The organism is Compostimonas suwonensis, from assembly GCF_002797855.1.
In the GTDB taxonomy this organism is placed as follows: domain Bacteria; phylum Actinomycetota; class Actinomycetes; order Actinomycetales; family Microbacteriaceae; genus Compostimonas; species Compostimonas suwonensis.
On sequence record NZ_PGFB01000006.1, the window covers coordinates 115343 to 158996 of the forward strand.

The window sequence follows — 43654 nt, forward strand, 5'->3', positions numbered from 1 at the left end:
CTCGATGAAGGCGTCGACGTTCGCGCGCTGCGAGAGGTCGAGCGAATGCCCGCGGAACGTGCGCCCGAGCCCCGTGATCTCGGTGCCGAGCCCGTCGAGGGTCGCGGCGTCGGTCGCGGTCGCCACGACGTCGGCGCCCGCGGACGCGAGCCCCAGGGCGATGCTGCGCCCGATTCCGCGGGACGCGCCTGTGACGAGGGCGGTCGAGCCGGTCAGATCGAAGAGATCAGTCATTGCAGGCCACCAGCACCTTCATGACGTCCTCCTTGGCGAAGAGCGCGTCGACGGCCGACTGCGCCTGTGCGAGCGGCACGATCCGCGAGATGAGGGCGTCGGCGGGAACGACGCCCTGGGCCAGAAGCTCGGCGGCCCGCTCGAAGTCGCCTCTGACGTACAGCCGCGAGCCGACGAGTGTGAGCTCCCGCCAGAAGAACTGGTGCAGATCGACCGACCGCGGCTGGGTGTGCACCGCGACGAGACCCAGCGTGCCGCGTACCTTGATCGCGTCGATCGCGGTCGCGATCCCCGCCTCGGCCCCGGACACCTCGAAGGCCACATCGGCCCCCGCGCCTCCCGTGCGCTCCCAGACGAGGGCCTTCACGTCGACCTCGCGCGGATCGAGCACCTCGAAGCCGAGGTCGCGCAGGACCGATTGACGGAAGGGATCGAGCTCGACCACGAGCACCGTCGCCCCCTCGTGTCTCGCGACGACGGCGATCAGCGCGCCGATGGGCCCGCCGCCGACGACGAGCGCGACGTCGCCGGCCGTGAGGCCTGCGCGGCGCACGTCGTGCACGGCCACGGCGGTCGGCTCGACGAGCGCGCCGTGCCGCTCCGGCACGGAGGGGTCGATGGGCACGATCAGGCTCGCGTCGACGACCATCTCCTGCTGGAGGGCGCCGGGCCCGTCGATGCCGAGGAAGACGAGCCGCTGGCAGATGTGCCCGTTGCCGGCGAGGCAGGCCGGGCACTGCCCGCAGGGGACGAGCGGGAAGAACGCAACGTGCGCGCCGAGCTCGACGTCCACGTCCGCGCCTTTCGCCACGACGATCCCGGACGCCTCGTGCCCGATCACCCGGCGCGGCCCCGTTCTGTGGTCCATCGCCCCGTGCAGCAGGTGCAGGTCGGTTCCGCAGATCCCCACGTGGGAGACCCGGATGACGACCTGCCCGGCAGCCGGGACGGGGGGCTCGCCCTCCATGATCTCGAGCGCGGCACCGCGCACGTACTCCGCCTTCAGCATGATTCTCCTGTCAGATATGAATGTGTGGGCGCTCGGCACGGCTATGCGCCGGCGCCGCTGCCGGCGGTGCTCGGGATGGACGCCGTGTGCAGCTCCGTGCCGCGCTCGACGAGCCCGAGATCGACGAGGGCCGCGCCGAAGGCGCCGATGAGCCCGAGATGGCGTCGGGCGAGATGCTCCGCGGCGCTCGAGTGGGTGTCGTGCATGGGCTCGAACAGAGACGGGCCGCTGCGGCCGAGTGGGCGTTCCACCGACACCGCGTAGTCGCCCGCCCGTGCCCGGGCCGAGACGACGTCGGCGAGGATGTCGCCGAAGACGTTGTCGGTGGCGATGACGCCGTACGACCTCGGGTCGGAGACGATCCGCCCGCAGCAGGTGTCGATGCTCTCCACGCGCCACGCGACATCCGGGAAGTCCCGTGCGACGCGCTCGGCCGTGCGGATCCAGATGCCGCCCGAGACGGTGAGCACCCTGACCTTGTGCGCGACGACGAGGGATTGACCGCGGAGACGCGCCTGCTCGAAGCCGTAGCGGAGGCAGCGCTCCACGGCGGAGGCGCTCGTCACGACCGCCTGCACGGCGATCTCGTCCGCCGTGCCGTCGTGCACCAGGTCGCCGGGGCTGAAGTAGGCGCCCTCGGAGTTCTCCCGCACGACGGCGATGTCGATCCCGGCCTCCTCGCCGACCCCGGTGAAGGTGCGGAGGTTGACCGAGAGGCCGAGCGCCCTGCGCAGGGCGAAGACGATCCCGTGCTCCAGCACGCCGGGCGCGATGTCGCCGTCGGCCGGACCGGGGCCCGGAGGAGCGGCGATCACGATCGCGTCGGAGGAGCGGAGCGCCTCGAGCGCCTCGGCGGGGAGCGCCTGCCCGGTGCGCCGATAGGTCTCGACGCCGAGCTCGACGGTGCGGAGCTCGACCACGTCGGCGAGCGATGCGAGCAGCCCGCCGATCTCGTCGAGCGCGGCGCGCCCCTCGTGCGAGCCGGGGACGACCGCGATGACCGGGGTCACCGGGCCGCGCTCCGCCAGTGCAGGTACCGGCGCTCGATGACGATCACGATCAGGTACATCACGAGGGCGAGCAGGGCCAGGAGCACGAGGGCCGTGACCGCGCCGGTGATGTCGATGACGCTGAGCGCGTTGCTGATGTACCAGCCGAGGCCTTCGCTCGCGCCGACCAGCTCGCCGATGACCGCACCCGTGAGGGCGAAGCCGATGGCGACCTTGAGAGCTGCGAAGAGCCACGGCGCGAGCGAGGGGATCAGCACGTCTTTCGTCAGCTCCCACCGGCTCGCGCGCATGCTGCGCATCGCGTCGACGAGGTCCTTGTCGACGCTCTCGACGCCTTCGCGCACATTGAAGAGCACGCCGACGAAGACGAGGGATGCCGCGAGGATCATCTTCGAGAAGAGGCCGATGCCGAACCACACGACCAGGAACGGGCCGAGCGCGACGCGCGGCAGGCCGTTGATACCGATGACATAGGGGTCGAAGATCGTGCCGGCTATCGCGAACTTGCCCATCAGCACGCCGAGCACGACGCCCACGACCATGCCGATCACGAGTCCGCCGAGCATGGCCCAGACGGTCGCGAAGAGGTTGTGCCAGAGGTCGCCGGTCGCGACCATGTCGATGAATCGCTCGACGACGAGGGTCGGGCGGCTGAACATCCGCTGGCCGCCGGCGAGTCCGCCGAGCTCCCAGGCGAGCAGCAGCGCCACGAAGAGCAGTGCGGCGACCCAGCGGCCGATGATCGTCGTGCGGGAGAGCTTCCGTCCGCGTCGGGATCGCTTGGTGCTCGCGACATCCGTTGCGGGGAGTGGTGGTGTCACTGTGGCAGTCATTCGCCGTCTCCTGAGGTGGCGCCCTGGCTGTACCCGAGGGAGTCCCATACCCGCTGCTGCAGATCTTTGAAGAGCGGGTGGAACCGGGTGTCGTGGTAGTCGCGGGGACGCGGGATGGTCACATTGATGGTCTCGATGACACGGCCGGGGCCCTTCGAGAGCACGATCACCCGGTCGGCCATCGCGACGGCCTCCTCGATGTCGTGCGTGACGAAGAGCACCGTCTGCCCGAGGTCCTCCAGCATGCGGAGGAAGAAGTTGCCGACGCGGATCCTCGTCTGCGCGTCGAGGGCGCTGAACGGCTCGTCCATGAGGAACGCCGAGGGCTCGTAGGCGACGGCGCGAGCGAGGGCGACACGCTTGCGCATGCCTCCCGAGAGCTGCGCCGGGTACTTGTGGGTCGACTCGCCGAGGCCGAACTGCTCGAGCAGCTCGATCGCCTTCTCCTGCAGCTTCGCCTTCGACAGCCTTCCCTTGCTGACCTGGCGGAACGACATCTTGATCGCGATCTCGACGTTCTCGGCGGCCGTCTTCCACGGCAGCAGCGCGTCGGACTGGAAGACGAAGCCGAGGCGGGCCTGTGTCTCGCCGCCGAAGGAGACCGAGCCGCTCGAGGTGGGGAGCAGGCCGGCGACGGCCTTGAGCAGCGTGGACTTGCCGCAGCCGCTGGGGCCCACGATGGCGACGAACTCGCCCGGCGCGGCCTCGAGGCTCACGTCGTCCACGGCGAGCACGGGCTGCTCGTCGCCCTGGGACTGGTATTTGACGCTGACCCCGGAGACGACGAGCGCGCCGCCTCGGGAGGCGTCGGCCGGGTCGCCCCGCCGCGTCGCGGTCTGCGACGCGGCGGGGGTTCCCGCGGAGCGATGGGTGGCGTTCGTCACACTCATGACGTCGGCGCGCCCTTCGTGATCTCCTCGTAGCTGGGGAAGGTCGCCTCTTCGAAGCCGCTGCTGGAGTTCAGGAGCATGTCCTTGCTCGCGTCGTAGCTGGCCTGGGTGAACTCGGTCTCCGACCACTCCTTCTCGAGATAGAAGTCGAGGATCTGGTGCAGCACGTCGTCGGAGAGGCCGGTGCCGTAGTACTTCTTCGCGGCGGCGAAGGCGTAGTCGGGATCCGACTCCATCTTCTCGACGGCTGCCGTGTAGGCCTTCATGTACGAGGAGAACTTGGAGCCGTCCTTCTCGATGTCGTTGTTGCGCGCGTAGAAGACGTTCTGCCCGTTGGGGAAGTCGCGGAAGTCGAAGACCACCTTGACCGAGCCGTCGCCGAGCCCCTGCTCGAGCGCGGGGGAGAAGAGGATGCCGGCGTCGACGCTCCCGTTGCGGATGCCCTCGAGGATCGTCGGAACGGAGCCGAGGGCGACGAACTCGGTGTCCTCGGGGTTCATGCCGAACTTCGTGCTCATCGCCCAGCGGGTGACGAGCTCGCTCGACGACTTCGGACCCGTGATGCCGACCTTCTTGCCGACGAGGTCGTCCATCGAGTCGATGTCCGAGTCAGCGGGGGCGACCATCACGTAGAGCATCGTGAACTGGTTGGACCCGATGATCGAGATGCCTCCGGGGATCGAGTCCTGCATCTGGATCCGGAGGGGGATGTCCGCCGCGGTCACGGCGATGTCGCCCGTGCCGCCCTGGAACTGCTGGCCGGCCGCTCCGCCGCCCTGCACCTGGGTGAGGTCGATGTTGAGCCCGAACTGCTCGTCGAAGTCGTCCATCGCCACGTGGATGGGCAGGTCGAAGAACCCGGGTGAGGACTCCAGGACGGTGACGGTCTGGAGGCCGCCGTCGGTGGATCCGCCTCCACCTCCGTCGCCGGGGCTCGAGCAGGCGGCGAGTCCGCCGACAGCCAATACGAGCGACGTCGATGCGGCTGCGAGCCGCGTCCTCCGTCGCGTGAACGCTCCACCATGAACTTTCACTTGTTGCTCCTTTGCGCCAAGGCCCGACTGGGCGGGGTCGTTGTCGTGTGCGTCGCCGCCCGAATGGGCAGGATCACCGTGTGGTGCTAGGCAAGCGCTTTTCTAAGCTAGGCAAGCGCTTGCGTAGTGTTAGAGTAGGGAGCTATTCCGGCCGTGTCAACTAACAATCCGACATCGAGTGGACGAGCCCGGCTAACATGCGACGAGGCCGCGGCTCTCCCGCGGCGGGGGAAGGAGCAGGCAGATATGACCGACCGCATGGTGGGTCGGGCGGCTCGGCCCATCCGCGTCCGTGCGCAGCTCGACGACGTCGCGCGCCTCGCCGGGGTCTCGAGCCCGACCGCGTCGAAGATCCTCAACAACGTTCCCACGCTCTCGGTGAAACAGGAGACCAGGGAGCGTGTCCTGGAGGCCGCGAAGACCCTCGGCTACGAGCCGCACGCCACCGCCCGGGCGCTCGCCGGTGCCCGGTCGCTCGCGATCGCCTTCCTCGTGCCCGAGCTCTCCAACTCGATCTACGCCCTCATGATCCGTGGCGCCTTCGAGCGTGCGCGCGAGCTCGGCTACACCGTCCTCATCGCCGAGGACTCCGAGGGCCAGGTGGCCGACGAGCGGTTCAACCGCCTCGTCGCGGCCGGCCACGTCGACGGCCTGCTCATCGCCTCGGCGCGCAAAGGCCATCCGTTCATCGAGACGCTCGAACGCAACGCCGTGCCGCACGTGTTCGTCAACCGTGTCGTGCCCGGCTCGCACCGCGACGTGTACATGCAGGTCGGCGAGTCCGGGCGCCTGGCCGCGCGCCGGTTCGCGGCCGCGGGTCACCGCTTCCTCGGCCACATCTCGGGCCCGCTCGACGTCGAGACCAGCCGGGCCCGCTCCGAGGGCTTCCTCGAGACGGCGGCCGAGCTGGGCCTGCCGCGGCCCGTCGTCGTGAACATGCCCGCCTTCGACGAGCGGGCCGGCTCCGACGGCCTCGCCGTGCTGCTCGAGCGCGAGCCGCGCATCACGGCGGTCTTCTCCACCTCGATCAACCAGGTCGTCGGCGCCCTGCATCGAGCGGATGCCGCGGGGCTCGACGTCCCGGGAGACCTCTCGCTGCTCGCCTACGACGACCTGCCGCTCGCCGACTTCCTCATCCCGCCGGTCAGCACGATCGCGATGCCGCTCATCGAGCTCGGCCGTGAGGCCGTCGACGCGCTCCTCGAGCAGATCGAGGGCGGAGAGCCCCGAGACCGCATCGTGCCGGTGCTCCCGCGCATCGTGGAGCGGCAGTCGATCGCGCAGCACGCGGGGAGCTGATGGGTGATTCCGGGATGAGCGTCTGAGATAGACGTGCCGCACCGTCATCCGGCGCGCTATGATTCCCGCAGCGTCAGCGACCGGCAGGAGTGAGCCTTGAGCGATCCGCAGCAATCCCCGCAGCCAGAACAGCCCGCGACTCCCGCGGTATCGGGCACTCCGCCGACGACGGCCCCGACTGAAGCGTTCCCGACGTCCCCTGCGGGCGTCGCCACGGGTGATGCGCCCACCGTCGTGCTGCCGACCAACGGCGGCCCGGGCGGCCCGGGCGGCCCGGGTGGCCCGGGTGACGGCTCGGGTGGTCCGGGCGACGGCCGTGGCGGGGGAGCAGGGGGCGGTAGCCGACGTCCGCTCGTGATCATCGGAATCCTGCTCGTCGCGCTGCTCGCCGTGATCGTCGTTGTGCTCGTGCTTCTGCTTCTGAAGCCGCAGGAGACCTCCGGCGCCGCGTCGTCCAGCTCCCCGTCGGCGACGAGCACGAGTACTCCCACACCGAGTCCGACCCCGAGCGCCACCTCGACGCCGACCACCGCCCCCTCGGAGCCGGCGACCCAGGCGCCGCCTGCGCCTGCGCCCGCACCGCCGCCCCCGCCGCTCGCGGCGCCCCAGCTCGTCGGCGTCACGTGGGCCGACGGAACCGACTACGTCATCTGCGAGAGCTTCGACGCAGCCCTGACCATCACCAAAGACGTCACCTGGAGCTCGACCCCCGGCGAGAACGAGGTCGAGGTCTGGGTCGCTCAGAGCGACACGGCGTATCCGGGCGAGGGTGGCGACTTCAGCCGGGTCTCGGCCGGCCTGTCGGCGAGCGGCCAGATCGGCGTCCCCATCGACTGCGGCTCATCCGGCTACAGCTCGTATTTCACGGTGCGCGTCGTCGCGTCGAACAGCAGCGGCAGCACCGAGGAGTACATCAACGGCAACACTGCGAGCTGATCGCCCTGTTGCCCTGAACCCGCCTGCGTCCGGGTGGTCCCGGCGGGTGCCCGGCCCGGTACGACTCCCGGTCTCCCTCGGGGTGCGATACGTTCTCGTGGCCGAGAAGGAGCCCATCGTCATGCGGTATCGCCGGGAGAGCTCGGCGAACGCCGCGATGATCTCGTCCGGCTGCGAATGGATGCGCGAGGACCAGTCGAGCACCCCGCGGAGTGAGTCATCTGGCGCATTGAGAGCGCCGCCGCTGCGCTGGCCAACGCTGCGAGCATCACGCCGTCCGATGCCCATGCCATTCGTGCAGTCGCACCGAGGTCGCCCATCTGGGTCGGGATCGAGATCGGGGTGAGCAGCGTCGAGGGCTGCCACAGCCGTCGGCGCTGATCAGCTCGCGACGGGGGCGTCCAGCCGGTGGGCGAAGGCGCGGATGCGGTCGGCGAGGAAGGCCGGCTGCTCCTCGGGAATCCAATGTCCCGAGTCAGGCACGCTGCCGCCCGCCACGTCGCCGGCGAACTGACGGAGCGACTGCACCACCTCGTCCGCCCGACCCCACGATTCGGCACCGCCATAGCCGAGCACCGGCATCCGCAGGGGACCCGCTGCCCGCACCCGCTCCGCGGCGAGCTCGTCCTGCGGAATCGCCCGGTACATCTCGAAGCCCGCGTGGGAGCGGCGAGGGTCGGCGAACGCCTCCATGTACACACCGAATGCGGTCTCGTCGATCGCCTCGGGGTGCCGGGCGAACTCGGTGTAGAACCAGCCGTAGAACTCGCGCTCGCGACCGGGGACAAGGAGGTCTGAAAGCGCCGAGCGGTTGAACGCGTGATGCCAGCGCTTGCCGCCTTGGTTCATCGACATCCCGACCCCGGGTGGCTGCGGCACGGTCGTGTCGAGCACGACGAGACCGGATGCCCGCTCTTGGAGCGCAGCCGCGACGAAGAACGCGATCGTGCCGCCCCAGTCGTGGCCGACGATGAGGGGACGATCGAGCTCGATCCGCTCGATCATCTCGACGATGTCACCGGCGACGGTCACCTTGTCGTACCCGCTGTCGGGGATGGACGACCCGCCCATGCCGCGGGTGTCCGGCATCACCAGGTCGAACTCGTCGCCGAGGAGCGGCACCATCTTCCGCCAGGCATACGACGTCTCGGGCCAGCCGTGGATCAGCACGATCGGACGACCGGACGGATCCCCGGCTCGCGCGACGTGCAGGGTCACGTCAGAGAGCTCGAGATCGAGATGACGGATGGACTCGGGAGAGTCGGACACGGTGTGGCTCCTCGGTTCTGTCACGGGGGGAGGGGGGTAGGGGTAGGGATGGATCAGCTCGCTGCGAGGCGGCGGTTGTTCGTCTCCCGTGCGATGAGAACGCAGATCAGCGAGATGACGCACAGGCCGATGAGGTAGATCGAGATCGGCACCGAGCTGTTGAACGAGGTCAGCAGCGCGGATGCGATGAGCGGCGCGAAGGCGGCACCCAGGATACCGGCCAGGTTGTACGACAGAGCCGATCCGGTGTAGCGCACCGTGGTCGAGAACTGCTCGCTCGAGAACGAGGCGATCGGGCCGAACATCGTCGAGTAGAAGACCATCATGGGCACGAAGCCGAGGATCATGAACCCGAGCTGGGCTGTGTTGAACAGGGCGAAGAACGGGAAGGCCCACACCGCGGTGCCGATGAGGCCAACAATGATCACGGGCTTGCGACCGACCCGGTCGGACAGCTGCGACGCGATCGGGATGACGATGATGTTCGCGCACACCGCGATGATGACCGTCAGGAGGACGGTGTCGTAGTTGACGCCGATCGACACACCGTAGCTCAGTGCGAACGTGAGCACCAGGTAGTTGCTGGCGAACTGCGCGATGTTGGCGCCGACGGTGAGGACGACCTGGCGCCACTGGGTGCGGAACAGCTCCACGACGGGGATGCGCTCGCGGCGCACCTCGTGCCGCTTCACGGCCTCCATGAACAGGGGCGACTCTGTGAGCCGCGACCGCGCGATGAGGCCGACGATGATGAGCACAATGCTGAACAAGAACGGGATGCGCCAGCCCCACGCCACGAACTGGTCAGTTCCGAGCCAGTCGGTGAGACCGATGAACAGACCGCTCGACGCGATGAATCCGAACACCGGGCCGACGTTGTTGAGACCAGCGTAGAAGCCGCGCCGGTTCTCGGGCGCGTGCTCCATGAGCATCAGCACGGCTCCGCTGTACTCGCCGCCAAATCCGAAGCCTTGCACGAAGCGGAGGACCACGAGGATGAGCGGGGCGGTGAAGCCGATCGCCGCGTACGTCGGCAAGCACCCGATGAGGAACGTCGAGCCCCCCATCAGCAGGAGCGTGAGCCATAGCACGCGCTTCCGTCCGACACGGTCGCCGAAGTGCCCGAAGAATAGGGCGCCGATCGGTCGGGCGATGAACGACAGTGCGAACGTCGACAGCGCGAGCAACGTGCCGACCGCGGGATTGCCGTTCGGGAAGAACAGGGGCCCGAAGACCAGCGCGGCGGCAGTTCCGTATAGATACAGGTCATACGCTTCGAGGGCGGTGCCCACAACGCTCGCCCAGACGACTCGCCGCATCTCCCGGGCAGTGGAACTCTGATCGGATGCGGCTCCTTCGACTTCCTTCGACATGCTCAACGGATCTCCTTCGATCTACAGGTGCTATGTTCGTGCAAACATACACACAAACATACGGGCTTCGTCAAGTCCATAATTAATGGGGATTTTCGGTCCCCATCATCGCTAGACTATGTTTGAACGCACAAGGAGGATCGATGCGCGCCATCGTCAAACAACGCCCTGCGCCGGGTGCCGACTTCGTCGCCGATCATCCGGATGCCCCTCTTCCGGAGGAATGGGTCCGGATCGCCGTCGGAGCGACATCGGTCTGCGGCACCGACAGGGAACTGTGGGAGTACAGCGATTCCGCACGGGCCTTCCCGGTGCGCTTCCCGGTGGTGCTCGGACACGAGACGGCCGGCACGGTCGTCGAGGTCGGATCGGCGGTGCGCACCCTCGCGGTCGGCGACCGCGTCGCAATCGAGACCCACATCGCCGACTTCTCCTGTCCTGAGTGCCGTGCGGGAGACCCGCACCTGTGCCGCAACATGGGCCTGTTCGGCGTCAACGTCGACGGCGCGTTCGCCGAGCGCACCATGGTGCCGGCGAGCACCTGTGTGCGACTGCCGGAGTCGGTCTCCTTCGAGGCCGGCGCGATGCTCGAGTCGGCGGGTGTCGGGATGCACGCCGTGCAGCGTGCGGGCGCGCCGTTTCCGGGAGCGAACGTCCTGATCTCCGGCGGCGGCCCGATCGGCCTCGTGATCGCCGAACTCAGCCTCATCGGGGGCGCGGCGAAGGTCGTGGTCATCGAGCCGAACCCGTATCGTCGCGCGCTCATCGAGCAGCGCGGAGCGATCGCCGTGGCACCCGGGCCCGAGGTGATCGAGATCGCACGGCTCACCGGTGAGCGCAGCGGATTCGACATCGGATACGAGGTCTCCGGAGTGAACGGCACGCTGTCGGTGCTGCTCGAGGCCTCGCGTCTGGTGGGCACGGTCGTCACGATCGGGCATCCCGGTCAGCCGACGCCGATCGACGTCGCGCAGCACATCAACAAGCGCGGCATCACGCTTCGCGGCGTGTTCGGCCGGCTCATCTGGCAGACCTGGGAGCTGCTGATCCCGCTGGTCGCATCCGGGCGCCTCGATCTCGATCGACTCGTCACCCACCGTCTGCCGCTCGAGCGCGTCGCAGATGCCATCGACCTCCTCAGCCAGGATGCAGGCAAGGTCGTCATCATCCCTGATCTGGAGGTCCACACCGCATGACCGAGTACTTCTCCGCCCACTACCGCCTGGCCAGCTATCAGCCGCTCGAGAAAGCCGCCGCCGTCCTCGCTGGCGAGCAGTCGTCGGGCACATTCACTCCGGTCGCGCTGGAGACGGATGCGCTCATCGCCCGGCACGGCGCGACGGTCATCGGTGTCGAGACGACCGACGAGCCGCTCGCGGCCCTGCCCGGCTCGTGGAATCCGGCCGGCGCCGAGTCGCTCAACGTGGGGATCGTCGAGATCGGCTTCCCGATCGAGAACGTGGGCACCTCCATCGAGGAGCTGTACACCACGGTCGCGGGCAACCTCTTCGAGCTCCGCGACCTCGCCGCGGTCAAGCTCCTCGACGTCGAGATCCCGCCGCAGATCCTGTCCGCTTATCGGGGCCCTCGGGTCGGCATGGTCGGCACCCGCGTGATCGTCAACCGTCTCGAGGGACCGTTGATCGGAACGATCATCAAGCCCTCGATCGGCATCAAGTTCGACGCGCTCGCGGGCCTCGTGACCGATCTCGCCGAAGCGGGCATCGACTTCATCAAGGACGACGAGATAAACGGCAACGCGCTCGACCTGCCGTTCGTCGAGCGCGCCGAGACCGTTCTCACCACGCTCGACCGGGTCGCCCAGGCCACCGGGAACCGCCCGATGTACGCCCTGAACATCACGGGCGATCTCGACGACATGCTCCGCCGTGCCGAGCTGGTCGAGAAGGCGGGCGGATCCTCGATCATGGTCGTGCTCCCGGCCGTCGGATTCGCGGCACTCGAGTACATCCGTCGTCGGACCCCGCTAGCCATCCACACGCATCGCGCCGGGTTCCAGAGTATCTCCCGGACTCCCGAGCTGGGCGTCGACTACGCGGTCTACCAGAAGTTCGCGCGACTCGCGGGTGCCGACCAGCTCCACGTGGGCGGGATCGACTCGAAGTTCTTCGAGTCCAACGAATCGGTCGTGCATAGCGCCCGCGCTCTGCGGACGCCGCTCGGTGACACACGCCTTCCCGCCACGGTGGTATCGTCCGGACAGTCGGCGGCGACCGCTCAGGCCGCGTACGACGCGCTCGAGACGACCGATCTTCTCATCATGGCCGGGGGCGGCATCAGCGGGCACCCGGACGGCGCGAAGGCGGGGGTGGAGAGCATGCGCGATGCGTGGCAGGCGATCGAGGACGGCGTGCCCGTCGAGGCGGCCGCCCGCGACAGTGTCGCCCTCGCCCGCGCCCTCGAGAAGTTCGGCGGCCGTGGCTGATCGCCGCCCGATCGCCTTCTTCGGAGACGACTTCACCGGTTCGACCGATGTCGTGTTGCAGCTCGAGCAGCGTGGACTACGTACGACGCTGTTCCTGATGACGCCGACCCTCGAGCAGCTCCGAGAGGCCGTCTCGCAAGTGGATGCTGTCGGCATCGCGGGGACGACGCGCGCAATGCACCGCACCGAGATCGGCAGGGAGGTCGATGCCGCGTTCGAGATGTTCGCGGAGCTCGACCCGGCAATTGTGCAGTACAAGATCTGCTCGACCGCAGACTCGTCGCCGGACATCGGCTCGATCCGGCCCGCGCTCGAGGCCGGGCGCCGACTGTTCGGCCCGCGGCCTGTGCCGATCATGTGCGCGCAGCCCTCGATCGGCCGCTTCACCGTGTTCGGAAACCTCTTCGTCGACGACGGCCGCACGGTGACCCGTCTCGACCGGGTGCCTGCGATGGCGAACCATCCGAGCACGCCGATGCACGAGGCCGATCTCCGCCGTCACTTCGCCGCGCAGATCGAGAGGAATGTCGAGGGGCTCGGCCTTCTCGACATCCGCGGCGGCCTGGCCGATGAGATCGTCGCAGGGTTGCACGACACGGCATGCGTCGCGTACGTGGTCGACTCGCTCGATCAGGGCGACGTCGGCGTCGTCGGACGGGCCATCCTCGATCACGTCGAGGACGGGGGCACACTGTTCGGCATCGGGTCGGGCGGTCTCACCGCCGCTCTCGCCGACGCACTCACCGACGGCAGCACCGCGCCGCCGATCCCGCTGTCCATCGCAGGCGAGGACCGCATCGTGGTGGTCTCCGGCTCCGCGTCGCCGCGGTCGGCCGAGCAGGTGGATGCCGCTGCCGAGTCTGGATGGGCCACCCTCCATCTCGATCCATCTCTGATCGGAGGCCCCGAGGAGGGGCGGATCGTCGACGAGGCGCTCGCTGCGCTCCGCAGCGGTTCCTCCGTCGTGGTGTACACCGCGCACACCGACATTCCGCGGTCGGCCGTTCCGGTCGATGCGGAGGTGGTCGGGCGCGCCCTGGGCCGGATCGTCGCCCGGGCGCGGATTGAGGCGGGCGTCGAGCGCGCGCTGGTCGCGGGTGGCGACACCTCCGGATACGCGGTGCGCGAGATCGGCGCCGAGCGGTTCACGCCGGTGGCGGTGGTCGACGACTCTGTGCTGCTCGGCCGGCTCGATGGCGGGGATGCCCAGCTCCATGGGCTCGAGATCGCGTTGAAGGGCGGCCAGATGGGCCGCGTGGATCTGTACGATCGAGTTCGACGGGGAAACGGCGCCGTGTGAGGAGGCCGGAGACCGAACGATGATGTGCGAGGAGGTTCTGTGATGTCAGCATCCGAGGCGCGTGCCGATCGGAATGCGCCCGACGACGGACGCGTCGATGAGCGCGGTCGACGCCAGTCGCTCATCATCCGCCGTCTGGATGACAACGGGCGCGTGAGCGTGCCAGAGCTCGCGCGCGAGCTGGACGTCACCGAGATGACCATCCGCCGTGACCTCGGAGAGCTCCACCGCGCCGGCCGCGCCGTGCGCATCCATGGCGGTGCCGTCTCACCGAGGTCGGAGGTCGAGCGCCGTGCCGCCGAGAACAGTCCGGAGAAGCTCGCCATCGCCGCGCGTGCCGCGAGCCTGATCCCGAACGGTGCGACCGTCGCGATCGATCTCGGATCGACCTGCGAAGCGGTCGCGCGCATCCTTTCGCACCGCGATGATCTGACAGTCGTGACCAACGCGCTGCCGATCGCCACGCAGTTCCGGCAGTCGCGCAGCACCCTTGTGCTCTTGGGCGGCATCCTGAACTCCGATCTCAACCTGGTCAACACCGGTGCGTTCGGGCCTGACTTCGACATGCCGCTCGACTACGTCGTGCTGGGATGCGCGGGCGTGTCGCCGACGACCGGGATGATGCACTTCGACGCGGCAGAACTCGCCGTCCGCCGGCGCTTCGTCGACTGCGCCACCCACCGCATCCTCGTCGCCGACCACACCAAGTTCCGGTCCCGCGCTCCGTTCGCGCTCGGCAGCATCAACCTGCTCGATGTTCTGGTCACCGACTCGGGGGCGCCGGAGGCCGAGCTCGCCGAGTTCACCGGACTGGTCGACGTCGACATCGCGCCTCCATTGTCCGCGTCCTGACGCGGCCAGGCCGCAGTCTCTCGGGATCCTGTCGAACGTCCGGCGCCCGCGGTCTGCGGGCGGCGCGTACTAGCGTGGAAGGACTCCTACCAGGAGAGACCCCATCCACGTCGCGGGGCTCGGATCACCGAGCTCGCCGGACAACTGGCGGCAGAGGCGCGCAAGCTCGGGGAACCCTGGTCGCGCTGAAGCTCGGAGGACGACTCCACGAGCGGAACCAAGAGAACCCCTGACCGCTGCCAGGGGCTCTTGGTCGTGGGCGATACCGGACTCGAACCGATGACCTCTTCCGTGTGAAGGCGCCCGGGTCGCGGGTTCCCCTGATTCTCCGGGGCCTCCGGATGGCTCACAGACCCCTGAATCCGTCCTCGGGGTGATTTTGGGGTGAGCGATTCGGCGCGTCAGGGGATGTGCTGCTCGGGCAGGTTCATCGCCTCGTGGAGCAGCCGGGCGACCTGGATCACGCCCTCGACCTGACGGTAGACCACGAAGTGACGAGGGTTGGCGATCCTCCGTACGTCCTGGCTGACGTCATCCCGGCTCGACGCCAGATGCAGGGTGCGGATTCCGCGCCCGAGATCGGCGCGATCGAGCGAGCCGGCGCGATTCGGGTCGTCCAGGATGCTGAGGATAGCCACGTCGATGAGTGCTTCGTATCCGTCGCGGACCGCCGCACCGAACTGCGTCACCGACCATTCCAGGATGTCGTCGATGTCCGCCTCGGCTTCCGGGGCGAGGTCGAGCCCGAACGTCACGCGGTCTTGGCGTCGGCGCGCTCGGTCGCCAGCCGTCCGCGCTCTCGCAGGTAGCCCCGCAGACCGCCAACCGGGATGCGGATGCCCTTGCCAGCGTCGAGGCTGGCGATACCGGCGTCAACGGCTGCTCGGAGTGCCGTGAGCCGGGCCTCATCCGAGACATCCGCGGTGCCGAGCGTGGAGAGCAGTTCCTGCGCGACCTCTGCCCGCTCCGCGCGCGGGAGCGCCTTGGCGGCGTCGAGCACTTCTGCGGCGGTCGGGGTCATGCGTCGATTCTACGGCGGCGACTGCCGTTCTCCCAGAGCAACCACCGAAAGTCCCGACCACGCGGCGTTCATCGCCCTCCTAGTCTGTGAGTATGACCGGTTCGACTGCTGATCGCCTCCGTCTGGCGATCCTGGTCATCTGGATCGCGGGCTTCCTCATCGGCACGGCCAGCCATGTCCTCGACCTAATCGCGGGCGGAGCTGACACCTACGGAGAGTTCCCGACCGCGCTGCGCGTGTTCTGGCTCTCGCTCACCGCCCTCGATCCGCTGACGGTGGTGCTCCTCCTGTTTCGGAAGCGAGCGGGCATCGTCCTGGGTCTCGTCGTCATCCTTGCCGATATCGCAGTGAACTGGACTGTCTTCTTCACCATCGGCGGCAATCCTCTGTTCGGCGTCGTGAACCAAACCGTGTTCGCCGTCGTCCTCCTCGCGACCGCCCCCGCGCTGTGGCGGTGGTTCCGCTCCGCTCAGGAGCAAAGGCGTCGGCCGCCACAGGCGTAGGCCGCGTCCGCGCGGGCGACGCCCGCTCAGGCGCTTCGGGCGTTCAGCCACTCGGTATAGCGGGGGCCGGCCACTTCGATTCCCGGTGCGGGCAGGAGGGTCCCGTCGCGGAAGGCTCGCCCGTAGCGGCTGGGGATGCGCAGCGGGATCGGGGTGACGCGCTTGTCGGAGAGCTGCGTGGTCATGTCCCACAGCGTCGTGGCCTCGGGGCCGGCGACCTCGTGCAGCGCGCCGGTGCGGACGCCGGTCGCGGCGTCGGCGATCACATCGGCGACGGCGTCGAGTGCGACGGGCTGGATCGTCATGGCGGGCACGAGAGCGATCGGGCCGATCTTCATCCGGTCGATGTTTTGCCCGGCGAACTCGAACCATTGCGTCGAGCGCACGATCGTCAGGTTCGGGCTCTCCTGCCGTGCGACGCGCTCCTGCGCGGTCTTGCCGGCGAGGTAGCCGTAGCCCTGCACTTGCGGCAGATCGCCGTTCACGATCGAGAGCAGGATGTGGCGCGCACCGGAGGCGCGGGCGGCTGCGGCGACGGCGCGGGTCGAGCGGGTGAAGAACTCCGTCGCCGCTCTGCGGCTGATCGTGAACCGGCCGGTGGCCTCCACGATCACTTCGGCTTCAGCCAGGCGCGCGGGCGCGTCGTCGCGGAGCACGTCGAACCCGGTGGTTCGGGAGAACAGCTCGGGCTTCGCGCCGTGCTCGGTGAGCGCCCGGTGGATCGCTGTGCCGGATGCTCCGCCGCCCACGACCGCTACCCGCATCCCGCTCTCCTTCACCGCTCCTCGCAAACCTCTACGATCATAGAGTATCTAAGATCGTAGAGGGCAAGCCAACGGGAGGGCAACGTGGCACGACGGGATCAGATCGCCGACGCGGGCGTGCGACTGATCGCGCGCGGCGGCGTCCACGCCCTGACCCACCTCGCCGTCGATGCGGAGGCCAGCCTGCCTCGCGGCTCCACGTCCTACTACGCGCGCACCCGCCGCGACCTGATCGCTCTCGTCACTGTCCGGCTCTCCGAGGGGTCCCAGGCTGACCTCGACGGCGTGAGCGTCCCGGTCGTACTCACCCGAGCCGAGGCTGTCCGGGTGGCCGTGGGCATCCTCAACCACATGGCCCGGCGCGAGGACGCGCAGGCGGCACGCTTCGCCCTGATGTTCGAGCTGCGCGGCGACGACGAACTGCGTGGCGCGCTCACCGCGCACGCCCCGGTGCGGACACCGCTGACCGCCGAGGCCGAGAGGTTGCTGCGGGCGATCGGCATTGCCGACCCCGCCGCGCACGCCCCGGACCTCGTGGGTCTGATTGACGCGCTCCTGATGTACCGCACGGCCAGGGCAGCACCGATCGACGATGCCCGCGTGCTGGGCGCCTACCTCGACGGACTTCCCGCGAGCGCGCCCTGAGCCCGGCGCTGCCTCCTACGGTTCGGTCCACCGCTGGATGCTCTGCGTCGCGCGTCCCATGAACGCCGACGGCGTGGCTCGCAGGAGCGCGTCGCGGATGCCCGCGCCGATCGGATGGGAGGCTTGCGCGGCCTTCCCCATGAGGCGTGACTGCCGCCAGATCACCCGAGTCCTCTTCCGGCGCAGCTCGTCGTACCGGGACAGCGCCGCATCGAGCTCGCCGCTTCGCAGCAGGAGGGTCAGGGTGGCGGCGTCCTCGATGGCCTGTCCCGCTCCCTGCCCGAGGTTCGGGGTCATGCCGTGGGCGGCGTCGCCGAGCAGCACCGTTCGGCCCTTGACGAACGTGGCGGGGATGCGGGCGAGGTCGTAGATATCGTGACGGAGAACCGCGGTGGCGGTTGTCGCGTCGATGCACGCCAGGATCGGCGGGTGCCAGTTCCCGAACCGCTCCCGCACCGTCTCGCGCTCATCGTCGGCGTGCTGGCCTGCTGCGGTGGATTCGGTGGCGAACCAGTAGACCCGCTCATCTGGCAGCGGCACGATGCCGAAGATGCGCCCGCGCCCCCACGTCTCGCCAGCCTCACCGTGCACGTTGACGCCCGATACGGTGACGCCGCGCCAGGCGGTGTACCCGGCGTAGCGCACGCCGCGATCCAGCCCGAGCAGAGCGCGGGCATCGCTACGGAGCCCATCGGCCGCGATCACCAGATCGAACCCCTCCTCGGCGCCGTCCACGCGCACGACGGGCTGGCCGTCCGCCGCGACGGTGGCGCCCTGTCCGAGCTGGAGACTTCCGGCGGGCAGGGCCCCCACGAGAGCCCGGTGCAGCTCGGCGCGGTGCAGGCTGCGCAGCGTTGGGACCATCGCGGACGGCATTGACACGAGCCAGTCACCGGACGGTGTGCGCTGTCCCGCCCGCATTCGGGCGATCGCGTCGCTGCTGACCTCCCGCACTATGTCGCCCAGGCCGATCGCGTCGAGCGCGCCGAAGGCGTTGCCGAACAGGGTCAGCCCGGCCCCGACCGCGCCGGGCTCGACGCGGCGCTCGTAGACGACGACCTCATGCCCCTCACCGCCCAGCCCGGCCGCGATGGTCAGCCCGCCGGTCCCAGCACCGATCACCGCGACACGCACAACGCCACCGTCCTACGCGAACAAGAAGTAGAACGACAGGTGCAGGGCGAGGATCAGGTGCAGCGACTTGAGCCACACCCGGAGGGAGGCCAGGGCGAAGCCGAGGGCGAGGATCGCCAGGCTCGGGAGCCCGTTGGTCGGGGCGAAGCGGTCGGGGATGAACAGCGCGTGGCCGAGCCAGAAGACGACCGCGCTGGCGACGATCACGCCCCAGGCCGGCAGACGCTCACTGAGGTAGCTCTGCAGGAGCCCGAAGGTGAGGTAGTCCTGCCAGAACACCGAGACGGTCATCCAGACCATGTAGAGGAACACGGGCAGGATCAGCTCGTAGTGGAACGGCAGCGCGATCGCCAGGACAAACGGGAGGGCGTAGAGCCAGATCGACCAGGACCGGGCGAACAGAACACGGTTGTACCGCCGGTGCGTCAGCACGAGCACGACGGCGAGCACCGCCGCGAGTACCGTCTCGATCAGCACGGAGGCCGCCAGATCGTCCGTGAACAGATGCCCGACACCGTTGCTCAGCAGGCCCGGCGTCAGATACCACAGACCGAACCAGACGACCACGGCGGCGATGACCACCCACCAGGGGCGCGACTGCGCGCGAACAGTGGTCGCGGGGGCCTGGGTCATTGATCCATCGTGGCACAGGGCCATCGACGCCAGCCGACCGAGGAGAGCCGCTGAGTGGGTGCGTCATCGGACTACATCCCGAGCCCGCCGCGCTCCGGCCCCGTGCGGTCGTGGCCGGGCGAGGGTGGGAACTGTTCGAGCTGAGCGGCGCGCGCCTCTCGTGCGGCGCGGGCGCGCTCGGCGGCCTCTCGCTCGGCTTCCGCGCGGGCGGTGAGTTCGCGGACGTACTGCGCGGCCTCGGTGACGGGCAGGGCCTCGATGCGTGCGAGGTCGTGACGGTCGCGTTCGGCCTGCTTCCTGAGCTTCGCGGCGTGGGCGATGACACGGCTCGGAGTGGAGCCTCCGAGGGCGCGCTGACTCATGGCGATCGACTCGTGCAGATGCCGCTCGACCATGCGACCCTGCTCGCGGTGGGTCTGCTGTGCCTCGTTCCGCGTCTCGGTCACGTGCGGGTCGGCGTCGGCCTGCTTCCCGGCGACCGTCTCAGCCCACGACTCCACGCCACCCGCGCCGGGCGGCAGTCCGCCCCAGCGTCGCCGCACGGCATCCTCCGTCGCGCGGTGCTCTCCCGCGGCCTCCGCTGCTGCACGGCTGGCGGCGCGCTTCCGCAGCCGCCCGGCACTGGCGCGGGTAGCCTGCGCCTCCCACATCCGATCCCGGCCAGCGAGGTAGGCGAGGCCGTCTGCGGCGGCCTGCTCGATCAGCGGTGCCGCGACCCCGGCGCGCACCACGGCGGCGCGGGCGTCCGCAGCAGCGACGACCTCCTCTTGGTTGTCGGCCTCAGCGCGGTGCGCCTGACGCTGCCGGTCGAGCGCCGTCAAGACCCGCTCCCACTTCTCTGCCTGGCGCTCGGCGCGCTCGATCTGCTCGGTCAGGCGGGCGCGCTCGGCGTTCACCAGGCGCACCGGCCCGTCGACCGCGAGCCCGGCGACGGCCTCGCGCGCGGCCTGGGTCGCGGCGACAAGTCCCCGGTCGGCGCGGTCCCGCTCGAGCGCGCCGACGAACTGCTCCCGTGCGTCGTCCACATCCCCGGCGACGACGTGCAGCCGATTCGTCTGCTGGCCGCGGGTCATGCCGACGTAGACACCCGAAGCATCCAGCGCATCGGAGAGGATCGTGTGCGAGGCGGGCACGGTCGCGCCCTGCACCCCGTAGGCGGTCGAGGCGTAAGCGAGGTGGCTGTGCTCGGCGACGTACTCCGCAGGCAGGCGCACGGTGCGCTGCCGCCTTCGGCCGGTGGCGTTCTCCTTTGCCCACACCGTCCCGTCCTGCCCGACGGCCTGGACGGTCCAGGTCTGCCGGTTCGCCACCTGCACATCGGAGTCGTTCTGCCGGGTCTGGATCACGTCGCCCCGGCCGATGCTCAGACCATCGCTCCCGGTGGTCGTCCGCGCATCGTCGACCAGGCCGGCGCGCACCCGCTCGTCGCGGATGCGCTCGTTCAGCTCGCGCGCCTCGTCGTTGGTCGCGGTCGTGATCGCGTCGCCGTCGCGGGCGTCGCGGGCGATCGCCTCCTGCACCGTCGCGGAGTCCTCGTGCAGCACCACGAGTCCGAGGGCGTGCAGCCGGTCGAACAGCAGCGCGGGATGCTCACCGCGGCGCAGCTGCACGGTGAGGTCCGCGTACTCGGGGTCGGCGAAGCGATGCACGGTCGTCATGTCGTAGACGCGGCCGGCGAGCTGCGCGGCCATGTCGAGCACCCCGCCCCTGCCGACGGCGGGGAGCTGCGCCCGGTCGCCCACGAGGGCGAGGGTCGCGCCGTGCTCGTCCGCGACGGTCAGCAGCGCGAGGGCGGTGTCCTGGTCGAGCATCCCCGCCTCATCGACCACGATCCGCTCACCACGGGTCAGCCGTGCGGCGTCCGAGGGGCCGGTGTAGGTCGCGCCCGTCTCCGGATCGGTGTCACCGACTGCCAGGCGGGTCCATACGCCGTCTTGATTCCATCGCCAGCCGTGTTCGTGGACGAGCTTCGCCGCGCTGTCGGTCGGCACGCCGAGTTCCTGGGCGGCCACGTCCGCGGCCTTCTTCGTCGGAGTCACGACCCGCGTGCGCCGGCCCTGGCCGGTGGCCGCTTCGATGGCTGCGCCGAGCATGGTGGTCTTGCCCGCGCCGGCTGCGCCCTCCACGACCACGAGCGGGTCAGTCCCGGCGACCGCGGCGGCGGCCGGCGCCTGCTCGGGGTCCAGGTCGGCTGCGCGCGCCAGGCGCGTCACGTCGGGCACCCGGCGCGCACCACCCGTTGCACGGGCGGTCAGCCGGTCGCGCAGGTTCGTCTCGACCGCGACGACGTGCAACGTCGTGAGGTGCGCGACGTGCTCGGGCTGCACGCTGTCGGGCGGCAGTACCGACAGGCAATCCTCGATCGCCAGCCGGGTCGTGATCGCGACGAGGTCGCGCAGCGCCTCGGGGGTTGCGCGCGCGCCGGCCTCGGTGATGATGCGGGTGACGTGCTCCTGAACGTCATGCGCCGTCCACGTCGATGCAGCGGCCGCGCAACGGTCCAGCGCGCGCGATGCGACCTGTTGCACGCTCAGGTCGTCCAGCGCCACCGGCGCGCGCCGGCGCACCCTCGGGAGGTCCGGCGTGTAGCCGGCCGCGTCGAGCTCGGCGCGCCAGGCGGCCTCGTCCTTGAGGGTGGCCGGCTTCTTGGCCGGCCGCTCGTGATCCCACGCCATCGCCTCCAACCGGCCGCGCACGACCGGGCCGGGCTCCTGCCCCGGATGCGTCGCGTCCCATTCGGCGCGGAAGCGGGCGAGGTTGCGCTGCACCTGCGCCGACCGCTTCGACATGACCGCGTTGTAGGGCTCCAGCTCTGCAACCTCTCCGGTCATGGGATCGAGCGTCAGCCCGTGCGCGTCGAGCACTTGGGCGAGGTGCGGGTGCGCGGCGATGACGGCGGTGCCGAGGGCGCGGATCGCGCCCTGCTGTCGGAACAGCGCCCCGGTGTCGAGCCCACGCCACTTCCCAGCCGCCCACACGCGGGCGCCGATCTGGAAGTGGATATGCCGGTGCGGATCACCCGCCCGCGAAGTGTGATGCACGATGGAGACGGTTTCGAGCTGCTGGACCGGCACCACCTCCTGACGCCCGCGCGGGCCGATCCGGGTCACGCTGTGCTCGCCGAGCCAGCGCCGGATCTCGGCCACCGCATCCTGCTGCGCCACATCCAGCGCCGCCGACACCTCCGGGTGCAGCGCGGCCGCGATCGACAGCGACTTCGGCGCGTTCACCACCATCTCCAGGAACCTCGGACTGCCCCGCCTGCCCTCGCCCGCCTGCCGGGGCTTACCCATCGACTCGCCGGTGAGCGGGTTGATCCAGTCCACCCAGGCCGAATACTCCTCCGGGTTCAGCGCACCTTCCCCAATCACAGCCCCTGTGCCATCGACCACGGCGAACTCCGCGATCGCGGTACCGCCCTCCAGGTAGTAGTCGTCAGCGCGAGAGCGATCGGACTCCAGATAGCGCAGCGCGGCCGCGCCGGTGCCCCGGAACGGGATCACGCCACCCTTCATGACCGCCTCACTCTCATCTACGATACTTGCAACTACCTACGGTAGCATCCGTGCATTCCTGTTGGACTGGAGAATCCTGTGAGGTTCAGAGAGCGGGACGGTCGGAGGATCAGGCCGTAGGGTCGAGAGGGAGCGACGGGTACGGATGATTGTGGGCGAGGTGAGGATGACGGGGAGACAGCGGGCAGGGCTCCTGGCCGTGGCCGGACTCGTGACGGTGATGGGTGTGACGGGATGCGTCCCGTTCGCGTGCCCGGCGATCGGCTGGACGAACGCCTTGACCGTGCAGCTCGACGGCGACACCACAGCCGTCGATCAGGTGCAGCTCTGCACCGAGGCTGGCTGCGCGCCCGTTGGGGATGAGAATGTCACGGGACCGCTCGGGCTGGTCACCGTCGAAGCGCAGAACGGCAATGCCTGGACGTTTTCCGTCGACGGCCTGCCGGACACGTTCACGGTGCGCATGCTGACCGCGGACGGCGCCGTGCTCTCCGATACTGAGGTGACACCGGAGTGGGATCGCGTTGGCGGCAGTGAGCAATGCGGCGGTCCCAGCGAGGCCACGGTCACCGTGCGGAGTTGAGCGGCTGACCGCCCCGCCATGCCGGCCCCGCGGAGAGCGCGCTGAGTCCTCGGCACATCACTGATGGCGGCTTACTCGAGTTTGAGGATGTCTGACCGAATAAGTTTGACGACTCTGCCCATGAAGCGGCTGCCGGCGCCACCGAATGGATTGTCGGTCGCCATGTAGGTCCAGGTCGCGGACGGGCGGCGAAGCCCGAGGTCTTCGGGATCGCGGCCGATGTCGTCGGGGCTGAGGGCCGCGATGAGTTCGGCGGTGTCGCGGTAGACGGTGTCGAAGAAGCCGTGGAACTCGCGCAGGGCGATGCGGTGGAACTCCTCGGTCGGCTTCTGCCCAGCGAGCGCGCGCAGGTGGATGCCGTCGCGGACTTCCTGGAGGAGCGCAAGATGCACTATCCACTGCTCATCGAGGTAGTGCAGTGCGACCGCCCGGATAGTGACTGCGACGGCGGCCTGTCCGCGCGCGTTCTCCAGGGAAGCGAGCTTCGCCGGTATCAGCTCGCGCAGTCGTTCGACCGCGAGTTGTCCGTTGATGATCTGCTGGCGGTGGTCGAGGACGGTTTCGCGTTGCGCGGCGATCGCACGGCTGTAGGTCCAGGTGAGGCGGTGTTGCAGGGTGCGGGCTCGCTCGGCGGCGGCTTGGCAGGCGTCGACCATCCGGCGTCGTTCGGTCTGCGGGAGGGATTCGTCCTGGCGGGCGATCTTGGCATGCATCCTCGGTGTCAGGTGTATCTGGAGGAGGTCGTCTTCGACGCTGACGAAGGTGTGGCTGGTTCCGGGGTCGCCCTGCCTGCCTGCTCGTCCGCGGAGTTGAGCGTCCAGACGGCGGGAGGGGTAGCGAGCGGTCGCGATGACGGCCAGGCCTCCGGCGGCGACCACGCGGTCCCGCTCGTGTTCGCCTGATCCTCCGAGGCAGATGTCGGTACCGCGGCCGGACATCTGGGTCGAGATGGTCACGGCCGCGTACTCGCCGGCGCGGGCGACGATTGCTGCTTCTTCGGCGTCGTTCTTCGCGTTCAGCACGCGAGCCTCGATCCCGACCTCGCGCAGCCGCACAGCGAGTTCTTCGGACTCGGCCACGCTCTGCGTCCCCACAAGGACGGGCTGTCCCGCGCGGTGTCGCGCTTCGACCTCGTGCAGGATCGCCCGGTTCTTCTCGGGTTCGGTCAGGAGCACGGTGTCGGGTTCATCGACACGCCTGTTCGGTTCGTGGCGCTCCACACGGCCGGTGGGCAGTTCGTAGAACTCGATGAGTTCTTCCGCGACGGCGACCACGGTTCCGCTCATGCCGGAGCGAAGCTGGTAGCGCAGCAGTAGGTCTTGGATCGTGATCGTGTCGAGGATCACACCAGGGGCCGAGACCTGGAGGTGCTCTTTCGCTTCGAGGGCCGCATGCAATCCGTCCGGCCAGCGTTGCAGATGCGCGATGCGGCCGCGAGTGGTGTTGACGAGCTTGATCGTCCCGTCGCTGACGAGATAGTCCACGTCCCTGTGCAGCAGCACGCGCGCGTGCAACGCGAGATTGATGCGCGTGAGCGTGGCGATGTGCTCCGCGTCGTAGAGGTTGATCCCGCCGAGGCGCGCCTCGATCCGGTCCAGCCCCTCGTCGGTGAGCGTCACGGTCGCCTGATCCTGATCGACGGCGAAGTCATCCTCGGGTATCAGCTGTTCCACCAGCGCGGTCGCTTCGCCGAACTCGTCCGCCTGGTCGTCGGAGGTGCCCGCGAGCACGAGGGGGACCATCGCCTCGTCGATCATTACGGCGTCCGCTTCGTCCACGATCGCGACGTCGAAAACGGGATCGACCCGCTCGGCGGGTGTGACCGCGAACCGGTCACGCAGCACGTCGAAGCCGATCTCGCTCACGGGAGCGTAGACGACATCGCACGCGTAAGCTCGACGCCGCTCGTCCGCGGGGGTGTGCTGTCCGACCGAGGCCACGCTCACGCCGAGCGAGGCGAAGAACGCGCCCATCCACGTCGCGTCGCGCTCCGCGAGATAGTCGTTGACCGACAGCACATGCACTCGCCGGCCCGCCGCCGCGTGAGCGGCGGCGGCCAGCGCTCCCACCAGCGTCTTGCCCTCGCCCGTGTCCATCTCCACGCCGTGCCCCGACAGCAGTGCACAGCACGCGAGCAGTTGCTCATCGAACGCCCGCAACCCGACCGTGCGCGCAGCCGCCTCCCGGAGGAGGGCCAACTGTCGCGCCGTCGCCGGGCGCTTAGTAGGCCTGCCGCCCTCTGATCGAAGCTGATCGCCGAGCACGTCGGCATCGAGCGCCCGTACCTCGTCGGCCAGGAGACCCGCAGCGCGCACCACGGACTCATAGCGCCGGAACGACGCGGCACCGGGCAGCCCGAGCGTCCTCGACGCCCAGGTTGGAATCGGGATGCTCATCCCGGTGTTCCCGCCGCGACCAGGATCGCCAACAGCGGAACGATCCGAGCGGCAGGAACCTCGTAGACCCCGCGCTTGCCCGATGTCAGCCAGCCCGCCGCGGTGAGTTCCTTCAGGTGGTGATACACCTGACCGCTCGTGCCGGTCTCCAACTTCTCCACCAATGCCGCGACCGTCACGGTGCGGTGCAGCACGGCATGCAGAATCTGCAACCTCACCGGATGACCCAGTGCGGTAAGCGCCCCCGCCTGCTCAGCCCAATCCTGCTCGAACACATCGGACGCGGCCCGCCCGTGCTGCCACTGCACCGTCCCGCCGGCAGGCAGATCAACGACACCCGTGTAGAGCACCGCGCCGCCCTCCGGTGCGCGAGCACGCAAGCCCTCCAACGCCCACAGCGCCTCCTCCGGAGACAGGCCCGGACGCGCGGCAGACGGGGCGAGTGCCCCGGCACCGCTCGTCAAAGTCGCAACAGCCTGCTCAACCGCAGACAATCGAGCCTCGAAATCCCCAGCCGCATCCACACGCACGATTCTACGTTAGAACGTAAGTATAGAGGCGAGCCAAAATCGGGCCCGTAGCGGGCCCTCTATCCGGCGCGGCCCTGGCGTCCGGGCGGAAGGAGTCCGCGGGCGCGGGCGCGCGTGACCCAGCCCTGCGCGGTCGACAACGCGACACCGCTCATGTCCGCCATCGTCGCGGAGGGGTTCGGATCACCCTTGCCTGCGAGCCTTCCGTGCTGGAGGGCGACCAGCTCGTAGAAGTCCGGGGTCTGCTTCGGGTCGCCCAGCGGCTTGAGTAGATCGCGCTCGGATACCTTGCGGCCGGAGGGCAGGACGATCTTGCCGCCGGCAATCGTCTCGGTTCGCGTCATGGCGAACAGCCGCTTGTTGATCGCCGCCTCGATCCTCGCCGTCGGCAACTCGCGCAGGAGCTGACTGGTGATCGGGTCGCCCGGGCGCCACGGCAAGTAGATGACACCGGTGATCCGCACCTCCTCCGGGACGGCGAACATCTGCCGCTGGAGCCGGATCAGCACGCGAGTGGCCGTGGCGGTGTGCTCGATGTAGCGCCAGCGCCCGTCGATCGTCTCGTTCGCCTCCGACTCGAGTTGCGCCTGCCGGTCAGCGTCCGTTACTGCCTGGTCGTTGTAGCCCAGGATCGCGTCGATCTGCTCGCTGGCGTCGTCGTCCCGCTCGCCGGGGAATCGGGACGCGAGGTGCCACCCGTCGGGCAGGTCGGCCTGGACGATCAGGCCGTCATAGGACTGATCGCCGGGGCGTCGCGGGGATGCGGGCATGAGGCGAGTCTAGCGAACCTGGGAGTTATCTCATGTACTTGCGGTTATCTTTGTCTTCTGGTTTACTCTCAAATATCTGCGAGTCTCTTAGCAAGCGAGGAAGAGGAGGCGGCGATGCCGGACACCGATGACCGCCTGCTGCGCACCGAGGATGTGGCGAAGTGGCTCTCGGTGTCGAAGTCGACACTGGTGCGTTGGCGGCAGTCGGGGGAGGGGCCGGCCGTCTACTGGCTGGCTGAGGGCGTGCCGCGCTACCGCACCGCCGATGTCGAGGTCTGGCTCGCCGCGCGACAGGCCGCACGCCCGCGGCCGCCGAGGAGAGGGATCACCCATGCCGGCGCGACGCGGCGATAAGTGGGAGGGGCGGCTGAAGATCGACGGCCGAGTCGTGCGGACCCGGCGCTTCGACACAAAGCGGAGCGCCGTCGAGTGGGAGCGGCGTCAACGATCGACGTTCGATGAGCGCGGATACGATCCGAGCGCCGGTAAGGTCGCGGTCGAGACGCTGTTGGCTGCATGGTTGGAGCAGCGGGAGGGGCGGGTGAGCGAGACGACGCTCAACACCGATCGCTACCTCTTGCCGACCGAAGCGCAGCTCGCGGGCACGAGCAAACGTGAGCCGGTGCTGCCGACGTGGTTCCGCAAGCTGCACGTGGTCAAGGTGAACGCCAGTGCGATTCAGAAGTGGCAGGACGATCTTGGCAAGCGCGACATCGTGGCGACCACCGTCGGCCGTTACCGCACGTCGCTCTCGTCGTTCTTCAGTTGGTGCGTGGCCGAGGGCTACATCGCGCACAACCCGGTCATATCTGTGCCGCCGCCGAAGGACCGGCGTGCTCGCGAGGACATGCGACCTCTGCCCGCTCCTGAGTTCGATGAGGTCGTGCGGCAGGTCACCAGCCTCAGCCACGTCTACGGCGACCTCGTACTGGTGCTCGGTCGCACGGGCCTCCGGTGGGGCGAGTTGCGCGCGTTGCAGGTGCGGGACTTCACGGACGTTCCGATGCCGATGCTGCACGTCATCCGCAATCAGCCAGAGGGCTCGTCGGTGAAGGCTCCCAAGTCCGGCAAGAGCCGCAACGTCCCGATCCCTGACTACCTCGTCCCGGTGATCGGTCGCTTCGCCGTGGACAAGCGGCCCAGCGATCTGCTGTTCACCAGTGCTCGCGGGGCGCAGCTCCACCGCACGCAGTTCGTCCGGGCGGCGAGTTGGGAGGCCACGGGACGCGGGCGCACCCTCCACGACCTCCGGCACACCGCAGCCTGCGAATGGCTTATCAAGGGCGTGCCGCTGACGACCGTGCAGGCGTGGCTCGGGCACGGCTCCATCCAGATCACCGCCCGCTACCTGCACCATCTTGGCGACTTCGCCGACCGTGCCGCGCTCGACGTGCTCAACAACGCCGCGTCGAAGGCGCTCTCCAAGCGCGCCCGGAAGCTGCCGGACCTCAGCAGCTTCGGCGCGACCCCCGCGCGTCGCAGCGCCCCCGACCGCGGGCGGAGCGTCGGGCGGTAGCCCGCTCTCAGGAAACGCAGATCGCGCGAGCCTCGGGGTGATTCCGGGGTGATTCCGAGCAACCTGAGAACGACGGCTCGACAAGCGGAAAAGAGAGAACCCCTGGCGTTACCAGGGGTTCTCCGCTGTGGGCGATACCGGACTCGAACCGATGACCTCTTCCGTGTGAAGGAAGCGCGCTACCAACTGCGCCAATCGCCCATCTGGCGGCTGCCTGCTGGGCAAACCGCGCCTCACAATACTAGTCGACGAACGAGGCGCTTCGCACACCGAAGACCCGTGTCGCGAGCGTTTCCGGGGGAATTCTGCGGCACACGTCGTCAGTTTGAATAACCGGCGGAGGATCGTATAGAGTCATTCCCGCACACAGAAATGTGAGCGAATGCGGATGTGGCGCAGTGGTAGCGCATCACCTTGCCAAGGTGAGGGTCGCGAGTTCGAATCTCGTCATCCGCTCGAACAGGATCGGGCGAAAGCCCGGTTCTCTTCATTTGGTGGTGAACCCAACACGGTGGATTGGCCGAGAGGCGAGGCAGCGGCCTGCAAAGCCGTATACACGGGTTCGAATCCCGTATCCACCTCCAAGCTGCGATCCTGATCACAGCCTTGGGCGATTGGCGCAGCGGTAGCGCGCTTCCCTGACACGGAAGAGGTCACTGGTTCGATCCCAGTATCGCCCACCACAGTTCATCAATAGAAGAGCCCCGGTGCGCCGGGGCTCTTCTGTTTTCCCAGAGTTCTTTTTCCGCGAGTTCGTTTCTCATCCGTTCGTCTCCGTCAGCTCGCCCTCGGCCGGCGCGATTCCCGAAAGGCGCATCCGATGGCAGAGCCGCAGCCGCCCCGCTGGATCAACAAGTGGTTCCGCCGCGGGGCCTTCGCGATCATCGGGGGCGCGGCCCTCGGCATCATCGGCAGCCTCGGCGGGGCGGCGACCGGCTGGCTCATCGTGCCCCAGTTCGCCCTCATCGCGCTCGGCGTCGTCTTCATCGTGATCGCCATCATCCGCCCTCCTCGCGACTAGCCGGACGGGGCCCGCAGGCGGGCGAGGCGGCGCGGCACGGGCAGTAGAGTTGTTGGGTTAGCGCCCAACATCGAGGAGTGAACCCCCGTGGTCGATGGTTTCGAACTGTTCAGTGATCGATCGATCGTCGCGATGCGCGTCAACGGCGAGCTCCGCGATCTCGCGACGCAGGTCACCGATACCGACACCGTCGAGCCCGTGAGCATCGACTCTCCCGACGGCCTGAACATCCTGCGTCACTCGGCCGCGCACGTCATGGCGCAGGCCGTGCAGTCGATCAACCCGGAGGCGAAGCTCGGGATCGGCCCGCCCGTGACCGACGGCTTCTACTACGACTTCGACGTGCACGAGGCCTTCACTCCCGAGGACCTCAAGGGCATCGAGAAGGCCATGGAACGGATCATCCGCCAGGGCCAGCGCTTCACACGCCGGGTCGTCACCGAGGAGCAGGCCCGCGAGGAGCTCGCCGGCGAGCCCTACAAGCTCGAGCTCATCGGCCTCAAGGGCGGCGACGAGAGCTCGGAGGACAACGAGAGCGTCGAGGTCGGCGGCACCGAGCTCACGATCTACGACAACGTCGACCCGAAGACGGGGGAGACGATCTGGAAAGACCTCTGCCGCGGCCCGCACCTGCCGAGCACCCGCCAGATCGGCAACGGCTTCGCCCTCACCCGCAACGCCGCGGCGTACTGGCGCGGCTCGGAGAAGAACCCCCAGCTGCAGCGCATCTACGGCACGGCCTGGCCCACCAAAGACGAGCTGCGCGCCTACCAGGAGCGCCAGGAGGAGGCCGCCAAGCGCGACCACCGTCGCCTCGGCGCCGAGCTCGACCTCTTCAGCTTCCCCGACGAGATCGGCTCGGGGCTCGCGGTCTTCCACCCCAAGGGCGGCATCATCCGCCGTGAGATGGAGAACTACTCGCGTCGCCGCCACGAGGAGGAGGGCTACGACTTCGTCAACACCCCTCACATCACCAAGGGCGCGCTCTACGAGGAGAGCGGGCACCTCAGCTGGTACAAAGACGCGATGTTCCCCCCGATGCACCTCGACGAGGCCCGCAACGAGGAGGGCGAGATCACCCGCCAGGGCGCCGACTACTACCTCAAGCCCATGAACTGCCCGATGCACATCCTGGTCTACCGCTCGAGCGGCCGGTCGTACCGCGAGCTGCCGATGCGGCTGTTCGAGTTCGGCACGGTCTACCGCAACGAGAAGTCCGGCGTCATCCACGGTCTCACCCGCGTGCGCGGCCTCACCATGGACGACGCGCACATCTTCACCACGAAGGAGAGGATGAAGGACGAGCTCACCAAGACGCTCACCTTCGTGCTCTCGCTGCTGAAAGACTACGGGCTCACCGACTTCTACCTCGAGCTCTCGACCAAGGATCCCGACAAGTACGTGGGCGACGACGACGTCTGGGAGGAGGCGACCGAGACGCTGCGCGAGGTCGCGACGGAGTCCGGCCTCGAGCTCGTGCCCGATCCGGGCGGAGCGGCCTTCTACGGCCCCAAGATCTCGGTGCAGGCCCGTGACGCGATCGGGCGCACCTGGCAGATGTCGACCGTGCAGCTCGACTTCAACCTGCCCGAGCGCTTCCAGCTGGAGTACACGGCCGCCGACGGCACCCGTCAGCGGCCCGTGATGATCCACCGCGCGCTCTTCGGATCGATCGAGCGCTTCTTCGGCGTGCTCACCGAGCACTACGCGGGAGCCTTCCCGGTGTGGCTCTCGCCCGTGCAGGTCGTGGGCATCCCCGTCGCCGAGCAGTACGGCGAGTTCCTCGACGGCGTCATCGCGCAGCTGCGGGCCCGGGGCGTGCGCGCCGAGGTCGACAACGGCAACGACAGGATGCCGAAGAAGATCCGCACGCACACGAAGGCCAAGGTGCCCTTCCAGCTCATCGTGGGCGAGGAGGACCGCGAGGCGGGAGCCGTGAGCTTCCGCTTCCGCGACGGCACCCAGCTCAACGGCGTGCCCGTCGACGAGGCGATCGCCCGCATCGTGAGCTCGATCGAGACGCGCGAACAGGTTCTGACGGCATGGCTCGACTGACCGTCGACGACTACGACGAGTCGGATGCCGCGCAGCAGCCGCACGGGGAGCCCGGCGGTGTGCGCATCGACGACGCGTCTCATCTCGCGGGTGTGCCCGACGAGTTCCAGCGCCTGTGGACCCCGCACCGGATGGTCTACATCCAGCGCGGGCAGCAGCCGGCGCACGACGAGTGCCCGTTCTGCATCGCGCCCTCGATGAGCGACGAGGACGCCCTCATCGTCGCGCGCGGCACGCACGCCTACGTTCTGCTCAACTTGTTCCCGTACAACAGCGGCCACCTGCTCGTCTGCCCGTACCGCCACATTTCGACGTATGACCTCGCGACCCCCGACGAGGTCGCCGAGATCGGTAGTCTCACCCAGACGGCCATGCGGGTCGTCGCCGAGGTGGCGCACAACGACGGGTACAACATAGGCATGAACCAGGGCATGGTCGCGGGCGCGGGCATCGCCGACCACCTGCACCAGCACATCGTTCCGCGCTGGGCGCAGGACTCCAACTTCCTGCCGATCATCGCCAAGACGAAGGCGCTGCCGCAGCTTCTGGGCGAGGTCAGGGCGGCGATCGCCGCGGCCTGGCCTGCACCCGACCACGAGTAGAATCGAGGGGCTGCCCGCGCCGCATGTCGCGCGCGCCCCGCGGTTCGTACGACGCGCAGACCGCGTCGCACGAGAGAGGAAAATCATGACTGACAGCACCACAACCGGCCTGGTCGGCTCGAATCGGGTCAAACGAGGACTCGCCGAGATGCTCAAGGGCGGTGTCATCATGGACGTCGTCACCGCCGAGCAGGCCCGCATCGCGGAAGACGCCGGTGCCGTCGCCGTCATGGCGCTCGAGCGTGTGCCCGCCGACATCCGCTCTCAGGGCGGCGTGGCCCGCATGAGCGACCCCGACCTCATCGAGAGCATCATCGCCGAGGTGTCGATCCCCGTCATGGCGAAGGCCCGCATCGGGCACTTCGTCGAGGCGCAGGTGCTCCAGGCGCTCAACGTCGACTACATCGACGAGTCCGAGGTGCTGAGCCCGGCCGACTACGTCAACCACATCGACAAGTGGAACTTCACGGTCCCCTTCGTCTGCGGCGCGACCAACCTGGGCGAGGCGCTGCGGCGTATCAACGAGGGCGCCGCGATGATCCGCTCGAAGGGCGAGGCCGGCACGGGCGACGTCTCCGAGGCGACCAAGCACATCCGCACCATCAAGGCCGAGATCGCGGCGCTGAGCTCGAAGTCCCGCGACGAGCTGTACGTCGCCGCCAAGGAGCTCCAGGCGCCCTACGACCTCGTCGTCGAGGTGGCCGAGACGGGCAAGCTCCCGGTCGTGCTGTTCACGGCGGGCGGCGTCGCCACCCCGGCGGACGCCGCGATGATGATCCAGCTCGGAGCGGACGGCGTCTTCGTCGGCTCCGGCATCTTCAAGTCGGGCGATCCGGCCAAGCGCGCGGCCGCGATCGTCAAGGCGACGACCTTCTACGACGACCCCACGGTCATCGCGGAGGTGTCGCGCGGCCTCGGCGAGGCGATGGTCGGCATCAACGTCGCCGACGTGGCCGCCCCCCACCGGCTCTCCGAGCGTGGCTGGTAGCGCGTCGAAGCCTGAGGTCGGCGTCCTCGCCCTCCAGGGCGACTTCCGCGAGCACGCCGCCGTGCTGCGCGAGCTCGGGGCCGGGGTGCGCCTCGTGCGCCGGCCCGACGATCTCGACGCGGTCGCGGGGCTCGTGATCCCGGGCGGCGAGTCGAGCGTCATGGACAAGCTCGCCCGCGCCTTCGGGCTGCAGGAGCCGCTGCGTGCGGCGATCGCCGACGGCCTGCCGACCTACGGCACCTGCGCCGGCCTCATCATGCTCGCCGAGCGTGTGCTCGACGGCATCGCGGGGCAGCAGAGCCTCGGGGCTCTCGACGTCTCGGTGCGGCGCAACGCCTTCGGCTCGCAGACCGCCTCGTTCGAGGTGGACCTCGACATCCCGGTGCTCGGCGATCCGCCCGTGCACGCGGTGTTCATCCGGGCGCCGATCGTCGTCGACACGGGGGAGCGGGTCACCGTCCTCGCCTCGCTCGACGACGGGCGGGTCGTCGCCGTCGAGCAGGGCAACCTCCTCGGAACGGCCTTCCACCCGGAGGTCACGCACGACTATCGTTTCCACCGCTACTTCCTCGACAGGGTCGAGGACGTGGCCTTCCGGGGTTGAGACACCCCGTCATCTACACTTGTCGCAAGCGTTGAGAAGGAGTCAGTAAGTGTCAGGGCATTCCAAGTGGGCGACGACCAAGCACAAGAAGGCGATCATCGACTCGCGCCGTGCGAAGTCGTTCGCGAAGCTCATCAAGAACATCGAGGTCGCGGCGAAGATGGGCGGCGCCGATCTGAGCGGTAACCCGACTCTCGTCGACGCGATCCAGAAGGCCAAGAAGACCTCGGTCCCCAACGACAACATCGACCGCGCCGTCAAGCGCGGTGCGGGTCTCACAGGCGAGACCGTCGACTACCAGACGATCATGTACGAGGGCTACGGCCCCAACGGCGTGGCCCTGCTCATCGAGTGCCTCACCGACAACAAGAACCGCGCGGCCGCCGACGTGCGCACGGCCATGACCCGCAACGGCGGCACCATGGCCGACCCGGGCAGCGTCGCGTACAACTTCCACCGCAAGGGCGTCATCCTCGTGCCGCACACGGCGAACGTCTCGGAGGACGACGTGCTGCTCGCGGTGCTCGACGCCGGCGCGGAAGAGGTGACGGATCGCGGGGAGACCTTCGAGATCCTCACCGACCCGAGCGCGATGGTCGCCGCTCGCGAGGCGCTGCAGGAGTCCGGCATCGACTACGACTCCGCCGACGCGGAGTTCGTGCCCTCGCTCACGGTCGACGCCGACGCCGAGACCGCGCGCAAGGTCTTCCGCCTCATCGACGCGCTCGAGGACTCCGACGACGTGCAGAACGTCTTCACGAACATCGACCTGTCCGCCGAGGTCCAGGCCGAGCTCGAGAACGACTAGCCCGTGAGCACCGTGCGGGTCCTGGGGATCGACCCCGGTCTCACCCGCTGCGGTTTCGGGGTCGTGGACGTCGCGGCCGACCGGCGCGCGACGCTCGTGACGGTCGGCGTCATCAGGACGCCTGCCGACATGCCCCTCGAGCAGCGCCTGCTCGCGGTGGGCGCCGGGATCGACGAGGTGCTCGACGAGTTCCTGCCGGTGTCGGTCGCGATCGAGCGGGTGTTCGCCCAGCACAACCTGCGCACGGTCATGGGCACGGCCCAGGTGAGCGGCGTCGCCCTGCACCTCGCGGCGAAACGCGGCCTGCCGGTCGGGCTGCACACGCCGAGCGAGGTGAAGGCGGCGATCACCGGCTACGGCTCCGCCGACAAACGCCAGGTCGGCACGATGGTCGCACGTGTGCTGCGCCTCGACGAGCCGCCGACGCCCGCCGACGCCGCCGACGCCCTCGCGATCGCCATCTGCCACGCCTGGCGCAGCGGCGTGCCCGGCGTTACGGGCGGCTCGCGCCCGGGCGTCGCGGCCGGCGGAGCGCTGACCCGGGCACAGGAAGCGTGGCTCGCCGCCGAGCGCGGCAGCCGTGTCGCCCGTCGCCCGTAGGCTGTGCGGGTGATCTCTTCCCTGCGCGGCACCGTCCTGTCGACGACGGCCACCTCCGTCGTTCTCGAGGTCGGCGGCGTCGGCTTCTCGGTGCAGGTGACGCCCGATGTCTCCCTCTCGCTCAGAGTCGGCGCAGAGGCCTTCCTGATGACGAGCCTCGTCGTGCGCGAAGACTCGCTCTCGCTCTTCGGCTTCGCCACCGCGGAGCAGCTCGAGGTCTTCAGCCACCTCGTCGCGGTCACCGGGGTGGGGCCGAAATCAGCCCTGGGCGTCCTCGCCGTGCTGAGCCCGGAGGAGATCGCCCGTGCGGTCGCCGCCGACGACGACGCGGCGTTCCGCAAGGTCTCGGGCATCGGCCCGAAGACGGCCAAGCTCATTGTCGTCTCGCTCACCGGCAAGCTCGCGTTCGTGCAGCGCACGAGCCTCGTGCGCAGCCCGCGCACTCAGACGAGCGTGGCCGACAGCGTCGTCGAGGCGCTCGTGGGGCTCGGCTGGTCGGAGCGGGTCGCGATCCAGGCGGTCGAGGATGCCGCGGCATCCGCCACCGAGACCGAGCTCGCCACCGTGCCCGCCCTGCTGCGCCTCGCTCTCGCGAGCCTCGGGCCCGCGCACTCGACGGGAGGGCGCCGCCCGTGAGCGCGCTCGACGACCTCACCAACCCCGAGCTCGAGTCGGACGCCGAGCTCGCCTACGAGGGCGCCCTGCGCCCGAAGACGCTCAAGGAGTTCGTCGGCCAGACGAAGGTGCGCGGCCAGCTCGAGCTGCTGCTGAAGGCCGCGAGCATGCAGAACCGCACGCCCGACCACATCCTGCTCGCGGGCCCTCCCGGCCTCGGCAAGACGACCCTCGCGATGATCGTCGCGCAAGAGAGCGCCCAGCCGCTGCGGATGTCGAGCGGCCCCGCGATCCAGCACGCGGGCGATCTCGCCGCGGTGCTCTCCTCGCTCATCCCGGGGGAGGTGCTCTTCATCGACGAGATCCACCGGATGGCCCGCTCGGCCGAAGAGATGCTCTACCTCGCGATGGAGGACTACCGCATCGACATCATGGTGGGCAAGGGCGCCGGCGCCACGAGCGTGCCGCTCGAGCTCTCGCCGTTCACCCTCGTCGGCGCGACGACGCGCTCGGGGCTGCTGCCCAACCCGCTGCGCGACCGCTTCGGCTTCACCGCTCACCTGGAGTTCTACGACACCTCCGAGCTCGAACAGGTGCTGCGTCGCGCGGCCGCCCTGCTCGGTCTCGAGATCGAGCGCGAGGCCCTCGCCGAGATCGCCACGCGCAGCCGGGGCACGCCGCGCATCGCCAACCGCCTGCTGCGGCGGGTGCGCGACTACGCGCTCGTGCACGGCACAGGGCCCACCCTCGCGGCCGTGCGGGCCGCCCTCGAGCTCTACGACGTCGACGCGCTCGGCCTCGACAGGCTCGACCGCGAGGTCATGACGACGATCCTCACGCGCTTCTCCGGAGGCCCCGTCGGGCTCAACACCCTCGCCGTCTCGGTGGGCGAGGAGGCCGAGACGATCGAGGCGGTCGTGGAGCCTTTTCTCGTGCGGATCGGGCTCATCACCCGCACCCCGAGGGGTCGTGTGGCGACCCGGACGGCCTGGGATCACTTCGGCATCGAGCGCTCACAGGATGGCTCTTTGTTCGATGACCTATAATTCAAGCTGACCCATAGACTCCGGCCCCCACGAGAGTGTGGTCGCTCCCCAAAACTTGGAAGGTTTCACGGCTCATGCCTATCGATCCGCTCACCATAATCATGCTCGTCGTCCTGGCGCTGCTGGTGTTCTTTATGTTCCGCAACAGCCGCAAGCGCCAGCGGGACGCCCAGAACCTGCAGTCGAAGATGGTCGTCGGAGCAGACGTCATGACCAACTTCGGGGTGTACGGAACCATCCTCTCGATCGACGAAGACGAGAATCAGGTTCTGCTGGAGACCACGCCTGGTACGATCCTCAAGGTTCACCGTCAGACCATCGCGCGCGTCATCACCCCCGACGAGCCCGTGAGCACGGAAACCGACGACTCGAACTCTCTCGAGAGCCACGACGTCGACGGCGAGCCCGCCTACGGCGAACGTATCGACCCCGAGACGTCCGCCGATGACGCCCCGAACACGGCGCCCGGCACTTCGAATCAAAAAAAGGTAGACGAGTAACCCTTCCCCTCTGCGTGCCGCGTCGGACAACGGCGTGCGCGCGCGCGTAGAAAGCTGAGTTCGTAGTTGGCAAAGTCGACACCGGTCAAAAAGGCCTGGCGTTCCCTGACGTGGCTCGTCGTCCTAATCGTTGGCCTCACCGCCCTTCTCGCGGGAGGTGTCCTGTGGAGCAACGCCACCTGGGCGCCGAAGCTCGCACTCGACCTCGAGGGCGGAACGCAGATCATCCTCGCGCCCAAACTCGAGAGCAACGGCCAGAGCGTCTCGCAGGAACAGCTCGACCAGGCCGTGGCGATCATCCGCCAGCGCGTCGACGCCTCCGGTGTCTCCGAAGCCGAGATCCAGACGCAGGGCGGCCAGAACATCGTCGTGTCGCTGCCCGGCACCCCCGATCAGGAGACGCTCAACCGCATCGAGTCGTCGGCGAAGCTCGAGTTCCGCCCCGTGCTCGTCGCGGGCGCTCCGGCGACGAGCTTCGTGGGGGAGGACGGCAAGTCCACCCCGGCTCCGACTCCAGATCCAGGCCTCGAGGCGACGCCCTCGATCGCGCCGAGCAACGGCAGCGACCTCAACTACATCACCCCCGCGCTGCAGGCCCAGTTCCAGGCCTTCGACTGCGCCTCGATCGACGCCAACTCGGCGAACGTGGCGCCGGCCGACGAGCCCCTCATCACCTGTGAGGCCGACAGCTCGGTCAAGTACATCCTCGGTCCCGTCGAGGTGAGCGGCGAGAACATCGCGGATGCCTCGAGCGGCCTGGTCACGACCCAGACCGGTGCGAGCACGGGCCAGTGGGCCGTCAACATCGTCTTCGACGACAAGGGCACCGAGGCGTTCGGCAAGGTCACGAGCCGGCTCAACGGCCTGACGGGATCGCAGAACCAGTTCGCGATCGTGCTCGACGGCAAGGTCATCTCGGCTCCGCAGACCAACGCGGTCATCACCGACGGCCGCCCGCAGATCACCGGAAACTTCACCGAGGCCTCGGCCAAGACCCTCGCCGACCAGCTCAAGTTCGGCGCGCTCCCGCTCAGCTTCACGGTGCAGAGCAATGAGAACATCTCGGCGACGCTCGGCACCACGCAGCTTCTGAGCGGTCTCATCGCCGGCCTCATCGGTCTCGTCCTGGTCGTGATCTACTCGCTCTTCCAGTACCGGCTCCTCGGCCTCGTGACGGTCGCCTCGCTCGTCGTGGCAGCGATCCTGACCTATCTCGTGATCGCCCTGCTGTCGTGGCGCGAGGGCTACCGCCTCTCGCTCGCCGGCGTCGCGGGCCTCATCGTCGCCATCGGTTTCACAGCCGACTCCTTCATCGTCTACTTCGAGCGAATACGCGACGAGCTGCGTGACGGCAGAGGCCTGGTCTCCGCCGTCGAGGCGGGCTGGGGCCGTGCCAAGCGCACGATCTACGCGGCGAAGGCCGTCAACCTGCTCTCCGCGATCGTGCTCTACGTGCTCGCCGTCGGAAACGTGCGCGGCTTCGCGCTCACCCTCGGAATCACGACGGTCATCGACGTCATCGTCGTCATCCTCTTCACGCACCCGGTGCTGCAGCTGCTGGCGACCACCAAGTTCTTCTCCAGCGGGCACAAGGCGAGCGGTCTCGATCCGACGGCGCTCGGCGCGATCTATCGCGGCCGTGCGCAGTTCCGCAAGCCCGTCGACGCGGAGGCCGCGAAGCGAACCGGCAGCAACCGAGAGGCCGAGCGTCGTCAGACGATCGCCGAACGGAAGGCCGCTGAGCTGACCGGAGTGGGCACCAAGAGTACGAAGACCGATGGGAAGGACTCCTGATGGCCAGTTTCGCCCAGTTCGGCAATGACCTCTACACCGGGAAGCGTTCCTACGACTTCGTCGGCAAGCGCAGGATCTGGTACACGATCGCCATCGCGATGATGATCGTGTCGATCGCCATCCCGCTCATCAAGGGCGGATTCAACTTCGGCATCGAGTTCCGCGGCGGTTCGCAGTTCGTGGTGAGCGGTGTCACCGAGGTGCAGCAGCCGGCGGCGGAGGAGGCCGTGGGCACGGTCGACTCCGGCACCGTCGTGCACGTCTCGAAGCTCGGAACCGACGCCGTCAGGATCCAGACCGACCAGCTGACCGACGACGAGAGCCTGCAGGTCAAGAGCGCACTCGCCGAGGCCTACGGGGTCGACGAGTCCGAGATCACCTCATCCTTCATCGGCGCCTCCTGGGGCGCGGACGTCACGGGGCAGGCGCTCCGGGGACTCGTCGTGTTCCTCGTGCTCGCGGCCGTGGTCATGGCCCTGTACTTCCGAACGTGGAAGATGTCCGCTGCGGCCATGCTCGCCCTCCTGCACGACCTCGTGATCACGGCGGGCGTCTACGCGGCGACGGGGTTCGAGATCACCCCGGCGGCCGTCATCGGCTTCCTGACGATCCTCGGCTACTCGCTCTACGACACGGTCGTCGTCTTCGACAAGGTGCGTGAGAACACGGCACAGCTCGGCGACGACTCCCGTTACACCTTCGGCGAGGCGGTGAACCTCGCGGTGAACCAGACCCTCGTGCGCTCGATCAACACGGGTGTCGTCGCGGCGCTGCCCGTCGCGGCCATCCTCTTCATCGGTGCGTTCATCCTCGGCGCCGACACGCTGCGCGACATCTCGCTCGCGCTGCTGGTCGGTATCCTCATCGGCACCTACTCGACGATCTTCATCGCGGCTCCGCTCTACGCGCAGTTCCGCGAGAAGGAGCCGACGATCAGCAAGCGCGACAAGCGCGTGCTCACCTCGCGCGAGCGCGCGAAGACGCCGGAGAGCGACGAGGCGGCAATCGCTGGATGAGCGATCCGTTCGGAGGGCGCACGGAGGTCGACGCCGCTGAGGCCATCGGCCTGAGCTCGCTCGAGGGCGTGTGGCTGTTCGATGTGCGCGAGCAGGGCGAGTGGGATGGCGGGCACGCCGCGGGCGCGCACCACATTCCCATGAACGAGATCGGCGAGCGTCAGGGCGAGCTGCCCGACGACCTCGCGATCCTCGTCATCTGCCACTCGGGAGCACGTTCGCGGAGGGTCACCGACGCCCTGCTGGGCGCAGACTACCGCGCGGCGAACGTCTCGGGCGGGCTCATGGCCTGGCAGGCGGCATCCGGGCCCGTCGTCGTCGACGGGAGCGACGCGGTCTGAGCGGCAGCCGAGTGTGCCCTGAGAGAAACCCGGCTCCTGTGCCCCCGAACGGTCAGGGATCGTGAACGCGGGGGCGATAATAGAGAGCCTGGAGGTGTGAGATGACGGAAGCGACCACGACGTCCACGTCGCTCCGGCGCCTCGTGCCCCGTCTCTTCTCGCGCGCCCAGCCGGCCGGCGCGGTCGACACCCTCGTCAAGACGGTTCGGATGCACCATCCGAAGGGAGACATCGCGCTCATCGAGCGCGCGTACTCCACCGCCGAGCGAGCCCACCGCGGCCAGAAGCGGCAGAGCGGCGAGCCGTACATCACCCACCCCGTGGCCGTGGCGCAGATCCTCGCCGACCTGGGCATCGGGCCGAAGACCCTCGCGGCGGCGCTGCTGCACGACACCGTCGAAGACACCGAGTACACGCTCGACCAGGTGCGCGCCGACTTCGGCGACGAGATCGCCATGCTCGTCGACGGCGTGACCAAGCTCGACAAGGTCAAGTACGGCGACAGCGCTCAGGCCGAGACCGTGCGCAAGATGATCGTCGCGATGTCGAAAGACATCCGCGTGCTCGTCATCAAGCTCGCCGACCGCCTGCACAACGCTCGTACCTGGGGCTTCGTCAAGCCCGAGTCAGCGAAGCGCAAGGCGACCGAGACGCTCGAGATCTACGCACCGCTCGCACACCGCCTCGGCATCCAGACGGTCAAGTGGGAGCTCGAAGACCTGTCGTTCGCCGTGCTCTACCCCAAGCTCTACGTCGAGATCGAGTCGCTCGTGCGGCAGCGCACCCCGCAGCGCGAGGAGTTCGTGCAGCAGGTCATCGACGCCGTGACCGAGGATCTGAAGGCCGCGCGCATCCGCGGCAAGGTCGCCGGGCGCCCCAAGCAGTACTACTCGATCTACCAGAAGATGATCGTGCGCGGCCGCGAGTTCGACGAGATCTACGATCTCGTGGGCATCCGTGTGCTCGTCAACTCGGTGCGCGACTGCTATGCCGTGCTCGGCGCCATCCACGCGCGCTGGAACCCGATCCCGGGCCGCTTCAAGGACTACATCGCGACCCCCAAGTTCAACCTGTACCAGTCGCTGCACACGACAGTCATCGGACCCTCCGGGCGAGCGGTCGAGATCCAGATCCGCACCCACGAGATGCACCAGCGCGCCGAGTTCGGCGTCGCCGCGCACTGGAAGTACAAGGAGCAGGTCAACGGCGGCAAGGGCGCGGCGACCGACGTGCAGGACGACGCCGACATGGCCTGGCTCGCCCACATCACCGACTGGCAGGCCGAGACGGCCGACCCGGGCGAGTTCCTCGACTCGCTGCGCTTCGAGATCGGTGCGAAGGAGACCTACGTCTTCACGCCCAAGGGGCGTGTGATCGGCCTGCCCGCGGGCGCGACCCCGGTCGACTTCGCCTACGCCGTGCACACCGAGGTGGGGCACCGCACGATGGGCGCCAAGGTCAACGGCCGGCTCGTGCCGCTCGAGAGCTCGCTCAACAGCGGCGACGTCGTCGAGGTCTTCACCTCGAAGAACCCGGACTCCGGGCCCAGCCAGGACTGGCTCAACTTCGTCAAGAGCCCCCGCGCGCGCAACAAGATCCGTCAGTGGTTCACGCGCGAACGCCGCGACGAGGCGATCGAGCAGGGCAAGGACGCGATCGCCCGCGCGATGCGCAAACGCAACCTGCCTCTGCAGAAGCTCATGAACCAGGACGCCTTCGCCGAGGTCGCCGCCCAGATGCGCTATGACGACGTGACGGCGCTCTACGCCGCCGTCGGCGAGGGGCACATCTCGACCCAGTCGGTTCTCGAGAAGGTCGTCGGCCTGCTGCAGACCGAGCCGGATGTCGATGACGCCGACGTCTCGGTCGCGACCCACGGGCGCCCGCGGTCGCTGCGCAACAGCGACTCCGGGGTGCTCGTGCGCGGGGCTCCCGACATCCTCGTCAAGCTCGCGAAGTGCTGCACGCCCGTTCCCGGCGACAAGATCGTCGGCTTCGTCACCCGCGGCGCCGGGGTCTCGGTGCACCAGGCGGACTGCCACAACGTCACCTCGCTGCTGAACGAGCCGGAGCGCATGATCGAGGTCGAGTGGGCCCCGTCATCGAAGAGCGTGTTCCTCGTGCAGATCCAGGTCGAGGCGCTCGACCGTTCGGGCCTGCTCTCGGATGTGACGCGTGTGCTCTCGGAGCACCACGTCAACATCCTCTCGGCCACGGTCAACACCTCGAGCGACCGCCTGGCGATCAGCCGATTCGTCTTCGAGATGGGAGACACCACCCACCTCGACCGGGTGCTCAACGCCGTGCGTCGCATCGACGCCGTCTACGACGTCTACCGGGTGAGCGCGGGCTGAGCCCCGCACGGCGGGGCCGATGATCAGCGCGCCGCCGCGGCCGTGCCCTGTCAGGAGCCCGGCCAGACGCGCGAGCGCGCGCTTCTTGTGCGGCAGCCTCGGATGCCGGTCGAGCGCCTGGAGGCAGTCGCCGAGACGCACGCCGAACCGCGTGCCGAGGTCGCCGACGCAGGCTCGCGTCGTCTCGGAGAACTCCACGGCCCGCGCGAGATCGATCATCGTGCGCACCGGCGAGGTGACGGAGTAGCCCTCGATCGTGACCAGCTCCTGTTCGACGACGACGATCTCGCGCACCTCCGCCCGGCACGACACCGGCAGGCGGAAGCGCGCTCGCGCGACCATGCCCAGCTGATGGAGCGGGGGAGGGAAGGCCGCCGCGCCGTGGACCCAGGCCGCGCTGAACCGCTCGACGATCAGCCGGTCGGGCAGGCCCGCCATGACCGCTCGCACCCGCATGGGCGGGTCGGCCGCGACATCCGCCGGCGTGGCTCCGTCGTCGAGGGCGAACGCCTCGCCGTCGAGGCGCAGCGCGCTCAGCTCGGCGGGGGAGAAGTCGTGCGTGGTCAGCAGGAGCGTCGTCATGCCAGCATCGTGCAGGGTGCGGACGTGACCGCCCTCGTGGTGGCGGCGATCCCGTGCACTCGCGAGCGCAGGACGCCGCTGTGGAGAGCCGGCTAGCTGTACTGACCTCGACCGTTGTTGATTCGGTCGATGGGGGTCTTGCCTCTGATGCCGAGGTGGTGTCTGTCTAGGTTGTAGTGATCGAGCCAGGCCGTCAACCCTGCTCTCCGGTCGTCGTTCGAGGTCCAGGGGCG

The 43654-nt window shown here is 68.8% G+C and carries 43 protein-coding genes and 4 tRNA genes (1 of these 47 only partly in view); 29 read left to right on the forward strand and 18 right to left on the reverse strand.

The annotated features are described in order from the left end of the window. The 6 genes in view from CLV54_RS16060 to CLV54_RS16085 are tightly spaced (at most 41 nt apart) and all read right to left on the reverse strand, a layout consistent with a single transcriptional unit that may run on beyond the window. A protein-coding gene (locus CLV54_RS16060) for an SDR family oxidoreductase (RefSeq protein ID WP_100346015.1) crosses the window boundary here: on the reverse strand, nucleotides 1–234 show its 5' portion. Its footprint begins 528 nt before the window's first position; the window shows 234 of its 762 coding nt (coding positions 1–234); the start codon lies at nucleotides 232–234; its stop codon lies beyond the left edge, outside the window. Then, nucleotides 227–1243 (reverse strand): zinc-dependent alcohol dehydrogenase, encoded by a 1017-nt coding sequence (locus tag CLV54_RS16065; RefSeq protein ID WP_100346016.1) that lies wholly within the window; start codon nucleotides 1241–1243, stop codon nucleotides 227–229. Before CLV54_RS16065 ends, CLV54_RS16060 begins: the two co-directional genes overlap by 8 nt. A gap of 41 nt (nucleotides 1244–1284) precedes the next feature. After that, nucleotides 1285–2253 (reverse strand): isocitrate/isopropylmalate family dehydrogenase, encoded by a 969-nt coding sequence (locus CLV54_RS16070; RefSeq protein ID WP_157803034.1) that lies wholly within the window; start codon nucleotides 2251–2253, stop codon nucleotides 1285–1287. After that, on the reverse strand, nucleotides 2250–3086 hold the full coding sequence (locus CLV54_RS16075; protein ID WP_157803035.1) for an ABC transporter permease: 837 nt from the start codon (nucleotides 3084–3086) through the stop codon (nucleotides 2250–2252). Before CLV54_RS16075 ends, CLV54_RS16070 begins: the two co-directional genes overlap by 4 nt. Next, nucleotides 3083–3976, reverse strand: coding sequence for an ABC transporter ATP-binding protein (locus CLV54_RS16080; RefSeq protein WP_100346019.1), 894 nt, complete (start codon nucleotides 3974–3976; stop codon nucleotides 3083–3085). The genes CLV54_RS16075 and CLV54_RS16080 overlap by 4 nt, the downstream gene beginning before the upstream one ends. Beyond that, the gene (locus tag CLV54_RS16085) at nucleotides 3973–4941 is read right to left on the reverse strand and encodes an ABC transporter substrate-binding protein (RefSeq protein WP_100346020.1); all 969 of its coding nucleotides are present in this window, start codon (nucleotides 4939–4941) and stop codon (nucleotides 3973–3975) included. The genes CLV54_RS16080 and CLV54_RS16085 overlap by 4 nt, the downstream gene beginning before the upstream one ends. Nucleotides 4942–5256: 315 nt before the next feature. Here CLV54_RS16085 and CLV54_RS16090 point away from each other — a divergent pair, with 315 nt between their 5' ends. Both CLV54_RS16090 and CLV54_RS16095 read left to right on the forward strand, forming a co-directional pair. Further along, nucleotides 5257–6309, forward strand: a complete 1053-nt coding sequence (locus tag CLV54_RS16090) for a LacI family DNA-binding transcriptional regulator (RefSeq protein WP_211294585.1) — start codon at nucleotides 5257–5259, stop codon at nucleotides 6307–6309. 96 nt (nucleotides 6310–6405) lie between these two features. Next, nucleotides 6406–7245, forward strand: coding sequence for a hypothetical protein (locus tag CLV54_RS16095; RefSeq protein WP_157803036.1), 840 nt, complete (start codon nucleotides 6406–6408; stop codon nucleotides 7243–7245). Nucleotides 7246–7626: 381 nt separating this feature from the next. On the opposite strand, the gene CLV54_RS16100 is transcribed toward CLV54_RS16095, so the two are convergent. Then, the gene (locus CLV54_RS16100) at nucleotides 7627–8514 is read right to left on the reverse strand and encodes an alpha/beta fold hydrolase (protein WP_157803037.1); all 888 of its coding nucleotides are present in this window, start codon (nucleotides 8512–8514) and stop codon (nucleotides 7627–7629) included. Nucleotides 8515–8567: 53 nt separating this feature from the next. Beyond that, nucleotides 8568–9833 (reverse strand): MFS transporter, encoded by a 1266-nt coding sequence (locus CLV54_RS16105; RefSeq protein WP_157803038.1) that lies wholly within the window; start codon nucleotides 9831–9833, stop codon nucleotides 8568–8570. Nucleotides 9834–10030: 197 nt separating this feature from the next. Between CLV54_RS16105 and CLV54_RS16110 the strand changes: the two genes are divergently transcribed. The 4 genes from CLV54_RS16110 to CLV54_RS16125 are packed head-to-tail and all read left to right on the forward strand — an operon-like array spanning nucleotide 10031 to nucleotide 14485. Further along, complete coding sequence (locus CLV54_RS16110; protein ID WP_100346024.1) at nucleotides 10031–11083, forward strand: zinc-dependent alcohol dehydrogenase; 1053 nt, start codon at nucleotides 10031–10033, stop codon at nucleotides 11081–11083. Then, nucleotides 11080–12333: a RuBisCO large subunit C-terminal-like domain-containing protein gene (locus CLV54_RS16115; protein ID WP_100346025.1), complete on the forward strand. Its 1254-nt coding sequence runs from the start codon at nucleotides 11080–11082 to the stop codon at nucleotides 12331–12333. Before CLV54_RS16110 ends, CLV54_RS16115 begins: the two co-directional genes overlap by 4 nt. Beyond that, a complete protein-coding gene (locus CLV54_RS16120) occupies nucleotides 12233–13633 on the forward strand; it encodes a four-carbon acid sugar kinase family protein (RefSeq protein ID WP_100346026.1) in 1401 nt (466 codons plus the stop codon). Before CLV54_RS16115 ends, CLV54_RS16120 begins: the two co-directional genes overlap by 101 nt. Nucleotides 13634–13675: 42 nt before the next feature. Further along, on the forward strand, nucleotides 13676–14485 hold the full coding sequence (locus CLV54_RS16125; protein ID WP_100346027.1) for a DeoR/GlpR family DNA-binding transcription regulator: 810 nt from the start codon (nucleotides 13676–13678) through the stop codon (nucleotides 14483–14485). 401 nt (nucleotides 14486–14886) lie between these two features. On the opposite strand, the gene CLV54_RS16130 is transcribed toward CLV54_RS16125, so the two are convergent. Together CLV54_RS16130 and CLV54_RS16135 are read right to left on the reverse strand one after the other, a co-directional pair. After that, nucleotides 14887–15240 (reverse strand): type II toxin-antitoxin system RelE/ParE family toxin, encoded by a 354-nt coding sequence (locus CLV54_RS16130; RefSeq protein WP_100346028.1) that lies wholly within the window; start codon nucleotides 15238–15240, stop codon nucleotides 14887–14889. Further along, on the reverse strand, nucleotides 15237–15506 hold the full coding sequence (locus tag CLV54_RS16135; protein WP_100346029.1) for a hypothetical protein: 270 nt from the start codon (nucleotides 15504–15506) through the stop codon (nucleotides 15237–15239). The genes CLV54_RS16130 and CLV54_RS16135 overlap by 4 nt, the downstream gene beginning before the upstream one ends. Before the next feature lie 92 nt (nucleotides 15507–15598). On the opposite strand from CLV54_RS16135, the gene CLV54_RS16140 reads away from it, so the two are divergent. Then, entirely contained in the window at nucleotides 15599–16009 is a 411-nt protein-coding gene (locus tag CLV54_RS16140) for a hypothetical protein (RefSeq protein ID WP_100346030.1), read from the forward strand. A gap of 26 nt (nucleotides 16010–16035) precedes the next feature. Here CLV54_RS16140 and CLV54_RS16145 read toward each other — a convergent pair whose 3' ends face one another. Then, entirely contained in the window at nucleotides 16036–16773 is a 738-nt protein-coding gene (locus tag CLV54_RS16145) for an NADH(P)-binding protein (protein ID WP_100346031.1), read from the reverse strand. A gap of 84 nt (nucleotides 16774–16857) precedes the next feature. Between CLV54_RS16145 and CLV54_RS16150 the strand changes: the two genes are divergently transcribed. Continuing rightward, entirely contained in the window at nucleotides 16858–17418 is a 561-nt protein-coding gene (locus tag CLV54_RS16150) for a TetR/AcrR family transcriptional regulator (protein WP_100346032.1), read from the forward strand. Between the two features lie 15 nt (nucleotides 17419–17433). Here CLV54_RS16150 and CLV54_RS16155 read toward each other — a convergent pair whose 3' ends face one another. The 3 genes from CLV54_RS16155 to mobF form a co-directional block, all read right to left on the reverse strand. Continuing rightward, nucleotides 17434–18552: an FAD-dependent monooxygenase gene (locus tag CLV54_RS16155; protein WP_100346033.1), complete on the reverse strand. Its 1119-nt coding sequence runs from the start codon at nucleotides 18550–18552 to the stop codon at nucleotides 17434–17436. Between the two features lie 12 nt (nucleotides 18553–18564). Beyond that, entirely contained in the window at nucleotides 18565–19185 is a 621-nt protein-coding gene (locus CLV54_RS16160; RefSeq protein WP_100346034.1) for a hypothetical protein, read from the reverse strand. A 71-nt stretch (nucleotides 19186–19256) separates the two neighbouring features. Further along, nucleotides 19257–22700: a MobF family relaxase gene (mobF, locus tag CLV54_RS16165; protein ID WP_100346035.1), complete on the reverse strand. Its 3444-nt coding sequence runs from the start codon at nucleotides 22698–22700 to the stop codon at nucleotides 19257–19259. A 199-nt stretch (nucleotides 22701–22899) separates the two neighbouring features. Here mobF and CLV54_RS16170 point away from each other — a divergent pair, with 199 nt between their 5' ends. Then, nucleotides 22900–23283: a hypothetical protein gene (locus CLV54_RS16170; RefSeq protein WP_157803039.1), complete on the forward strand. Its 384-nt coding sequence runs from the start codon at nucleotides 22900–22902 to the stop codon at nucleotides 23281–23283. A gap of 71 nt (nucleotides 23284–23354) precedes the next feature. Here CLV54_RS16170 and secA2 read toward each other — a convergent pair whose 3' ends face one another. The 3 genes from secA2 to CLV54_RS16185 all read right to left on the reverse strand — a co-directional run bounded on the left by secA2 (nucleotide 23355) and on the right by CLV54_RS16185 (nucleotide 26979). Beyond that, entirely contained in the window at nucleotides 23355–25679 is a 2325-nt protein-coding gene (gene secA2 / locus CLV54_RS16175) for an accessory Sec system translocase SecA2 (RefSeq protein WP_100346037.1), read from the reverse strand. Next, entirely contained in the window at nucleotides 25676–26203 is a 528-nt protein-coding gene (locus CLV54_RS16180) for an ArsR/SmtB family transcription factor (protein ID WP_157803040.1), read from the reverse strand. Before CLV54_RS16180 ends, secA2 begins: the two co-directional genes overlap by 4 nt. Nucleotides 26204–26268: 65 nt before the next feature. Beyond that, nucleotides 26269–26979 (reverse strand): hypothetical protein, encoded by a 711-nt coding sequence (locus CLV54_RS16185; protein ID WP_100346039.1) that lies wholly within the window; start codon nucleotides 26977–26979, stop codon nucleotides 26269–26271. Between the two features lie 114 nt (nucleotides 26980–27093). Here CLV54_RS16185 and CLV54_RS16190 point away from each other — a divergent pair, with 114 nt between their 5' ends. Both CLV54_RS16190 and CLV54_RS16195 read left to right on the forward strand, forming a co-directional pair. Continuing rightward, nucleotides 27094–27333, forward strand: a complete 240-nt coding sequence (locus tag CLV54_RS16190; protein WP_100346040.1) for a helix-turn-helix transcriptional regulator — start codon at nucleotides 27094–27096, stop codon at nucleotides 27331–27333. Further along, entirely contained in the window at nucleotides 27311–28495 is a 1185-nt protein-coding gene (locus CLV54_RS16195; RefSeq protein ID WP_157803041.1) for a tyrosine-type recombinase/integrase, read from the forward strand. The genes CLV54_RS16190 and CLV54_RS16195 overlap by 23 nt, the downstream gene beginning before the upstream one ends. 128 nt (nucleotides 28496–28623) lie before the next feature. Here CLV54_RS16195 and CLV54_RS16200 read toward each other — a convergent pair. Next, nucleotides 28624–28696, reverse strand: a tRNA-Val gene (locus tag CLV54_RS16200). A 183-nt stretch (nucleotides 28697–28879) separates the two neighbouring features. Between CLV54_RS16200 and CLV54_RS16205 the strand changes: the two genes are divergently transcribed. The 18 genes from CLV54_RS16205 to CLV54_RS16290 all read left to right on the forward strand — a co-directional run bounded on the left by CLV54_RS16205 (nucleotide 28880) and on the right by CLV54_RS16290 (nucleotide 43517). Further along, nucleotides 28880–28951, forward strand: a tRNA-Gly gene (locus CLV54_RS16205). A 54-nt stretch (nucleotides 28952–29005) separates the two neighbouring features. After that, nucleotides 29006–29079: transfer RNA gene (locus tag CLV54_RS16210), tRNA-Cys, on the forward strand. A 24-nt stretch (nucleotides 29080–29103) separates the two neighbouring features. Continuing rightward, nucleotides 29104–29178 (forward strand) — tRNA-Val (locus CLV54_RS16215). Between the two features lie 137 nt (nucleotides 29179–29315). Beyond that, nucleotides 29316–29516 carry a hypothetical protein gene (locus CLV54_RS16220; protein ID WP_100346042.1) on the forward strand — a complete coding sequence of 67 codons (201 nt, stop codon included), beginning with the start codon at nucleotides 29316–29318 and terminating at the stop codon, nucleotides 29514–29516. 87 nt (nucleotides 29517–29603) lie between these two features. After that, nucleotides 29604–31571, forward strand: a complete 1968-nt coding sequence (thrS, locus tag CLV54_RS16225; RefSeq protein WP_100346043.1) for a threonine--tRNA ligase — start codon at nucleotides 29604–29606, stop codon at nucleotides 31569–31571. Next, nucleotides 31559–32173, forward strand: coding sequence for an HIT family protein (locus CLV54_RS16230; RefSeq protein WP_100346044.1), 615 nt, complete (start codon nucleotides 31559–31561; stop codon nucleotides 32171–32173). Before thrS ends, CLV54_RS16230 begins: the two co-directional genes overlap by 13 nt. Nucleotides 32174–32258: 85 nt before the next feature. Next, nucleotides 32259–33161 carry a pyridoxal 5'-phosphate synthase lyase subunit PdxS gene (gene pdxS / locus CLV54_RS16235; RefSeq protein ID WP_100346045.1) on the forward strand — a complete coding sequence of 301 codons (903 nt, stop codon included), beginning with the start codon at nucleotides 32259–32261 and terminating at the stop codon, nucleotides 33159–33161. Then, on the forward strand, nucleotides 33151–33765 hold the full coding sequence (gene pdxT / locus CLV54_RS16240) for a pyridoxal 5'-phosphate synthase glutaminase subunit PdxT (protein ID WP_100346046.1): 615 nt from the start codon (nucleotides 33151–33153) through the stop codon (nucleotides 33763–33765). Before pdxS ends, pdxT begins: the two co-directional genes overlap by 11 nt. A gap of 49 nt (nucleotides 33766–33814) precedes the next feature. Beyond that, on the forward strand, nucleotides 33815–34573 hold the full coding sequence (locus CLV54_RS16245) for a YebC/PmpR family DNA-binding transcriptional regulator (protein ID WP_100346047.1): 759 nt from the start codon (nucleotides 33815–33817) through the stop codon (nucleotides 34571–34573). A 12-nt stretch (nucleotides 34574–34585) separates the two neighbouring features. Beyond that, nucleotides 34586–35173, forward strand: coding sequence for a crossover junction endodeoxyribonuclease RuvC (ruvC, locus tag CLV54_RS16250; RefSeq protein WP_100346065.1), 588 nt, complete (start codon nucleotides 34586–34588; stop codon nucleotides 35171–35173). Between the two features lie 9 nt (nucleotides 35174–35182). Beyond that, nucleotides 35183–35809, forward strand: coding sequence for a Holliday junction branch migration protein RuvA (gene ruvA, locus CLV54_RS16255; protein ID WP_100346066.1), 627 nt, complete (start codon nucleotides 35183–35185; stop codon nucleotides 35807–35809). Further along, the gene (gene ruvB, locus CLV54_RS16260) at nucleotides 35806–36834 is read left to right on the forward strand and encodes a Holliday junction branch migration DNA helicase RuvB (RefSeq protein WP_100346048.1); all 1029 of its coding nucleotides are present in this window, start codon (nucleotides 35806–35808) and stop codon (nucleotides 36832–36834) included. Before ruvA ends, ruvB begins: the two co-directional genes overlap by 4 nt. A gap of 74 nt (nucleotides 36835–36908) precedes the next feature. Further along, nucleotides 36909–37334, forward strand: coding sequence for a preprotein translocase subunit YajC (yajC, locus tag CLV54_RS16265; protein ID WP_100346049.1), 426 nt, complete (start codon nucleotides 36909–36911; stop codon nucleotides 37332–37334). 66 nt (nucleotides 37335–37400) lie between these two features. Further along, nucleotides 37401–39128, forward strand: a complete 1728-nt coding sequence (gene secD / locus CLV54_RS16270; RefSeq protein ID WP_100346050.1) for a protein translocase subunit SecD — start codon at nucleotides 37401–37403, stop codon at nucleotides 39126–39128. Beyond that, nucleotides 39128–40144, forward strand: coding sequence for a protein translocase subunit SecF (gene secF / locus CLV54_RS16275; protein ID WP_100346051.1), 1017 nt, complete (start codon nucleotides 39128–39130; stop codon nucleotides 40142–40144). The genes secD and secF overlap by 1 nt, the downstream gene beginning before the upstream one ends. Next, nucleotides 40141–40485, forward strand: coding sequence for a rhodanese-like domain-containing protein (locus CLV54_RS16280; protein WP_100346052.1), 345 nt, complete (start codon nucleotides 40141–40143; stop codon nucleotides 40483–40485). Before secF ends, CLV54_RS16280 begins: the two co-directional genes overlap by 4 nt. A gap of 101 nt (nucleotides 40486–40586) precedes the next feature. Continuing rightward, nucleotides 40587–42839, forward strand: a complete 2253-nt coding sequence (locus tag CLV54_RS16285; RefSeq protein ID WP_100346053.1) for a RelA/SpoT family protein — start codon at nucleotides 40587–40589, stop codon at nucleotides 42837–42839. 102 nt (nucleotides 42840–42941) lie between these two features. Beyond that, nucleotides 42942–43517 (forward strand): hypothetical protein, encoded by a 576-nt coding sequence (locus tag CLV54_RS16290; RefSeq protein ID WP_100346054.1) that lies wholly within the window; start codon nucleotides 42942–42944, stop codon nucleotides 43515–43517. Nucleotides 43518–43654 lie beyond the last annotated feature (137 nt).

What these genes read in the sequence shown, in the direction of transcription:
- CLV54_RS16065 (WP_100346016.1), bottom strand. Translation starts at nt 1,243, where the DNA reads ATGCTGAAGGCGGAGTACGTGCGCGGTGCCGCGCTCGAGATCATGGAG.
- CLV54_RS16075 (WP_157803035.1), bottom strand. Translation starts at nt 3,086, where the DNA reads ATGACTGCCACAGTGACACCACCACTCCCCGCAACGGATGTCGCGAGC.
- CLV54_RS16080 (WP_100346019.1), bottom strand. Translation starts at nt 3,976, where the DNA reads ATGAGTGTGACGAACGCCACCCATCGCTCCGCGGGAACCCCCGCCGCG.
- CLV54_RS16090 (WP_211294585.1), top strand. Translation starts at nt 5,257, where the DNA reads ATGACCGACCGCATGGTGGGTCGGGCGGCTCGGCCCATCCGCGTCCGT.
- CLV54_RS16105 (WP_157803038.1), bottom strand. Translation starts at nt 9,833, where the DNA reads ATGCGGCGAGTCGTCTGGGCGAGCGTTGTGGGCACCGCCCTCGAAGCG.
- CLV54_RS16110 (WP_100346024.1), top strand. Translation starts at nt 10,031, where the DNA reads ATGCGCGCCATCGTCAAACAACGCCCTGCGCCGGGTGCCGACTTCGTC.
- CLV54_RS16115 (WP_100346025.1), top strand. Translation starts at nt 11,080, where the DNA reads ATGACCGAGTACTTCTCCGCCCACTACCGCCTGGCCAGCTATCAGCCG.
- CLV54_RS16120 (WP_100346026.1), top strand. Translation starts at nt 12,233, where the DNA reads ATGCGTGGCAGGCGATCGAGGACGGCGTGCCCGTCGAGGCGGCCGCCC.
- CLV54_RS16125 (WP_100346027.1), top strand. Translation starts at nt 13,676, where the DNA reads ATGTCAGCATCCGAGGCGCGTGCCGATCGGAATGCGCCCGACGACGGA.
- CLV54_RS16135 (WP_100346029.1), bottom strand. Translation starts at nt 15,506, where the DNA reads ATGACCCCGACCGCCGCAGAAGTGCTCGACGCCGCCAAGGCGCTCCCG.
- CLV54_RS16140 (WP_100346030.1), top strand. Translation starts at nt 15,599, where the DNA reads ATGACCGGTTCGACTGCTGATCGCCTCCGTCTGGCGATCCTGGTCATC.
- CLV54_RS16145 (WP_100346031.1), bottom strand. Translation starts at nt 16,773, where the DNA reads ATGCGGGTAGCGGTCGTGGGCGGCGGAGCATCCGGCACAGCGATCCAC.
- CLV54_RS16160 (WP_100346034.1), bottom strand. Translation starts at nt 19,185, where the DNA reads ATGACCCAGGCCCCCGCGACCACTGTTCGCGCGCAGTCGCGCCCCTGG.
- mobF (WP_100346035.1), bottom strand. Translation starts at nt 22,700, where the DNA reads ATGAAGGGTGGCGTGATCCCGTTCCGGGGCACCGGCGCGGCCGCGCTG.
- secA2 (WP_100346037.1), bottom strand. Translation starts at nt 25,679, where the DNA reads ATGAGCATCCCGATTCCAACCTGGGCGTCGAGGACGCTCGGGCTGCCC.
- CLV54_RS16185 (WP_100346039.1), bottom strand. Translation starts at nt 26,979, where the DNA reads ATGCCCGCATCCCCGCGACGCCCCGGCGATCAGTCCTATGACGGCCTG.
- CLV54_RS16190 (WP_100346040.1), top strand. Translation starts at nt 27,094, where the DNA reads ATGCCGGACACCGATGACCGCCTGCTGCGCACCGAGGATGTGGCGAAG.
- CLV54_RS16195 (WP_157803041.1), top strand. Translation starts at nt 27,311, where the DNA reads ATGCCGGCGCGACGCGGCGATAAGTGGGAGGGGCGGCTGAAGATCGAC.
- CLV54_RS16220 (WP_100346042.1), top strand. Translation starts at nt 29,316, where the DNA reads ATGGCAGAGCCGCAGCCGCCCCGCTGGATCAACAAGTGGTTCCGCCGC.
- CLV54_RS16230 (WP_100346044.1), top strand. Translation starts at nt 31,559, where the DNA reads ATGGCTCGACTGACCGTCGACGACTACGACGAGTCGGATGCCGCGCAG.
- pdxS (WP_100346045.1), top strand. Translation starts at nt 32,259, where the DNA reads ATGACTGACAGCACCACAACCGGCCTGGTCGGCTCGAATCGGGTCAAA.
- yajC (WP_100346049.1), top strand. Translation starts at nt 36,909, where the DNA reads ATGCCTATCGATCCGCTCACCATAATCATGCTCGTCGTCCTGGCGCTG.
- secF (WP_100346051.1), top strand. Translation starts at nt 39,128, where the DNA reads ATGGCCAGTTTCGCCCAGTTCGGCAATGACCTCTACACCGGGAAGCGT.
- CLV54_RS16280 (WP_100346052.1), top strand. Translation starts at nt 40,141, where the DNA reads ATGAGCGATCCGTTCGGAGGGCGCACGGAGGTCGACGCCGCTGAGGCC.
- CLV54_RS16285 (WP_100346053.1), top strand. Translation starts at nt 40,587, where the DNA reads ATGACGGAAGCGACCACGACGTCCACGTCGCTCCGGCGCCTCGTGCCC.
- CLV54_RS16290 (WP_100346054.1), top strand. Translation starts at nt 42,942, where the DNA reads ATGCCGGTCGAGCGCCTGGAGGCAGTCGCCGAGACGCACGCCGAACCG.